Raw genomic sequence first — 57,671 nt, 5'->3', positions numbered from 1 at the left:
AAATTGAAATACTGTTAATTCTGCACCTTGAATATCAATTTTTAAAAAATCAAGGATTTCAATTTCAGTTATATCATCGAGTTTTTGTGTGGGTATAGATATTCGCTGTTTGACTACAGCATTGGGCTTCAATGCAATAAAATGTTCAAATGCACGTTCATCTGGCTCAAGCAAACTGGTCATTCCTGAATATTCACAGATATTTAATAAATGCTCTTGACCATCCGCAATAGCATAGGGTAAATACCGCTCATGATTACCCTTGTTAGAGTTTAGCTTTTCAAGTGCATCAGACTGTGGTTCAAATCCTGTAATATTACATAAATTGGCATCAAGCAATTTTTGATAAGGTGGATCACCATCAATCGGATTTGCACCAATGTCTACAATTTCTGTTAGCCGTGATGGTTGGAGTAATTGAATTAACAGATGCATAAAATTCCTTGAGTTCATTCTTATTGTGACATTTATTTAGTTTAACACTACTTATTATTAATCATATGGATGTACAGATACCTTACATAAATATTCATAAAATTTTTATTGTAATTTTTAAAGTGAAATGAAAAATTTTTATGTAAAAAGTTGAATCATATGGTGAAATAACGATTAAATAGGTGAGTTGATCAATAGAATTGTATGTAAATTGATTCATCTATTCAAAAAAGGTGTTAAATCGTATAAAAGATTTTAATGCTGATAAAAGATGTTTTACACTTTTAGTTAATGAGAATTATTCATTTTATAGCACTTTTCGCTAAAAGCTGACAATTTAGCAGTTTAAACCAATATATTATTGATCATAAGGGGCAGATTTATGAGTTATCAGCTTGATGCATTTGGCACACTGGTGATCGCAGTGGTCGTTTTATTTATGGGGCGGGCACTGGTTCATAAAATTTCCTTTTTAAGAAATTATAATATTCCTGAGCCTGTGGTTGGTGGTCTACTTGCCGCACTTCTGGCTTTAGCTTTATATCGTTTTTTCGGTTTCAGTGCGACATTTAGTGCTGACTTACAAAATACACTTATGCTGATGTTTTTTACATCCATTGGATTAAGTGCAAGCTTTGTTAAATTGAAAGAAGGCGGTTCCGCACTTATCATCTTTTTGCTCTGTGTTGCAGGTTTTGTTTTGGTACAAAATGCAGTGGGTATGAGCTTAGCTAAATTACTCGGGCTTGATCCTTTAGTGGGGTTAATTGTTGGTTCAATCACACTGACAGGTGGGCATGGAACTGCTGGAGCATGGGGTGAGGTCTTACAGAGCCAACATGGCATTCAAGGTGCAGTTGTATTGGGTATGGCATCGGCAACTTTCGGTTTAATTATTGGTGGTGTGATTGGTGGTCCAGTTGCTAAATATTTGATTAAAAAACATCAACTGGCTAAAGAGACCGTAGATGATGAATCTGGCATCCCTGAGCCTGCGAATGTTGCCGCATTTGAATATCCTAAAAAGACTCGTTTAATTACTGCCAATAACGCAATTACCACTTTGGGTATGTTCTCACTGTGTATTTTTGTCGCAAATTTAATGGCTGATTTTAGTAAAGGTCAGTGGTTTGAATTACCAACTTTTGTTTGGGCGTTGGCTTGCGGTGTCATTTTAAGAAACATTATGGAACATGTACTCAAAATTAATATTTTTGACCGTGCCATAGATGTGTTTGGAAATGCTTCATTATCGCTCTACCTTGCAATGGCATTGATGTCTTTGCAATTATGGTTATTGGCAGATTTGGCAGGACCACTTGTGGTTATTTTATTGGTTCAAACTTTAGTGTTGGCACTGTATACAACTTATGTCACTTTTAATGTGATGGGTAAAGATTATGATGCCGCTGTATTAGCCGCTGGTCATTGTGGTTTTGGTATGGGGGCGACACCGACAGCCATTGCCAATATTCAAGCTGTCACTAATACCTATGGGCCTTCGCATAAAGCCTTTTTGATTATTCCATTATGCGGTGCATTTTTTATTGATATTATTAATGCCGTTGTGATTCAGACGATTATCAAGTTCTTTTAGTCTAGCGAAATACTGATATTCGACTTCTTGTATTAAGCCTTTTTGTTCTTATTGAATTTGAGAATAAATAGGCTTTTTATTTTTATCTAATTGAATTTAAATCTATTTAATAAAAATTAAATGCTGTTAATCGTTATATAAGCTGCTTAATAAAGTAAGGAGTAAAAATGAGCTATGATGTGCGACTGTATACGATTCAAACCATGCATAATGAAAAACAATCGAGTGATGATGAGTTTTTTGATCATGACAGTAATCTCGTACTATTCACAGATCAACAATATTCAGAGCTGACAGAACACTTAATTCGTTATGACTATCAACCCATTCAATTTGATCAGGATACAAAACATTTTAAAAGGCAGGATAGCTCGGCTCAGGCTTATTTAACCAAGCAAGGTTTATATTTTAGTTGTAGTTTTAATGATGAAGATATTTTTGAAATTAGAATGATGGCATCTGAATTTACCGATACAGGTGAGTATGCTAAATATAATCCGCAGATAGGTGAGTGGGAGGTTTAGTTACTTTTATAGCGTAGCCTAGAAACCTAAACGGTTCTTGTTAAAAAATAAACCTCATAATAGATTTCACCACCTCTTTATTTTCTCTTTAAAAATAAATTTAAAGGCTCTACAGAAGAAGCCAGATGAGGTGGTTTATTTCTTAATCTCTTGAAGATTAAGCTATTGTATTTTTTAAAAAGTCTTTAATGATCACTTCTGCGGCAGATTCCAATTGCATTGCATACTTTGCATTGTCCGCACGTAAAGCAGAGATATCAATATTGGCTTTACGCAACTCACACGTATGACCAATCAACCATTTTTCTAGGCTGTCTGAGGCAACTTCCAAATGGAATTGCAAAGCGAGAATATTTTTGCCAACCTGAAAAGCTTGATTGCTATAGATTTTAGAACTGGCTAAGAGTACAGCTTCATCGGGTAGGTCAAAGGTATCACCATGCCAATGCAATACAGGCGTTTCCGCTAAAGGCGCTAAGATATTATTCTTTGCATAACGAATATCTAAAGTACTCCATCCGATTTCTTTTTGATGCCCTGCATACACTTTTGCACCTAAGGCATGTGCGATCAGTTGTGCACCTAAACAGATTCCAATGGTAGGTAAATTCTTGGCTAGACGTTGTTTCAGTAATTTAATTTCATCTTTTAGAAAGGGATAGTCAGCTGTTTCATAAACACCAATCGGCCCACCTAAAATAATCGTTAGACCTTCATAGCTTAAAGCTTTGCTGAGATCATCAACGCCTGCTTCAAAATAACGAACTCGATATCCTAGGTCATAAAATACATCTTCAAATGAGCCTAAATCTTCAAAAGCAAGATGTTGGATAGCATAAATGGTTTTAGGGAAATTTGAATCCATAATTTATCTGATTATATTCATTAGCGAGATTTGGTATCACGCAACATTATCTGAATTAAAAGTATATTTCCATAATTGATTGGAGTGATTTGTTAATGTTTATTAGGATAGAACAGTAGAGAATAAGCAGTGTTATTTATTTAGAAATGATAATAATCAAGGGTTAAAGGAACTTATAGGAGCAAAGTAGTAAGAGAAATACTTTATTAATAAATTGAATGGAGTTCAAATAATGCAAAAGAAATTTGCCTTTACAGCAACCTGTGTGCTGAGTCTTCTTACATTGTACGGTTGTAATGATAATGATGAATCAATCGTAACATCGCCACCCCTGACTACAGATGTTAATCCGAATAGTTGTTTAACAACAGCAAGTGATGGTTCAAATGTCGTGGTAGGTTCGAATCAGGTGGGTGATCCCGCTTTTCCTGAACCTGCATCTGGCTATCGTTTAGGGTTAAAAACTAAATATTCAGATAAATATATGGTAGTTGCAAATACACCATTGGCAACGAAGGCAGGTTGTGAAGTTTTAAAAGCAGGTGGGAGTGCAATTGATGCAGCCATTGCCGTACAAGCGGTTTTAGGTTTGGTTGAACCTCAGTCAAGTACGATTGCAGGTAGTGCATTCATGATGTATTACGATGCTTCTACTAAAAAAGTCAGCGCTTATGATGGGCGAGAAACTGCGCCAAGTGCTGCAACTGGCTATTATTTAGCTCGACAAGATCAAGCAGATGCAAATTCTTTACCTCCTGTACCATCAACTAGACGCAGTGGTCGTTCCATTGGTGTACCGGGTGTGCTTCGTATGTTTGAAATGGCACATGGCGAGCATGGTAAATTGGCTTGGAATCAATTGTTTAATAATGCCATTGATTTATCTGTCAATGGTTTTAAAGTTCCAGGACGTTTAGCAGATGCAATTAAAGCAAATGCCGTCAATTTAGCTTTAGACAAAAATGCAGTGCAAACTTATTTTAAAGCCGATGGAACACCTTATACGGTGGGTGAGACGCTTAAAAATGTCGCTTATTCTGAAACCTTAAAAACAATTGCAAGCCAAGGTGCAAGTGCCATGTATAAAGGGCAAATTGCGACGGATATTATTGCTAAAGCAGGGCAAAGTGTGGGGGATGATGCAGCGAGAACCCCAATAACTCCAAGTTTAATGACTTTAAATGATTTGACCAATTATCAAGCGAAAAAGCGTGAAGCAATTTGCACGACCTATAGAAATGCTTATTACATTTGTACAATGCCACCACCATCTTCAGGTGGGATAGCCGTAGCACAAACTTTGGGTATTTTAGAAAGTTTTGATATGGCGCAATATGCGCCAACTCAACCTGAAAATGAGGGGGGTGTACCGAATGTAATGGGGGTTCATCTTGTTTCAGAAGCAGAGCGCTTGGCTTATGCAGACCGTGATAAATATGTTGCAGATACCGATTTTGTCCCTTTGCCAGCAAAAGGTATTCCAAGCATGTTGGATAAAAACTATCTTAAACAGCGTGCATCTTTAATTAGTTTGAATAAATCGATGGGCATAGCATCTGCAGGAAACTTTAATTCAAATGCAGGAATAGATAGCACCGTTGAACATGGCACAACACAATTTACCGTGGTTGATGCTTATGGAAATGTAGCCTCTATTACGTCTACAGTCGAGTCGAGTATGGGTTCATTCCATATGGTGAATGGCTTTTTACTTTCGAATCAATTAACTGATTTTTCAGCGAATCCAGTGGATGCTTCAGGTGCAGTTGTGGCGAATAGAGTAGAAGCCAATAAACGACCAAGAAGTACTATGGCACCAACAATTGTATTTAAAGGAATTCAACCTGGCGATTTTTATATTGCAACAGGTTCACCGGGTGGCGGAACCATCATCCAGTTTGTTGTTAAAACGCTTGTGGGTATTTTAGATTGGAATTTAGATGCGCAACAGGCAACGTCTTTGGTAAATTTTGGTGCAACTAATAGCTTAATTACAAATGTAGATAGTTCAAATACGACATTGAATTTATCTGATTTGGTTACAGGGCTGCAAGATAAAGGTCATGTTGTGAATAATGGAGCTCAATCAAGCGGAATTTCAACGATCATGAAAGTCGCAATCAACAATCAAATGAAATATGCAGGCGGAGTCGATCCACGTCGTGAAGGTTTAGTTTTGGGCAATGGTGCTTTGTAAAATATAATTTAATTGGATTTTATCTTAGATGGAGAGCCAGATGAAAGTCTGGCTTTTTATATGGGTTTGGTTTTATTCTCAGTCGATAAAAAATATTTAATCGCTGATTTACTCGATTCTAAAATCATTAACTTTAAAGATTCATCCATGATGCTTCGTGCAATTAATATTGCACCTACCAATTGACACATCACTGCCCAAGCTTTTTCTTCACTGCCTAAATGTTCTAAAAAAATCTGATGACCTCTTATCAGTTCAGATTGATAGAGTTGTTTAATATCATCATCTGAACGTGAAATTTCAGTTGCCAATGCAGGAAGCACACAGCCGTGTTCAGCTTTATTCACATGAGAAAGCGCCAAATAACGATTCAGTTCAAAATCAATCCATGGTTCAGCTTCTGTATGTGGATTGCCCATCCACATATCAATACTGTGCTGAATTTCAGATTCAATCAAAGCTTTAAATAAATCATGTTTAGAGGAAAAATGTGAATAAAAAGCTCCACTGGTCACACCAGCAGCTTTCATAAAAGTATCCACACCTGTGGCATTAAAACCCTGTTTTTTTGCAATTTGACCACTAATACTCAGTAGTTCTTTACGTTTTTCTTCTTTATAACCTGATTTATAGCGCATGATTGAACCACTCAAAATGCATTTGACTGGTTAAAAATTATAACATAGTATTCGTTATGATAACGACCGTTATGTAAAAAAGGACACATAACATGATTAACGATTTAGAAAATAATTTAAGTTATAATTTACAGAATACTTCGGACAGCCAACAACAGTTAAAAAATCCGAATCAAAACAAAGTTGCATTAATTATTGGTGCAGGTGATGCCACAGGTGGTGCAATTGCAAAACGTTTTGCACAAGGTGGTTACATCACGTGTATGACTCGTCGTAATGCCGATAAATTACAGCCTTTAATTACCGAGATTGAACAACAAGGTGGGAAAGCTTTTGGTTTTGCTTCTGATGCTCGAAAAGAAGAGCAGGTCATTCAGTTAATTGAAGAAATTGAATCTACAATAGGCGAAATTGATGTCATGGTTTTTAATATTGGTGCCAATGTTCCTTGCAGTATTTTAGATGAAACAGCACGTAAATATTTTAAAATTTGGGAAATGGCATGTTTTGGCGCTTTTTTGGTTGGGCGAGAAGTTGCCAAGAGAATGGTACCACGTCAAAAAGGCACGATTATATTTACAGGTGCTACAGCAGGCATGCGTGGAGCAGCCTATTTCGCTGCATTTGCAGGAGCAAAACATGCTTTACGTGCTTTAGCACAAAGTATGGCACGTGAGTTGGGCCCTCAAAATATTCATGTGGCGCATGTGGTGTTGGATGGTGCAATTGATACAGAATTTATAGAAACAACCTTCCCTGAAATTTATGCACGTAAAGAACAGGATGGTATTTTAAATCCCGAACATATTGCAGAAAATTATTGGCATATTGCACAACAGCCAAGAGATGCGTGGACACATGAGTTAGATTTAAGACCATGGATGGAAAAGTGGTAATTGATTCGCTCTTTTTGAGAAAATTTAAAGAGCCTATAAATGCTTATGCAAGAAGCCTAAAATAGATATAGATAAGGATATAAAATGAATATTATTGAGTTTTACTTTGATTTGGGTAGTCCATACAGCTATTTAGGGTTTCATCAAATACAAAAAATAGCAGCAGAAAAACAAGCTGAGATTATTTGGAAGCCGATTTTGCTGGGTGGTGTATTTAAAGCAACAGGAAATAGCAGTCCAATGGCTGTGCCCACCAAAGCACGATATTCAATGCAGGATTTAAAGCGTTGGTCTAATTATTGGAACATTCCTGTACAAATGAATCCTCATTTCCCAATCAATACTTTAATGCTCATGCGTTTGCTTACAGCGGTGCAGTTGTACCAACCTGAAAGATTTATAGACGTAACGACAGGCTTATTTAATGCGATGTTCGGACAACCACGTAATTTAAATGACCAACAGGAATTTATTCAAGTTGCAACAGAACTAGGTTTAGACACTGCAAGTGTCCAGACTTGGTTGAGTGATGAAAAAGTAAAAGGGCAACTTAAGTTTTTAACAGAAGAAGCGGTAGAAAGAGGTGTATTTGGCGCACCTACTTGGTTTGTTAAAGATGAAATGTATTGGGGTGTTGATCATTTACATTTTGTGGAAATGGCTTTAGATCGTGAGTAAATGATTAATATAATTTACGGTCTCAAAATAAGGTAAAGCAAAAGTTTTAATTTTTTGCTTTACCTTATTTATTCGACGGCGTTTTATCACTCTAATCATAAGACTGTAAAAGATCGTTCAAATGCACTTTAATATTGCTCCATTCGGCTTGAACAATACTGTACATCACAGTATCTCGGATGGTTCCATCTTTTCGCAAAGCATGGCCTCGAATGACACCATCTTTTTTTGCACCTAAGCGTTCAATGGCTTTTTGACTTTTTAGATTAAAAATATCAGTACGTAATCCAACAGTGTTGGCATTTAAATGGTCAAAAGCATATTGAAGTAATAATAGTTTAGAGGTGGTATTCACATGTGAGCGTTGGAATTTTTTTGCATACCATGTGTAGCCAATTTCCAAGCGCCTTGTATCATTTAAAATATCATGAAAGCTCGTTGTGCCTATAATTTCTTGTGTTTCAGCATGCATCACGACAAATGGAAATCTTGTTTGAGCATTTTTTTGTTGCAGTGCGGTCTGGATATATTCATCCACTTGAGTATGATGTGGTGTAGAAGTGACTCTAAGTTTCCAAAGCTTACCATCTTTGCATGCTTCTTTTAAACCATCTTCGTGCTCATGCGTTAAAGGAATAATTTGAACATCATTGAGGCTTAAATCAATATTTTCTAAGAAGAGCTTTTCAAAAGACATGAGGATGGCTTTATTGATATTTCAAGATTTAAAACTACTTGAATTAGAGAAAGAAATCTAGTTTTGAATATATTTATTTTCGATAAAAAAGCGAACCGAAGTTCGCTTTTATTCTTTTTATTTTATATCTCTATTTTTAAAAAATCTAACTTAGAAGAAGCCCATTGCTTTAGTTGAGTAACTCACCAATAAATTTTTGGTTTGTTGGTAATGATCAAGCATCATTTTATGGTTTTCACGACCAATACCTGATTTTTTATAACCACCAAATGCAGCATGTGCAGGGTAAATATGGTAGCAATTTGTCCATACACGACCAGCTTCAATTGCACGACCAGCACGGTACGCTGTATGTGTAGAGCGTGACCATACGCCTGCACCTAAGCCATAAATTGTATCATTGGCAATCTTAATGGCTTCGTCATAGTCTTTAAAGGTTGCAACTGAAAGTACTGGTCCAAAAATTTCTTCTTGGAAGATTTTCATGCTGTTGTTGCCTTTAAAAATAGTCGGTTCAATATAGAAACCTTCACCCACTTCATGACGATCACCACCACCTGTCAATACTTGCGCACCTTCAGCACGACCTGTTGCGATACAGCCTAAAATTTTGTTTTGTTGTTCCTGTGAAGCCTGTGCGCCAATCATAGTATCCGTATCTAATGGATGACCTGTCTTAATGCGTTTCACACGTTCAACTGCCATTTCAAGGAATTTATCAGCAATACTTTCTTGAACCAATGCACGGGATGGGCAGGTACAAATTTCACCTTGGTTTAAGGCAAACATGGCAAAACCTTCAAGTGCTTTATCTAAAAACTCATCATCTTTGTCCATAATATCTTCAAAGAAAATATTTGGAGATTTACCACCGAGCTCGAGTGTTACAGGAATAATATTTTCAGTCGCATATTGCATAATTTGCTGACCGACTGCGGTTGAACCTGTAAATGCAATTTTTGCAATACGTGGGTTAGTGGCAAGTGGGCGACCAACTTCTACACCGTAACCATTAACAATATTCAGCACGCCTGCAGGCAATAAATCTTGAATTAACTCAACTAGAACAAGAATACTAGCAGGGGTTTGTTCAGCAGGTTTTAAAACGATACAGTTACCTGCAGCCAATGCAGGTGCAAGTTTCCATGTCGCCATCAAAATAGGGAAGTTCCATGGAATAATTTGTCCAACAACACCTAAAGGCTCATGGAAATGGTAGGCAATGGTATCTTCATCAATTTCAGAAATACCACCTTCTTGAGCACGTATACAGCCTGCAAAATAGCGGAAATGATCAATCGCCAAAGGAATATCAGCAGCTAAGGTTTCACGAATCGGTTTACCGTTATCCCATGTTTCTGCAACAGCTAATAATTCTAAATTTTCTTCTAAACGATCTGCGATTTTGAGCAACATATTTGAACGTGTCGTTGGAGATGCTTTATTCCAAGACGTTTTTGCTTTGTGTGCTGCGTCGAGTGCTAATTCAATATCTTCCGCGGAAGAACGCGGAATTTTTGTGAATACTTTGCCATCGACAGGAGAGATATTATCAAAGTATTCTCCTTTTACAGGTGCAACCCATTGTCCACCAATAAAATTTTCATATTGGGCTTTAAATTGAATTTTTGAACCAGGTTGATTTGGATCTACATAACGCATAAGAATTTCCCTTTACTTATTTTCATCAATATTTGTTGGTGAATGTGTATGGATGACTGAAAGACAGTCTCGGTTTACATCATGCTTTGAGGATATGGATATAAAGGTTGGAGAAAGGTTGGAGGAAAGTCATTTATAATTTGCGCTATGATTTAGTTTTTGACAATGTTTTCTTGTATTAGATTTTGTTTCAAAAAGTGATGAATTTCTTGGTCTTATTCAATCTCAGTTCTAGCGCTTTGGTCTTAGAGCAGTTGACTAATGTACTGTTAAATATGTTAGTTTGAAGTCTAATTTATAAGCAAGTGATAAAAATAAAAAAGCAAGGACGTATGACCCCCCAAGTGAATGGCTAAGGAATGTAGTATATGTTGAGTCAACAAGATTTATTACAGAAAAGGGATACGATTGAACAATTGCGTCAAAGCAGTAGTTTGTCATTGAATCATGCAGATCAGCTTGGGCAAAGTATCGTCAGTTCATGGCAACGTTCAAATTCAGCATCTATTCCGAAAGATCGAGAAGCTGCGCCATTAACCCATCAAAAACACAGTAAAAAAAGTGCTTTGGAAATTGCGATTGAGCATTGTGGAAAAGAATTAAAACATATTGCGGAACAGTCTTCGATGGTTGCTGCCGTGGGGGATATTGGTAGTACGATTATTTGGACTGCAGCCAGTGGGCAAATGCGTAATGCCGCTGAAAGAGTACACTTTGTTGAAGGTGGGCAATGGCGTGAAGATTTAGTTGGAACCAATGCCTTAGCTTTGTCATTAAAAACGCAACGATCAAGCTGTGTATTTTCAAATGAACACTATATGTCTTCCATCCATGATTGGGTGTGTTATGCCGCACCGATTATTGATCCTTATTCCAAGCATGTTTTGGGTGTGATTGATCTATCCACGACATGGAATCATCACAATAGTTTAGGTTTATTGGCTGCGGAACGCTGTGCATCGATCATTCAATCTGCACTGTTAGAATATCAGCAACAGCATTTATTCATTCGCGCCTTTTCAGTCCCACAAGTATTGTTTAATGGCAAAATTGTGGTGTTGACTCCGCGCCAAATTGAAATTTTGACAATCCTTGCACTTTGCCCACAAGGCATGAACCTTGAAAATTTACATCAAGCTTTATATGGTGAGCGTAAAGTCAGTATTGGTACTTTAAAGGCTGAAATGTCGCAACTGCGTGATATTTTAGGGGGAATGCTCGGTTCGCGTCCTTACCGCTTGTTGGCAAATGTCGAAGCAGATTTTCTACAAGCGGAACAGGCTTTAGATGCATGTTATACAGAATCAGCACTGAAATTATGCAGAGGTGTATTTCTAGCTAAAACAGAAAGCCCATTTTTATGTGCTTGGCGTGACTGTTTAGAATCGCGTTTAAGTGAAGCAATATTTAAAGCACATGAAACAGATGTTTTGCTTAAACATCTGGCACATTTTCCTGAGGCAATTGATGCTGTGGAGCGTTTAATTGAATTGACACCTATAGGTCATCCTGCTCATCAAATGTTGATGAAGTATAAAGATGAGCAGTAGGTGTCTTATTTCAGATATTAAGCTCAGTGATATCTAAAAAATTATTAACATAAAAATGAGTTAAATATTATCCAACTTTTTGCTTTAACCAATTAAAGAGTTTTCCATAAACATTTTGACGGACTGGTGCTGATGAAAGTACTAAATCATGCAAACCATTCTGAATTGTCATTACAGTGACATCACCTTGTAATTTGTTTGCATACTTTTTTATACCTTTTACGTCTAAAATCACATCACTGGTTTGTGCATCTTTACCCCACTTTTTCGGATTTTTTGTTTGATGAGAATGCATAACTAGAGTCGGAACTGAAATTTTTGCACCTGCTTGAATTTCTTTTTGGGCTTCAAAAATGGCATGTACAAAACTTAAATAAACTAATGAATAGGACTTCTGTTTCCATTCTAAATTAAAATCCCATTCACCATAAAAGTCTTTATGAATACTAGGCACGTACCATTTATTCAGTTCACTCGGGAATCTGACATTAGGAAGATATTTACCCAAGGCACTTAGTTTAGGCAGAGCGAGTTTTTTCTTCCACGCAGGCATATTAAAGTTATAAAAAGGACTGTTTGCCCAAAGGGCTTTAATCAATGGATGATTGAGATGATGTACTGCATACAGCGTGGTAATTAAACCACCTGTGGAGTGTCCACACAGCACAACTGCATCATGACTTTCGTCACCAATAATATTTAAAGCCTGAGTGATTTCAGCATCATATTCACTGATTTCACGGACGTTATAAAACTTCTGATGGGGTAGATGCGAACGACCATATTTACGTAAATCAAGCGCATAAAAATCATAACCATGTTGGTTAAATTGTTCAGCCATTTCAGTCTGAAAAAAATAATCAATGAAACCGTGAATATATAAAACTGCTTTGTTTGTTGCTTGATCTGCTTTTTTTCGCACCAATGTTGCGATGACTTTCCCTTCAAAATCATCAGGGAAATGTAATGTTGCCTGTTCATAACCTGCACCAAGGACATCAGGTTGGTAGGTAATTTGTGATGCTGTCATTGTATTTCCCCAATCCATTTAAAAGTGTTGTTATAGATATTGTTTGACCAATTCATAAGACAAATCATAAAGCTTTTGCGCCAATTGCATATCTTTAGATTTAGCTGAGCTCAGTGCAGGTGTTTGTACACTGGCATATTGCCCATTTTTATGGGCCCAATCTGCATCTAAAGCCATTTTACGAATTTGATTGGCAGGTTTAGATGGCGGAATGAGTGCCATGGAAACGAACATATATTGTAATTTAGGCAGTTGACGATACAACTCAGAATCAACCACACCAGGATGCAGGGCATTACTGGTCACATTACTTCCTGCGAGCTGTTTTGCGAGTAAATTGCTAAACAATAGATTTTGTAATTTACTGTTGCCATAACTTGGGAACATGATGTAACGCTGAATCTTTTCTGCTCTAAATTTTTCAGGTTGAATGCTACCGCCCCAATGCGCAATCGAGGATAAATGGATAATTCGACCTTGTTCAGCATTTTTAAGCAAAGGTAAGAGTTTGAGTGTCCATAAAAAATGGCCCAGATAGTTCACACCGAAATGTTTTTCAAAACCATCTTCAGTTGCATCTAAATGCATGCTGATCAGCCCTGCATTGTTAATCAGCACATCAATATGCTCATATTTAGACAGCACTTCATTGGCAGCATGATTCACTTTAGTTAAACTGTTCAAATCCAGCTGAATTAAATCAACTTGTCCTGTTCCGAATGATTTTAAATGTGCTTGAGCTTGCTGTGCCTTATCCAGATTACGGCATGCTATAATCACATTATGACCTTCTTTTACCAATAGTTCAGCTGTAGTTAAACCGATGCCTGCATTTGCACCTGTAATCAAAATGGTTTTAGGCATAGTTGCTTTGGAAATTGATGTATTCGACATTGCATTAAACTCCAATCAGGCTATTTATAAATATTTTCCAACAAACTGAATCGATTGATCATACAGTTGTTGTGCAAGTTGCATATCTTTTGCTTTAGAGGACTTAATGGCAGGTGTTTGTAAACTGACATAATCCCCATTACGATTTGCCCATTTCGGATCTGTTGCAATGGTTTTGATCAATGCCGCAGGTTTGGTGGTCGGAATCAGAAATAGCTTGATGACTTTATATTGATATTTGGGTAATTCACGATAAATTTCAGAATCTACACCACCGGGATGCAATGCATTACTGGTGACATTGGTTCCTTCAAGTTGTTTTGCAAGAATATTACTAAATAATAAATTGGCCAATTTACTGTTGGCGTAACTCAGTACACCATTATATTTTTTAACTTGATCAGCTTTAAAGTTTTCAGGCTTGATACTACCCATCAAATGCATCATAGATGCTAAATGAATAATACGTCCATGTTCTGAATTTTTAACTGCAGGAAGCAACTTCATGGTCCATAAAAATGGTCCTAAGTAATTCACACCAAATTGTTTTTCATAGCCATCTACAGTGGCTTCTAGTTCAGGTGTCATCATACCTGCATTGTTGACGAGCACATCAATTTGGGGATACTTTTGTAGGAGTTGATTTGCTGCTTGATTAACTTGCTCAAGGCTATTTAAGTCAAGCTGAACGATTTCAACTGTACCTTTATTCAAAGATTCAAGATATTGCTTGGCTTTCTCAGCTTTGTCTAAATTACGGCAGGCGATAATCACATGATCACCATCTTGCACAAAACTTTCCGCTGTCGCTAAGCCAATACCTGTATTTGCACCTGTAATCACAATTGTTTTCATGTTGTTTATTCTGCTTTTATGTGTGGATGATGATTGAGTCAACTCATTTTATAAACTAATTCAAAGATGAAAGGAAATATAGAATTGGTAACTTAGAGAATGGCAGAAAGTGCTTGGATTTTGTCCACGAATAATAAAAAGTTGTTAATCGTTATATAAGAGATTTAAAGAAAGGGTATCGATCCTGTTTTGAGTGAAATGATTGACGCAAATAAATTACTCATACGTCTAAAATGAAAAAGGGAATATCACCGAAATGATATTCCCAAACGATTGAACAGGAGAGTTTTACTTACATTGCTGCTTTAAAGATATCAATGACTTGAGCTTCATTCGCTTTACGTGGATTGGTGAGCATACATGCATCATTTTGTGCATTTTTTGCCATAACAGCATGATCGGCTTCTTTCACACCCAGTTCAGTTAATCCTGAAGGAATACCAATTGAAGCAGATAATTCACGAATAGCATCAATTGCAGCAAAAGCAGCTTCAGTGACGGTTAAGCCATCTGTATTTACACCCATTAATTGTGCAATTTTTGCATAACGATCAGGGCAAGCAATTAAATTGAACTCGCAGACATGTGGAAGTAAGATTGCATTACATACGCCATGTGGCAGGTTGTAGAAACCACCCAATTGATGTGCCATTGCATGGACATAACCTAAAGAAGCATTGTTAAATGCCATACCAGCTAAGTATTGTGCGTATGCCATTGCATCACGTGCTTCAAGGTTTTCACCATTGGCAACAGCAGGGCTTAACCATTCAGTAATCATGCTGATTGCTTTTTCCGCACATGCATCTGTAATTGGATTCGCTGCGGTAGAAACATAAGCTTCGACAGCGTGCGTTAATGCATCCATTCCTGTTGCAGCAGTTAAAGCCGCAGGTTTTGCAATCATCAGTTTAGGATCATCAATTGCCACCAGTGGCGTACAACGCCAGTCTACAATCGCCATTTTAACGTGAGTATCTGTATTGGTAATAATACAGAAACGCGTCATTTCAGATGCAGTACCCGCTGTGGTATTAATCGCAATCAGTGGTGTCATTGGTACTTTACTTTGATCAATCCCTTCATAATCACGAATTTTGCCACCACCCGCAGTCACTAAGCCAATTCCTTTAGCGCAGTCATGTGAAGAACCACCACCTAAAGAGACAATAAAGTCGCAACCATTTTCGTTATAAGCATTTACACCATTTAAAACATTAATGTCTGTTGGATTAGGTTCAGCGCCTGGGAAGACGTGACTGTCGACACCTGCTTCGTTTAAATAATTAACAATAATATCGGCAACACCGAATTTGAATAAGCCTGCATCGGTCACGATGAGTGCTTTTTTTGCACCTAAATTTTGTGCTTTAGCACCAACTTCTTTGGCACAGCCTGGTCCAAAAAGTGATACGCAAGGGATGTAAAAACCATTTGTTTGATCTGCAATATTTTTAAAAGCCATGGTGCGATTCCTTCTACCATCATTGTTATTTCATCAATCCGACAGGTGATGATCACCTTGATATTGAGTATCTAGTCATCGCTTATATTTTGACACCTACTTAAAACCTACCAAAGTTTTAAGATACTTATTTTTTATAAAAATATAAATAAAACAAAAAGATAATATTGTTTTTGAGTTACGGCACTTATATGTTGAGTACAATAAATAATGAAATTCGTCACAGAAGTCGTATACTATTATCCTGAAAATAAATCTGTAAAAATGTTTTGATATTTTCATTGAGATATATCTGCATTGGAGAGTAAGGCAAAATCATGGAGCCGTTTGTTCAAAAGAATGTAGGGAATAATCATCAGCAAACAGCACAAAAATTATTGATTATTTCAGTGCATTTAAAGCAAATTTTTCAAGACCAGTGGTTCTATCTTAAAGATGTCACTGCTCAGAATGTATTGAAAATTGATGCTGAAAACAAAGTGCTTTGTATTGCGAATGGTATGTGGAATATCCATTTTAATATGGATTTGCCTTTGCTTCAGATTCGCAGTGATTTTCCAAATCAAGTCAGTGATGTCTTGGCAGAATTTATTTTATATGAAATTCCTTTTTTTACAGGAAGTTTATTACCGCAACACCCAACCACAGTAAAAACAAAGGCCCAAGTCTTCAGACAATCTCTGATTGAACAAGTATTTGCATGGGTTGATGGGGAAAGTCGCGTTGAGCAATATCTATATAATATTTCAGTGAAAGATGCAGAAAAAATAGACCAATTACTGATAGCTGAAGGATATTATGATGCGGCTTATCTCACGGCTTTTGCAAAATATGGCAAAGAAATTCCACTGGAAGTTGAATTAAATATTAAACATTTATGTTTAGCCAACTCTGTGAAAGGTGAAAGTTTTATTGCCATTCATGAATTGATTCCAATTTATGATCAATTGTGTTTTTCTGCGGAACAATTTTTGCCCTTTGCTTTATTCCGCATTTTAAAAACTCAATTTATGGATTCTTTCCATTTAATGGATGTTTTAGAGCGACAACAAGATTTTCAATTGTTAATGAGTCATGCTGTTGAGCAACCTCATTTGATGGGTTTTGCAAAACTGACATTGCGTGGATATTGGCAGAATAAAGATTTATTTTCAAAGCAGAATTTTCTAAATAAAAAATGCCCCTATTGGGATGAAAGTCAGTTTAATTTTTTACCTATTTTGAATTATCAAAGAACAGTGAATTGGTTATTTAAACAAGACAGTGTGGTGATCGACTGGATCAGTCGAAATATGCTGAAACCCAGTGTACCTATTGCCATTACTGCATTGAGTTTTGTCGATACTAGTAAAATTCATCCACAAGTGATTTTATTAACTTTAAAATATTTTAGAGACATTTCTGCTCGATTATTTGTTTCCGAATGTCATGTTTATGCAAAAGAACATTTTTGGTTTAATCATCATCGTAATACTAAATATAGTTTAGACAGTGAAATGTCGAAGATTTTGCATACACAGTATATTTCAAACTCTGTGCTTTATTTAGAAGAATGGATGGATTTATTACAATTGGTTTCCGAAGGGAACTCATATATTGCGAAGTATGTTTTTCAAAAGCTGAGCCGTGTGATGCAAGCATATATGTTGTTTTTACAAAAAATTGTAGACGGTATTGATGCAGAACTGGTTCCTTATATCAATCCGAGAACACATGAAAATCGTGATTTCTTTCTTGTGTTGCAAAAACATCAACTCAATGTGTCTGAGTTTAGACATGTATTTCATCATTCAGCTTTAAATTTTTCACGCCGTGTCAGCGTATTTGATTCTTATGTAGCCGATTATTTGGTTGATTTTTTCCTCAGTCATAAAGAGGTCGCTAAATCTGTCACTTGGGCTGGATTGTTTCAACAAGCGATTCGATGGCATCAACAATTACAACATGATACGACCTTGCAAAAATTAAGACTTCGAATTCATGTCGAGGAATGGACACGCTTATCTCCTGAAAAATATATGTATTATGGAGATTGGAAATTTGAAGAGTTACATCAATTAGAACGTATCATTCATGAATCCGCAGATTTTAATCATTGTCTTGCTGTCGCATATAGTCAACGTATGGTGGACGGCGAATATGTTGCATTTCATATGACTTCCGTACAAGAACCAAGTTTGCATTTAACTTTGGGTTGTTTGTATGAATATGATCAATTGGTTTTAGAACAATTAAAATATCCAAATAATCGCAATGCTGATGTGCATAGTCTTAATATTGCACGCTTATTTATTGCTGAATTTAATTTAATCCTCAGACAACGTAGTGTAGAAGAACAACGTTAAGTCAGGGAAAACTTAACTTTTGATGAAAAAGCCGTTAGGCTATAGCCGTCCAATACTGTATAGGCAAATCTAGGCGATTATGAAACAAGAAACTGCACTGAAATTAATGAAAGCGGGTGAAAATGTCTTTTTGACGGGCTCTGCTGGTGCAGGTAAAACCTATACATTAAATCAATATATTAATTATTTGAAAGCACGAAAAGTACCTGTTGCTGTTACAGCATCTACAGGTATTGCAGCAACACATATGAATGGTATGACCATTCATACTTGGGCGGGGATTGGGATTAAAGATGTTTTATCCGATGATGATTTAAAACGGATGAAAGAGCGTAAATACTTAAAAGAACATTTAGAAAATGCACAAGTGCTTATTATTGACGAAATTTCGATGTTACATGCCAAACAACTTAATTTGGTCAATCAGGTTTTAAAATATTTTAAAGAATCTGATGAAGCTTTTGGCGGAATTCAAGTCATTGCAGCAGGTGACTTTTTCCAGTTACCCCCTGTGGGTAGGAAAGAAGAAAAGAATCGAGATAAATTTTGTTTTATGTCGAATGCATGGGTTGAAGCTAAATTTCGAATTTGCTATTTGACTGAACAGCATCGTCAAGATGATTCAGTGCTCAATGATATTTTGAACGGAATTCGTGCACAGCATATTTTGCCTGAACATGTACAAGCACTGCAACAAACACGACATCAAGATATTGGTGAAACATTTACCCGTTTATATACCCATAATATGGATGTAGATAGTATTAACTATCAGCATCTCAATGAAATTACAGGAGATGGGCATCAATTTGTCGCTGTTTGTGATGGTAATGATAAACTCATCGATACATTAAAATCATCAGTACGCGCACCTGATGAGCTGACGCTTAAAAAACATGCCAAAGTCATGTTTGTTAAAAATAATTTTGATATGGGATATATCAACGGAAGCTTAGGTGAAGTCATCGGTTTTGAAGAAGATGATATACACGGCATTTTACCCAAAGTAAAACTGACGGATGGAACGGTTCTAGTGGTCGAGCCTGAAACTTGGTCAGTAGATAATGATGCAGGCAAAACTATTGCGAGCTTACAACAAGTACCACTGCGTTTGGCTTGGGCAATTACCATTCATAAATCACAAGGTATGACATTAGAAGCCGCTGAGATTAACCTGTCGCATACCTTTGAAAAGGGGCAAGGTTATGTGGCGTTATCACGATTAAAATCAATTAATGGTTTAAAATTATTGGGTTTTAATGATCAAGCTTTAGAATTGGATAGTTTGGCCATTAAAGCGGATCGCCGTTTTCAAGAATTATCCACAGAAGCTGAAGTTAACTATTTAGATGTTGATCTAACACTTCAACATAATGCTTTTATTCGGCATTGTGGCGGTACATTGAATGTGACTGAAATAGAACGTAATGAAAAGAAAATTGCAAAAAGTGCAGGTAAAACCAACTATGCATCTGCAACTTTAGATGAAACGCGTGAATTGTTTGAATCAGGTTATGAAATTCAAGATATTGCAGTTGAACGTGGTTTAACACCTGCGACGATTATTAATCACCTTGCAAAATTACATCGTGAGCAAGGACTGGATATTTCAGTAGCGAGCCCTGGTGAAGAAGTTGTTGAGGAAGTTCGTAAAATTTATAAAAAACTCATGAAGCGTAAAAGTCCTGAACATTTTAGTGATGATGGGGTGATTAAATTACGCCCGATTGTGGAAGCAATTACGCCACGAATGGGCTATGACCAAGTACGTTTAGCATTGCTATTTATTGAATAATTTTTAAAGTGAATATAAAGCCAAGGTTTTGGCTTTATTCTAAACATCGGATGAAAGGAAGTGTGTTATGCCACAAATGTTTATTGATTATTCAGACAATATTCAGAACTTAGACTGTAAAAAGCTCATGCTTGGTTTAAATCATACTTTATTTGATACAGGTTTAGTCGGTCATCCACATGATATTAAATCGCGTATTCAAGCTGTATCAAATTATCTTATTGGTTTTGGAAGCGAAGATGGTGCAGTGGATAATCAGGCATTTATTTTTGTTCGACTGCAAGGGTTAAGTGGTCGTACAGAAGAACAGAAAAATCTAATGACTGATAAACTTTCCGAGTGTCTACAATCTTTTACTGACTATTCAGCAAAGGGTTTAGAAGTTCAGCTTTGTGTTGAGTTTGCAGAAATGCCGAAAGAAATTTATCGGAAAAAAATTGTATCAGGTTAAAATAATCGACATAGATTCATTTAAACATTAAGCCTTTTACTTTAAGGGGCTTTTTAATCGTTAAAATAAATAGAGTGAAATTTTAATGAGAAAAATAATAATTGGTTTAGTTTTGAGTCTTGGATTGATGGGGTGCAATCCACAGGTTCAAACGACAGAACATCAGGAAAATAAACAGACTGAAAAAGAGAATAAAAATATCAGTCATCAAGAAGATCATACGCAAGCGAATAAAAATGTTGTTGTAAAAGTAAATGCTGATCAACGCCAAAATTGTCGATCGGCAAAAGAGCTAATTCAATACATGTATGATTCTCAATTTGACTTGGCCGATTTTACACCATTATCAATGCCTCAATATTTTGATCCCAAATTATCGAAGCTGATTGAGAAAGATAAACATTGTGCGGAAAAATATGGTTTATGTAATATTGATTTTGATATTTTAATGGATTCACAAGATCCTGAAGACTATCGAATTCGGATTGAGAATACTCAAAATCTGAATAAATTACGTGTTTTGATCCATTATGGAGAAAGTGAAAAGAATCTTATTTTTGAAATGAATTCTGAGCATTGTCCGAAAATTAAGGATATTCATTATCCACGAGGTAAAAGCCTCGTGGAAATCATAAATTCATAGCTCGGAAGTGAATCGGCATGATGATTCTTTATTCTGCCAAGAGCATTTTGATTTTGACAAAACTATAAATAATAATGCAAAGTATTTGATGTGGGAAAAGGAGCTTTTTATGCTGTTTTTATTTTCCCACATTGGTTTCAAATGTTTAAATAGATTCAATGATTTGAATATCCGCATATTCCTGAATTAATTCAGCATTCATATCATAAATAGCATCTAAAAAAGCCACATTAAAGCTGCCCACACTTTGTGATTTTTCAAAAGCTAATTTACCTGCAATCGCAAAATGCACATGCGCCGAAATAGTCGCAATTGTTGGTGTGGTCACAGCAGAATATGCTGCAATTAATGCTCCAAGCGCACAACCTGTTGCGGTGACTTTAGGTTGTAAATAACTGCCACCATTGACCTGAATGACTGCACTCATTTGTTTAGATAAAATAAAATCAGATTCACCTGAAATTGCCACACATTCACAATGTGCCAATAACGGTAAAGCTTGCAGATAGACTTCATGACTCGCAACTGTACTGTCTACACCTTTAGAGAGCACCTGATTACCTGCTAAGGCTGAAATTTCGGAAGCATTACCGCGAATCACCGTTGGGTTGAGCGTGAGGAGTGAATCAACCATTTCACTGCGCCATTTTAAAAGCGAACCATAACCGACTGGATCAAGCACCCAAGGTATTTTTTTCTCTGTTACTGTTTGTGCCGAAATTTGCATGGCTTGCATTTGTTCAGATGTCGGTGTGCCAACATTAATACTCAGTGCGCTAGAAATTGATGCAAAGCTTTCTGCTTCAAATGGATTGTCAATCATTGCAGGAGAAGCCCCAGCAGCAAGGAGCACATTGGCTGCATAATTGGCAGCAACACTATTGGTAATACATTGCACTAACGGTTGCTGGATTTGCAATAAGGTCCATGCCTCTACAATTTTTTCAAGTAGCGTAGCAGTCTGGTCTAAAACGAGATTTCCAGATTGTTCAGATAAAGCTTCAGGATGATTCATCGTTTCTTTCCTTATTACATAAAATAATGATCTTGATGCTTACATTTACGGCAAGATAAAGTCACATAATTTTCAGCATCATATTCGACATTTAAGTCATTTGAGCCACAATACATACAGCGCTTTACTGAATAGAAATTTAAACGAGGCTCAATTTTTTTCCATGAACGCCAGATGGGTTGGAAAAAGATATTTTCGTCATAACCCAAAAAACGAAAAAGTAAGATATCACTCATTTTACTGAAAGGGATATTTTGTGGTCGAGGAAGTGTAGGGGTTTCCCACTTTTCAGTCGTTGAGCGTTCGCGATATTGCTGTAATGTTTTCTTTAATAAGTTGGTATTAATGAAATTTTCATTGCGTACTTGTAATATTTTTTGTTGATGTAAATACTCTAAAGCCGTTTGCACTAAATAATAAATTTGACCTAATGCTAAGGATTCAAGTAAACGATAGCAGAATGTTTGAAAAGCATTATTACCAGCAATTTGAATGCCCCAAGTACGGCAATAGTGTTGCATGAATTGTACGATTTCTTGGTAGAGCACAATATATAAGGTACTTTTCACTTCTTCAGTGGTACGAAAAGGTATTCCAAGACTCAAATTTTCATAAAACCAATGACGTAATTGCTGAGTAACGCTATATAGGCTTGGTTCTGAATAGCCGTCTAATCGGACATTAATATAATAGGTATGTGGGTCATCTGAAAAATCCTTTGGAACGAGTACATTGTCTCGTACCAATTGTTTCATTAGATGACTTTGAAAAAAATAATTGGGAGTAATGGGACGATATTTAATTTCTTCCCAACGAATAAACTCATTATAAACATGACCTTCTTGAACATGTCCATCCAAAAGACTGAGTAAAAACAGCTTATGTAAAAAATTAAGTTGGTCTAAGCTATGTTCTACGATATCTTTTTTTTGTTTAATTTTACGTTGCTCTTGCAACAGTGTTTCTTTTAATAGTTTTTTACGCTTGTTTTTACAACTTTCACAATGACAATTGTGTTTATCATCTTGAAAAAGTTGATGCTTACAATGGCTACACTCATGAAAATTAAGCTCTTGTTCAAATTCTTCTGCTTCAATGAAATACATAGATGCTCGGCAAAGTGGGCAAAATGTACTTTCATCTAACTTTTTTTTAAGAATCTGAAGCAACATAGAAGGAGCCAATTAAAATAATGCAAAAGTAATTATACACAGAACGACTTCGCAACGGTTTTAAACTTTGGCTTTGGTATTTTTAGATCATTAAAAAGATGTAAAAAATAAGGTCGACCTTAGATCCATATTGATTGATGAAAATGGATCTAAGATCTGTTTAATTTTAACGGTAAACAAAATAGCTTTTCGATAAAATTAGTTTAAATAAAATTGCTGATTATTTTAATATATCCATATAAAAATCATTCCATTTTAGTTCATCATAAAAGGGTTCCACTTTTAAGCTGGGTTAAGAATATAAATATACACCGTTAAAAAAATAAGCAGTAAAAAAGCAAGTGTAAGATAGCTATTGAGTGTGTTGAAGCTTCTAATAAATTTTAAGATATCCATACTTATACATTAAACGAATTAATCGGTAGAATTTTACTATAAAATAAAAAGTTCTTATAATTTTTTTAAGTAAACAGCCTAGAGATTATATCTAAGCTGTTGATTTTTATGTAAAAATATATTAAATGCTCAACATGCTATTCAATGTCTCAACCACATTTTTAGACTTCACATCAGATTTTAAGCTTTCAAGGCGTTGTTTCACTTCACTACGCTGTGGTTCTGCAAGCGTATACCAACGAGATAAGACCTGTAAAAGGCGAGAGCCTAAAATTGGATTTTTCTCATCTAGGTATTTGGCTAAGTCAACAAAATGTTGAACACCAAAACTCCAAGCATTGATTGGATTAGCATTTAGACCACCACTTACTGAGCGAATTCGATTGGGCGTACCTAAATCATAATCAGCATGTGATGTGAGATATTGAATTGTTTCAGCATTTGCTTTTGGATGTGCGGCTTGAACCATAAACCATTGGTCTAAAGATAATGCTTCATCTTTAAAGCGACGATAGAAATCTTGCAATGCGTTACTTGCTTGAGGTGCATCATTCCAAACCAATACTTTTAAAGCGCCTAAACGTTCAGACATATTGCCAGTTTCTAAATACTGGCTATACGCTAAATCAAAGACATCAACATCGCCTTGGCGAGCCATCATTGAAAGCATAATATTTTTAAGCGCACGTACACCCATGGCTTGAGAAAAATCTTTTTGTGCGATTGGATCAAGTGATAAGTAGGTTTCTTTACAGAAATCACCTAAACCCTTTGCCAAAGTATTGACTAATTTTTCACGACTTTCATGAAGAGCCGATGGTTGATAGTTGGTATCAATCCGACTACCTAAATAGCCTTCTGAAGGAATATCAAAGAGACGTGATGCCAATAATGGATCTTTGGCAATGACAAATGAGAGTGTCTGTTGAATTGCCTCAATATAAACTTGTGCATCATGACCTTCTAATAAAATGCGCTCAAGCAAAGTCTGAGTTGCTTGCCATTGATTAAAACCATTGGTTTCGTATTGAAGCAGGAATGCTAATTCTTCATCAGAATAATTAAAGTCAAGATTAACAGGCGCAGAGAAATTACGAAGCAGTGAAACCACAGGTTTCTCAGTAACACCTGTAAATTCAATCACAGCTTCATCTTGATCAAATAAATACACGCCATCTTGAACATTATTCTCAAATAAGTCATGAGATTGCAATGTATATTGTTGACCTGTTTTTGCATCAAAAAGTGCCAAAGCCACAGGAATAGGTACGGCTTTTAAGTTTGGATATTTAGGATGTGCTTTCAGGCTTTGTTTAAAGCTTAAGGTATATGTTTGTGCAGATGCATTATATTCACCTTTCGCTTCAAGTTTTGGCGTACCCGGTTGGTTATACCAAGTCAGGAATGCTGATAAATCAACACCTGAACCCGCGCTTAAAGATTCAACCCAATCTTCAACAGTGACTGCTTGACCATCATGGCGTTTAAAGTATTCATCGGTGCCTTTACGGAATTTTTCTTTACCCAATAAAGTCGACATCATGCGGTTAATTTCCGCACCTTTTTCATACACAGTTGCCGTATAGAAGTTATTAATTTCGACAAAATGATCTGGACGAGGAGGGTGTGAAAGTGGCCCCGAATCCTCTGGGAATTGATGTGCTTTTAATACCGCCACATCATCAATACGTTGTACGGCAGCAGACTGTAAATCTTCAGAGAATGATTGATCACGGAAAACCGTTAAGCCTTCTTTTAAACAAAGTTGAAACCAATCACGACACGTAATACGGTTACCTGTCCAGTTATGGAAGTATTCGTGTGCAATAACGGATTGAACGCGCATGATTGATGCATCAGTTGTATATTCTTCATCAGCCAATACACAAGAGGTATTAAAGATATTTAAACCTTTATTTTCCATTGCTCCCATATTGAACTGACTGACAGCAACAATCATATAATTATCTAAGTCATACGGACGACCGTAGTGTTCTTCATCCCAACGCATTGAGTGTTTTAATGCTTCCATTGCGATGTGGCATTTTGGAATATCTTTTTCAATAGCATAGATTTCTAAAGCAACATCTCGCCCTTCAGAGGTGACAAAATGGTCTTTTAATACCGCCAAATCACCAATTACACAGGCAAATAAATAACTTGGTTTTTTTGTTGGATCCTGCCAAATCGCATAATGACGGTCTCTACCTGTTTCACCTGTTTCAAGTAAATTACCATTCGCTAGTAATACTGGAAATTTTTTGTCGGCTTCTACACGAGTTGTAAAGACAGAGAGGACATCTGGACGGTCTGGGTAGAAGGTGATTTTACGGAAACCTTCAGGCTCATTTTGAGTGACAAATAAATCGCCTGCTTGGTATAAACCTTCAAGCATTGTATTTGATTCAGGATGAATCACGACTTCGATTTTTAAATTTACCTGATCAGGTGTATTTAGAATAATCAATTGTTCTGAGTCGAGTTGATAGTCTTTTTCAGATAATATTTGATCATTTAATGTAATAGATTTTAGTTCTAAATCACGACCCAGTAATACCAAATCACCAGAAGTTTGGCGTTGCATTACGAGCGTAGAGTTTACCTGAGTATGGTCATCATAAACTTGAATATCTAAATCAATTGATTCAACAAGATAAGACGGTTTTTGGTAATCTTTAAGATAAACAGTTTGATCTGCTTCAACCACTGGGTTTGCCGCGATATTCATATAATGTCCTAATCCTGTAGTCTAAATTTAGATAAATAAATGCTGATGATCTTATCTGATCATACGTCAACTTTAATTGAGTGTCTGTGTTGTTCATTTAATTTTATATATGGGTATCAGCGTGATTGTTTTCAATTGATCAGATGAATAATTTAAATAGAATGGATTTAAAATAAACAAATGCTAAAGGGTTTACACATAAACATCTTAGATGAAGTATTCATTGCTAATTTTGGATGAATTAAATAACATACCAATCAGGTGGTATCTTTTATTTATGGTTGTAAATTCGGTTATGAACTCTGTCTTATTTGCATATACGTTATTGGGTTTGGCAATTATTTCTGAAGTAACAGGCTCAACTTTTTTGGTGAAGTCTGAAGGTTTTACAAAGCTATGGCCGTCACTTGCTGTCATTGTCCTTTTTAGTATTGCTTTCTATCTACTCTCACAAGTGATTAAAGTCATTCCATTGGGCATTGCCTATGCAATTTGGGCAGGTGTAGGCATTATTTTGACGGCAATTATTGGCTATTTTGTATTTAAGCAAAGTTTAGATGCAGCCGCTATGGCTGGAATTGGATTGATTGTTGCAGGCGTTGTAGTGATTAATTTATTCTCAAACTCAACAGGGCATTAAAGGTTATTCATGAATAATGCTTATCAACGTAAAAAAGAACCCGAATTGGTTCGCCAACGAATTTTAGACAGTGCGATACAATTGGCCACAGAAAAGGGTGTGGCAAGTATGTCCATCCAAGCTGTTGCAGATATGGCAGGTGTGACGAAAGGTGGTGTATTCCATCACTTTGCCAATAAACATCTGTTGATTGAGAATATGCTTCAATACATATTGATGCAGTTTGATCAGGAAGTTGATCACCAGATTACGCAAGACTCACAGCCCTATGGTTGTTTTACTCGTGCATATATTGAATTAACCCTGACCAATGAAGCCTTTGGTGTACATTCTTTATGGGCTTCACTGTCTATGATTATGGTGACTGAAAAATCATTTAGTGATTTATGGAACAACTGGTTAGCGCAGCGTCTACAACGTCATGAAGCTACTGATTCAGACATACAATTAAAAATTTTACGTTATGCAGCAGATGGCGCTTGGTTTATTGAAAGTCTAGATCCGAAAAAAATGGATGATTTACTGATTTTGAAAGAGGAATTAATCCAAAGATCATATTCGCCTACATAAAAAATCCAAGCCTAAATTAGATTAGACTTGGAATGGAAAATATTCTTCTTAGACTTTATTTTGATCCAGTAATCTAAGAAGCTAAATCATCAATATTTTAAATTAAACATCTTGCATAACGTTTTTTAGTCTTTCCTTAAAGAAGAAAAATAAAAGAGCTTTTGAACGCTTATGCAAAATGTCTATTCTTAATTTGAAATTAACTCTGTAAAGTCATTAAGCTTGCATTACCACCTGCGGCAGCAGTATTGATGCTAATCGCACGTTCAATTAACAGTCTTTCCAAAGGAATATGTTGACCTTCATTGAGATGGGTAATGCCAACAATAGCGCCTTTGCGTTGTGCAATGTGTTTTTGTAGGGTTAACAAATCTGCTTGCTCACCTTGAAAAAATACTGCATCAAAAGCATCCGTTTCAATACTTTTAATCACATGCAAACTTTTGCGTAAAGTTTCAGGCATGCTTTGAATATTTTTCAACATAAATTGATTGTCATGCAAAATCACAGGTTGGCTACCAACAGCATAAATTGCTGCTAATTGTTGTAGTTGAGCCTGTTCATTTCTTGCAATTGATAACGTCAGTTTGCGTGGAACAATCGCATATTGATTACTTTCACCTGTTGGACCTGGCAGTTGATAAATTCCCAAAGGTGCATGCATTTCGGTAAGCTTTTGTTGAGGATATTGCTGTTTTGCCCAAGTTATGAAGGCTTGATAAAGTGCAGGCTGTGCCTTTTCTATAGCAATATCTTGAATGGTTCCAAAAGGATGCTGTAATGCAGATGGGTTATGTTGCATTAATTTATACAAATACATTGGACCACCTGCTTTAGGACCTGTACCTGAAAGCCCTTCACCACCAAAGGGTTGCACGCCAACCACAGCACCTACAATATTACGATTGATGTATAAATTACCGACTTCAGCTTTCTGAATCACGGTTTGAATGGTTTCATCAATACGGGTATGTAAACCCATGGTTAAACCATAACCTGTATTGTTGATCTGCTCAATGAGTTGGTCTAATTCGCCATATTTATAAGTAATAATATGCAAAACAGGGCCAAATACTTCACGTTTTAGATCTTTTAGATTTGGAAGCTCAATCAGGGTTGGTAGAACAAAAGTACCTTGTTTGAGTGCCTGATCATTCTGATTAAACATGAATTGATGGACAGGGTAGCCTTTTGCTTTCATTTGTTGAATATGATTTTGAATATTGCTTTGTGCTTCTGTATCAATCACTGGCCCAACATCGGTATCTAAATAAATCGGATTGCCAAGGTTCAATTGTTGCATTGCACCTTTGAGCATTGCGATTAAATTGTCTGCATTGTCTTTCTGCACACAGAGAATACGTAATGCTGAACAACGTTGTCCCGCACTATCAAAAGCAGAGTTTACAGCATCTAAAACCACTTGTTCAGTGAGCGCAGATGAATCTACAATCATTGCATTTTGACCGCCCGTTTCAGCAATCAAAGGAATAGGGTGACCAGTCGGACTAAGGCGTTGGGCCACTGTTTTCTGTAAGATTTTGGCAACTTCAGTTGAACCTGTAAACATAATTGCTTGAATACGATCATCTTGGCTGAGTTGTGCGCCAACTGTTTCACCACGACCGGGTAAAAGCTGTAAGACTGATTGGGGAATACCAGCTTCCCATAAAATTTTAATTGCTTCTGCAGCAATTAACGGCGTTTGTTCAGCAGGTTTTGCAATGACACAGTTTCCTGCCGCTAAAGCCGCAGCAATTTGACCAGAGAAAATTGCTAATGGGAAATTCCACGGACTAATACAAAGCACTGTACCTAAGGGTTGAATGCTTGAGTTTTCAATCGATTTTACTTGTTCTGCATAATAACGTAGGAAATCTACAGCTTCACGCACTTCAGCAATACCATTGGAATAGGTTTTTCCTGCTTCTCTACACAGTAAAACCATAAGCGCTTGCATGCGTGCTTCCATTAAGTCCGCAGCTTTTAAAAGGAAATTGGCTCGTTCAGTATTGGTGGTCTGTTGCCATATTTGAAATGCTTCACAAGCCTGATTCAATGCAACATCAACATGCTGTTTTTCTGTTTCGTAAACGACACCGACAATATCTGCATGATTAGCAGGATTGATAATTTTTTGAGGTGAAAGTGTTGTTAAATCAATTGAATCAGCATCTTGCATCAATGGCTGACTTTGCCACGTATGTTGAGATAAATCTTTAACTTGCTGATTGAGTTGCTCCAATTCAGCATCATTGGCTAAATCTATGCCATGTGAATTTGCTCGAACAGGTTTGACTAAATCTTTTGGCAAGGGAATAGCAGGGTGTTTCTCGCCAATTTTTCCAGTTTTTTGCGCCGTTTGTTGAATTTCATGAATTGGATCTTCAATCAGATCTTCAACTTTTAAATTTTTATCTGCGATGCGATTGACGAATGAGGTATTGGCACCATTTTCCAAAAGGCGTCTTACTAAATACGCCAACAAGGTTTCATGATTACCTACAGGTGCATAAATACGGCATGGAATTCCAAGTTTATGATCTGTAATATTTCCAACCACTTGTTCATAAAGTGGTTCGCCCATGCCATGTAAGCATTGGAACTCGTATTGACCACTATAATATTGATCAGGATTTGCAAGATTGTAAATGGCAGCAAGGGTTTGCGCATTGTGTGTCGCAAATTGTGGGTAAATATGCTCAGGTGCAGCAAGTAGTTTTTTTGCACAGGCAATATAAGACAAATCAGTATGCACTTTACGGGTAAAGACAGGGTAATCTGCCATCCCATCAATTTGTGCTTTTTTAATTTCGCTGTCCCAATATGCGCCTTTCACCAATCGAATCATCAATCGTTTTTGACTACGTTTTGCCAGATCAACAATATAGTCAACCACATAGAAACAACGCTTTTGATAGGCTTGAATTACAAATCCAATGCCTTTCCAATCGGCTAATTCAGGTTCAAAGCATAATCGTTCTAATAGTTCTAAAGAAATTTCTAAACGATCAGCTTCTTCTGCATCAATATTTAAGCCGATATTGTAGTTCTTCGCTAATACTGCTAATTCTAGCATTTTGCCATACAGTTCATCATGTATACGGGCAATTTGCGCACGTTGATAACGTGGATGTAAAGCTGAAAGTTTGATCGAAATACCAGGACCTGCATAAACATCTTTCTCACCCGATGCTTTACCAATGGCATGAATGGCTTGGGTGTAATCTTCAAAATAACGATCAGCATCATGTTCGGTTAGTGCAGCTTCACCTAACATATCGTAAGAGTAGCGAAAGCCTTTATCCTCTAAAGCTTTGGCATGATCTAAGGCTTCTGCGATGGTTTCACCCGTTACGAACTGTTCACCCATCATACGCATCGCCACATCCACGGCTTTACGGATGATCCCTTTACCACTACGGGCTAAAAGTGAGGTTAAAATACCAGAAAGGCTATTTTGTTTCGGTGTTTCCATCAACTTGCCAGTGAGCATTAAGCCCCACGCGGCAGCATTGACGAACATGAGGCTACTTTGTCCTAGGTGTTCTTTCCAACTGCCTTGATTGATTTTGTCACGAATCAGTAAGTCACGTGTTGCACTGTCTGGAATACGCAATAACGCTTCTGCAAGACACATCAATGCAATCCCTTCCTGAGATGACAATGAAAACTCTTGTAATAAACCTTGCACGATCCCTGCTTTACCCGCGGAACTTTTACGTTCACGTAAGGTATGTGCCAAATTAAAAGCCAAATCATAAATCTTTTGATTCAGTGCTTCATCAATCACCGTATGTTCAAGTAGGTTTTCAACGCATTCAGGTTCACTGCGTCGCCATGCAGTATTGATTGCAACTTCATCATCTGTTTTTTCTTTGAATTCTGTAATGTAGTCAAAGCTTGGGAGAGCTGAAAGGGGTTGAGAAGCAGTATCTGTCATATTCATGTCAACATCCTGTGACGGGGAAATATTTTTGTTGAGGTTTTAACCTTATATAATTTATCATCACAGAAAATTTGCCGAATAACTCACTATATTTTGATTATTTTTTAGAGAATAATTCGTATGACGAATCAAATTTCAACACTTGATCGAACAGATATAAAAATTTTAGATATTTTGCAGAAAGATGGAAAAATTTCTAATGTTAAACTTGCAGAAGAAGTGAATCTTTCAGCAACTGCTGTATTGGCTCGTGTGCAAAAACTGAGTAATGAAGGCTATATTTTAGGATATGAAGCGAAGTTAAATCCTGAATTATTAAATTCAAATTTCGTCGTATTTGTTGAAATTTTACTAGATAAAACCACACCGAATGTTTTAGATTCATTTTCAGATGCTGTGGTTCAATATCCTGAGATTATGGCATGTCACATGATTAGTGGTGGTTTCGACTTTTTGGTTAAAATTCGCTGTAAGAATATGGAAGAGTTTCGCCGTATTTCAGGTCAAATTTTATGGCAATTGCCTGGTGTGAAAGAAACGCGTAGTTATCCTGTGATGGAAGTGATTAAAGACAGTGGGCAATTGAATTTACCAACCAAATTTAAATAATGATTTTTTTCATAAAAATAAAGGCGCATTGAGCGCCTTTATTTTGAATCTATTTTTGCATAAATTATAGATTTTTCATTTCATGTTCATAGATTTTTTCTGATTTTTCAAAACGCTCAACAACTTCATCACTTGGTGCTTTATCCATTAAACTCACCACGATAATGCTGATGAAAGATAAAATGAAGCCAGGAACAATTTCATAAAGACCTAAAGATGACATGGTGTTTTTCCAGATAATCACGGTTAAAGCACCCACGATCATTCCGACTAAAGCTCCATTCAAAGTCATTCGTTTCCAGAACAATGACAAAATAATCAATGGACCAAATGCTGCACCGAAACCTGCCCACGCATAGGCAACTAAGCCTAAAACTTTACTATCAGGGTTCATGGCTAAGATAATCGCCAGTACAGCAATCGCCAATACCATCAAACGACCTACCCAAACCAATTCACTTTGAGACGCATCTTTGCGTAAAAATGCTTTGTATAAATCTTCTGTGAGGGTGGTAGAACATACCAGTAATTGGCAACTTAAAGTACTCATGACCGCAGCCAAAATAGCAGCCAAAACAATACCTGCAATCCATGGATTAAATAAAATTTTGGTTAATTCCATAAACACAGTTTCAGGGTTTTTGGTGACTGTAGCTGCCAATTCTGGATGAAGTTGGAAGTAAGCAATACCGATATAACCCACAGCAACAGCACCACCTAAGCAAAGAATCATCCATGCCATACCAATACGGCGAGCATTTGGAATAGAACGTACTGAATCGGCAGCCATGAAACGAATGAGAATATGCGGTTGACCAAAATAGCCTAAGCCCCACGCCATTGATGAAATAATGGCAATAGTACTCACGCCAGTAAACATATTCGATGCATGCGGACGAGCAACTTCAATTAGTTGAGTGAACTGAGCTGTATCACCTAGTGCAAGATAAGTCATGATGGGTGCGAGGAGTAATGCAAAAATCATTAATCCTGCTTGGAAAGTATCTGTCCAGCTAATCGCTAAAAAGCCACCAATACATACGTAACTCATGGTTGCAATTGCACTTACCCATAATGCAGTGGTGTAATCCATGCCAAAAATACTTTCGAATAAACGTGCGCCAGCGACCATGCCTGAAGCACAATAAATGGCAAAGAAAACTAAAATAACCAATGCAGAGATAATACGTAAGATCTTTTTCTTATCGCCAAAGCGACCTGTGAAATAATCTGGGAGTGTTAGCGCATTATTCTGGACTTCAGTATGTACGCGTAAACGTCCAGCGACTAAATACCAGTTAAGCCATGCGCCAATAATTAAACCAATGGCAATCCAAGATTCAGATAAACCAGTTAGGAAAATAGCACCGGGTAAACCCATGAGTAACCAACCACTCATGTCGGATGCACCTGCTGAAAGTGCTGTTACAAAACTACCTAAGCTTCGTCCACCTAAAATATAGTCATCGAAGCTGGTGGTTTTTTTATACGCGTATAAACCTATGCAGACCATCACAATAATATAAAACAAAAATGTGATGACAGTGGGGTTGAGGTAGTCCATAGAAAATCCTTGTGTCCATTTGGATGTATTCGTCCAAGCTTTATTTTTATGTTTAGTGAATTAACGAATAGATTCAAACACAAAAGTAAAAAAAAAAGATGTGATTTTTATAAGGTGATTAATCACACCTTTTGTATCGGTTTGTACAAACAGTTACATTGTTTGAATGTACAACAAATATGACGTTTAATTAATAGAATTTTTCTATTGGACTGAAGATTGTCAATATAAGAATATTTTTTATTCAATTTATATAAAAAATTTAAAAATAAATAAAATTACGGTCGATACTTTTTGTCATTTACAGATTGTAACAAGAAGAACATATTGAATGTAATTCATAATAATGATTTGCCAAAAGCGCATTATTTTTAACCTATGAATTTTAAAATTAAGGTATAGAATTTTTCTATTGCATAAACAGTATGCATTTTTGTGAGTAATCATTGTGGAAACGGTTCAAGCTGAAACAACAAGAATAGAAAAAGATTTGCTAGGATCACGTGAAGTTCCAGCAGAGAGTTATTATGGTATTCATACTTTAAGAGCTTTAGATAATTTTAAAATATCGAAGCATACGGTTGGTGAGCAACTCAACTTTATTAAAGCATTAGCACAAGTTAAAAAAGCATCAGCACAAGCCAATTTATTTTTTGCTCAAATAGATGAAGCTAAAAGCCATGCAATTCAAAAGGCTTGTGATGCTTTAATTAATACGCCAGAACAATGGAGTTATTCATTTCCATCAGATGTTTTTCAAGGAGGAGCAGGAACTTCAATTAATATGAATACCAATGAAGTCATTGCTAATATTGCATTGGAGTTTTTGGGCTATGCAAAAGGTCGTTATGATGTGATTCATCCGAATGACCATGTTAATAAATCTCAATCGACCAATGATGTCTATCCAACCGCATTGCGTTTAGCATCTTATTATTCTTTTGATGAATTATTCGTTCAGATGAATAACTTAATTAGCTCACTTGTTTTAAAAGCCAGTGAGTTTCAATACGTTCTTAAAATGGGGCGTACTCAATTACAAGATGCCGTACCCATGACACTTGGACAAGAGTTTCATGCATTTGCCACTTTATTAAAAGAAGATGTACGCTTAATTAAAAAAACACGTGAATTATTATTAGAGATTAATTTAGGCGCAACAGCAATAGGCACTGGGGTCAATACACCTCATGGTTATGCAACAAAAGTGAACGAATATTTAAATGAAATTTCAGGTCTACAATTACGTGGTGCAGAAGATTATGTTGAAGCAACCAGTGATTGTGGTGTCTTCATTATTTTATCCAGTACATTAAAACGCTTGGCTGTAAAACTTTCAAAAATTTGTAATGATTTACGCTTATTAAGTTCTGGTCCAAGAACAGGTTTATGGGAAATACGTTTACCTGAAATGCAAGCAGGTTCTTCGATTATGCCTGCAAAAGTTAATCCTGTGATTCCAGAAGTAGTGAACCAAGTTGCTTTTAAGGTAATTGGAAATGACTTAACAATTACATTTGCTGCTGAGGCAGGGCAATTACAGCTTAATGTGATGGAACCCGTGATTGCAGTATCACTGAATGAATCAATTGATTTATTGGTCAATGCTATTAGAACTTTGGATGAAAAGTGTATTCAAGGGATTATTGCAAATGAAAAAACTTGTTTCGATGCAGTGATGCGTAGTGTCGGGATTATCACTTTACTTGATCCAATTTTAGGTCATGCAAAATGTGATGAAATTGGAAAGCAATGTATTGTTGAAAATAAAACCATTCAAGAAGTTGTTTTAGAACAGGGATTATTAACGCAGGAACAATTGGATCAGATTTTCTCTTTTGAAAATATGATCTCTGAAATTGCGATACAAAATTATGATGATGTTCCAGTTCATCGGTAGTTTGTGTTCTATGGGCATATCTCAAAGTGCCTCGTAAATAAGGTATGAATTGAACAAAGCACAAAAACGGTTACTGAGTTAACCGTTTTTGTTTTTTAGCTAAAATATAGACAATTATGTATAATGCGAAAAACTTACATCTATAACCTACTAAAAATATTGTGATTTATATGAATAATAAACTGTTAACTGTACTTTTAGCCTGCTTACTCAGTGCAGGTTGTGCTAAAAAAACTGAAGAAGCTGCTACAGATGCCAGCTCATCCAATCAAGATGTTCAAGTTGCAGCAGAAGCGAAAGAAACAGCGGATGTGGCAGATGCGGTTGCCGCAAATGAATCCAATACAACACCTGCAACCACAGATAAACCAAACGTTATTCTGAATACAGAAGTCAGCCAAGCTGAGACTTCACGCCGTATGGTACGAGAAGCCAGTGTCAATTTTACAGCCAAAGATGTGGTCAAAACGGCTTTAGAAATTGATAAATTGACTTTTCAGGCGGGTGGTTTTATTGAACAGAAGAATATCAATTTTGATGTGTTAGATACGCAATCCCAGAAAATTGGTGATGGTAAAATTCGTGTTTTTGAAAAAGTGAACCCACATGCTGAAATTATTGTACGAGTGCCAAGTGATAAAGCAGCAACTTATGTGAATCAACTTTTACCCCTGATGTATTTTTTGAACCAACAACAATATTCTGCAAAACGTTATGAGTTGAAATTACTAGAAGAAAAAATTAGCCAAACCCAAACGGTGCCAAGTGATACACGTCGTGCGCAATTGGGCGAAATTGCACGTTTAACGCAGTTGGAAGTACAAGATCGTGTTCGTTATAGCACCATTAGTATTAGTATTATTCAGCCTGCAACCGTAAGAGAAAAACTCGATGTTGATGTAGATGCAGTGGCTCGTTTAAACGGGGATAGCTTCTGGAAACGTGCTTGGAATGGGGTGCAATATGGATGGCAATTTATATTGGATTTATTGGTGATCTTGATTACGATTTGGCCACTGTATTTAATTATCATTGTTGGTTTTTTACTGTATCGAATTACAAAGCCTCTATTAAATAAAATATTCAAAATTTAGAGTTTGAATTCAATCTATTTATTAGATCTCTTGCATAAATTAGCTTTTAATTAACATTTACTTATAAATGGATGTCCTCCTCTCCTTAAAAAGAAGAGGGCTAGGGAGAGGATGATCTTTTGATTCCCCTTCATCCTAACCTTCTCCCAGAGGGGGGAGGAAAATTCAATTTTATTTAAGGTAAAGCTTAAGTAATAAATTGAGTATAAAGCTGTTGCATCCCATCTGTTGCATTCATTTTTAAACATTCATATTGATGGGGAACACGTTGGTAGGATGCTTGAGGATCAATATAAAAAGCCTGACAGCTTGTAGGAATTTCATGAATCAGGCCTGCAACAGGGTAAACGCTGAGTGTTGAACCAATCACAATAAAAAGATCAGCTTCTTGAATGATGCTAATGGCTTGTTCATAAGCAGGCACAGCTTCACCAAACCAGACCACATGTGGGCGTAACGGATAACCAGCAGGGCATTTATCTTTTTCTAAATAAAGTTCTGAACCTTGAATGGGATAAAACTCTGTCGAATATTGAGCATTGGGCGCTGAACTTTTAGCAAGGCGAATGTTGCCATGTAAATGAAATACATGATGGCTACCTGCTCGTTCATGTAAATCGTCTATATTCTGCGTAATCACATGCACATCAAAATGTTGCTCTAAAGAGGCAATAATGTCATGCGCTTCATTGGGTTGAGCATCTAATATATTTTTACGGCGTTCATTATAAAAGCGTTGTACTAACTCAGGGTCTTTAGCCCAAGCTTCTGGAGTTGCCACATCTTGAATATCATAATTCTCCCATAAGCCATTGCTGTCTCGGAAAGTGCTAATTCCACTTTCTGCGCTCATTCCTGCACCTGAGAATACGACTAATTTTTTCATAACTTTCATAGGATTTATTCTTAATTAAAATATCGATTTTTTTATTTTATAAATTTGATCTGTTTAATAAAGTATAAAGTTTCATTTGCACCAGGACCAGCAATTCGATCGCGGTTGTTTTCAAATTTGATTTCAGCCATTACTTTTTTACCGATATATTTTTGTTTTAAAGTTTCACTTTGAGATTCCTCATCGTATTCAAACCAATCTCCACATTTTTGATCACAATACACATGATATTCCTTGCCTTTGTTATTTTTCAGACCTAGGCCTAGGTCATCAATTCCGCCACCATTCAGGACAGTGTAAGTTTGTGGTTTAGCAAATGAAACACTACTCAATGAACATAAAAATAAAATAGGGATCAGTTTTTTCATGAATTTCTCATTATTGATTTTTGAATGTCGCTTTTAATAACTTTAAATGAAAGTGAGATAAATAAAAAGGTTTGCATTAAGCAAACCTTTTAGTCACAGCTTATTGATTAAAGATCATGATGCAAATATTTAGGCTGTTTCGGTAATTTCATACTACACAGGAAGCAGATAATCAGCATGATAATGACATACACGAAGAAGGTATTCTCATGTCCCATTCCTTTAAATTGCAATGCAACTGCAGGGGCAGAACCACCGAAAATTGCATTACCAACAGCATAAGCAAAACCAACACCTAAAGCACGAATATGTGGTGGAAACATTTCGGCTTTCACCAATCCACTGATCGAGGTATAGAAACTGAGTAGCATCATTAAAAAGATCAGTAATAAAGTCACAATAATCGCTGAATAACTAAAATGACGCATTGCAATGACCATTACTGGATAGATAAATACAGCACAACTTGCACTAAACCACATCATCGATGCACGGCGTCCAATCCGATCGGACAACATTCCAAATAACGGTTGAGCACACATGAATACGAATAAGGCAATGGTCATCATATAACCAGCGATTCTGTCACTGAAACCTAAACTGGTAATATAAGTTTTTGAATATACGGTCAGTACATAGAACGTGAGTGAACCTGCTGAGGTATAACCAACGACCAGTAAGAATGTTTTCCAGTTATTTCGAAATAGTTCTTTTAAACTTCCAGATTCTTCTTTTTTACTGTCATCTTTAGACAAGGTTTCTTTTAAATGACGACGGGCAAAGAAAGACAAAATGGCAACGACACCCCCAATAATGAAAGGAATACGCCATCCTCCATTCATTAATTCTTCTTTACTCATGAATGCGAGCATGATCACACCGAGTAAGCTTGCCAGTAATTGACCACCTGAGAGCGTGACATATTGAAAAGAAGAGTAAAACCCACGTTCTCCTTTTAATGCAACCTCACTCATATAAGTGGCAACTGTTCCATATTCACCACCGACAGATAAACCTTGCAGTAAGCGAACAGCTAATAATAAAAAGGGTGCGAGCATTCCGACTTGATCATAAGTAGGTAAAGCTGCAAATAAAAATGAACTAATTGCCATGAGTGTAATGGAAATGATCATGGATTTTTTACGTCCATAAGTATCTCCAATCCAACCAAACAGCCAACTTCCCAATGGACGCATAAAAAAGCTTGCGGCAAAAACACCCCATACATAAATTGCTTTTGCAGATTCACTCATATCTGGAGCGGTTAAAGCATGTTGGAAATAAATGGCAAAGGCTGCATAGATATAGAAGTCAAACCATTCAACCAGATTACCTGATGCTGCGCCAACAATCGCCATGACACGATTACGTTTTTCATGGGGATGATAGGTATGTGCTTCGTTCATAGATATTCCTTATCTGATCATTTTAATTATTGAAAAAATAATGTTAATAATCAGTTTAAAAGGATGCTGTATTACATAATTGAAAAAGTACAAAAACTAAACGAATTGTATCTATTTATAGATAAAAAGTTAGCTTTAATCATCTTGTTAAAAGCATTGAAATATGCAAAATTTAAAGAATTAATACTAAAAATATAACATTTATTCTGCTTGATAAGCTTATTTTATCTCTTTGTGATTTTTTGTGTAAATTAATAGGTATGCAGAATAATCAAATTATGACGTTTTAAATAGATATTTTGCATCAATATTCACAAAAATTTTTTCCCATTAAGAAGATAGTTTTTTTTCACTTGAATGTAAAGAATTCAATTTTTTTAGATTGGATTTCTTATAATTTTTTTAATCGTAGATCTCTGAGAGAAGAGACCTACAGTCATATTTATATTGCTTGTTTTAGAAACTGTTGAATTTCTTTGCTAAATTTAACAGGCTCAGTAATGAGTGGCGTATGTCCAGAGCGTTTAAAAATAATAGTATTGGCATTTTTTAAACGTGAAGAAATTTGTTTTTGACCTTCAGATGGATACAACGTTGATTGTTCTCCAATAAAAAATGTGGTTGCACAATCCAGTTCTGAAATCGCATCTCGGTAGTCTTCATCATGGTTGAGATAGTTATCAATATACCAAGTTAAATAATCCAAGCGACGAATTGGTAAGATGTGTTTCTGCAATTGTGGATGTTTTAATGCGAGATTGAATATAAATGGGCTGAATTTATTACTGCCTTGGATTTTGATGAAACTTAACCAAATTTGAACCAGTTGATTACGTGGCTCAAGTGGTAAATCATCAACAAAACGATATTCAACATATTGATGTAAAAATTTTGAAAGGTCTTGTAAAAGTCGTTTGAATTTATAATGTTTTTTGCCAAATAATCCAAACTGCCAAGATTCATCTGTTGGGATTTTTGGCGTTTGATCTATATTTAAATAGGCTTTTAATTTTTCACGCAAATTTCCATATTGCATACCATGCATTGCTGTCGTTGCACCCATAGAATAAGCAATAAGCATAAACTGGTCGAGCTGTAATTGAGTAATTAGTGAATCTACATCACGCCAATGGTTTTGAATGGCATCTAGTTCTTGCGGAATTTTACAATTTTTTGAACCACCAAAACCACGCCAGTCTGGAATAATAAATTTATAATGTTTTATATTCTGAAAAATAAAAGGAAGCCATTGCCAACTTTGCATGCCTAATCCTGAAAGGACTAAAACAGGTTCACCGTGCCCAATTTCACGGACAAATAGTTTTTCACCATCAGGCATTGTATAAAACGGCATATATGTACCTATTCTTATTGCTGTTGTGCAAATTTTTGCAGTTGAGGGATGACTTTTTCGAGCCATTGAATCCACCCAAGTTCCAAGTCTATACCCAATTGTAGAATCATTTTGTGAATATATAATGTTCTATCATTATCGTCTGAATGTTCAAAGTCTTTGCTGAATATGTGTTGATAGATTTCTAAGTTTTCTTTGTGTAATTCTAAATGACGTTCAAGTTCAGGTAAAACAGAATTTCCACCCAATTGCGCTTCAGCACGTAAACGCACCATAATTTCTTCCCGCAGTTGAGCAGGTTGTCCTTGTTTAACCATCCAGTCCGCAAGTTCTATACGACCCAATTGTTCAACTTGATAGGTTTTTTTACGTCCCGTGTTTTGGGCATCCTCTAAAGTTGAAATCCATCCTTTTTTTTGCATACCACTGAGTTCACGATATATTTGTTGATGTGTTGCATTCCAAAAGAAACCCATTGAACGATCAAAACGACGTGCCAATTCAAACCCTGTACTTGGTTTTTCAATTAGACTGGTCAATAAAACATGGGCTAATGACATTTCAGTAATATTTCGCAAATAAAATGGATGTAAACTCATTATGCAACATGTTGCATAAAAATTAAATATCGATTATAAATATCGCATCATCTATGCAACAAGTTGCATTAAATTTATTTAATAGTAAAAATTATTGCCAGCCAAAAGCAAGCAGGGAGTTTTCATGTCACATTATCCGCATTTACTTGCACCTTTAGATTTAGGCTTCACTACATTAAAAAACCGCGTATTGATGGGTTCTATGCACGTTGGGCTTGAAGAAGTTCAAGGTGGATATGAGCGCATGGCGGCTTTTTATGCTGAACGTGCTACAGGTGGTGTGGGTTTAATCGTGACAGGAGGTATTTCACCGAATGATCATGGTGTAACTTTTATAGGTGGTTCTAAATTAGACACTTTAGAAGAAGCTGAAAAACATAAAATCATTACGCAAGCTGTGCATGATGCAGGCGGCAAAATTGCACTGCAAATTCTACATACAGGTCGTTATTCTTATCAGGCTGTCAATGTTGCGCCATCAGCTATTCAAGCACCCATTAACCCAACTAAACCCCATGCTCTAACGTCTGCAGAAGTTCAGCAAACCATTGCTGACTTTGTTAATTGCGCAAAATTATCGCAAATCGCAGGTTATGATGGCGTTGAAATCATGGGTTCGGAAGGTTATCTGATCAATGAATTCATTGCTGCTCGTACTAATCACCGTGATGATGAATGGGGTGGAAGCTATGAAAACCGTATTCGTTTGCCCATTGAAATTGTAAAACGCACCCGTCAAGAAGTCGGTGAAAATTTCATTATTATCTATCGTCTTTCGATGTTGGATTTAGTTGAAGGTGGTTCAACACTGGAAGAAGTAATTCATCTTGCTAAAGAAATTGAAAAAGCGGGTGCAACCATTATCAATACAGGGATTGGTTGGCATGAAGCACGTATTCCAACCATTGCAACCAAAGTACCTCGCGCTGCATTTACATGGGTGACTAAAAAATTAAAAGGTTCTGTAAAAGTTCCTTTAATTACTTCAAACCGTATTAATACACCTGAAATGGCCGAACATGTATTGGCTCAGGGTGATGCAGATATGATTTCAATGGCTCGTCCAATGTTGGCAGATTCTCACTTTGTGGTGAAAGCTGAACAAGGGCGTGCGGATGAGATTAATACTTGTATTGGATGTAATCAAGCGTGTTTAGATCATATTTTCTCTATGCAAATTGCAACATGTTTAGTTAATCCGCGTGCATGTTATGAAACTGAACTGATTTTTAAAGAAACTTCGACTGCTAAAAATATTGCGGTGATTGGTGCAGGTCCTGCAGGCTTAAGTTTTGCGACTTATGCGGCTGATCGTGGTCATAAAGTTACCCTGTATGAAGCATCGAATCAGATTGGTGGTCAATTTAATATTGCCAAAACCATTCCAGGTAAAGAAGAATTCTACGAAACATTACGCTATTTCAAACGCAAAATTGAATTACAACCAAATATCAAGTTAGTACTGAATCATGCTGCAACCTATGAAGAATTAAGCCAAGCAAATTTTGATGACATCGTTGTTGCAACAGGGGTTACGCCACGCCATTTAGAGATTGAAGGGATTGATCATCCAAAAGTGCTGTCTTATATCGAAGTTCTGCGTGATCGTAAACCTGTCGGGGAAAAAGTTGCTGTGATTGGTGCAGGTGGTATTGGTTTTGATACGGCTGAATATTTATCACATGAAGGTGAAAGTGGCAGTTTGAACCCTGAAAAATTCTATGATGAATGGGGTATTGATACGACTTATGAACATGTTGGCGGTTTAAAGAAACCTGAAGTTGAACAATCTGTACGCGAAATTTATCTATTACAACGTAAAGCATCTTCGGTTGGAGCTGGTTTAGGTAAAACCACAGGTTGGATTCACCGTACAGGTTTAAAACATCGTCATGTCAATATGATTCCGGGTGCAAGCTACGACAAAATTGATGATCAAGGTTTACATATTACTGTTCAAGATAAACCTATGGTTTTAGACGTGGATAATGTGGTGATTTGCGCAGGGCAAGAACCATTTACCGCGATGTTCGATCAATTAAAAGCAGATGGCAAAAATGTACATTTGATTGGTGGCGCAAAAGAAGCAGGAGAGTTGGATGCAAAGCGTGCAATTCGTCAAGGTGCAGAATTAGCAGCCGTGATTTAAGTTTTAAAGATTATTTCATGAATTCCCTCTCCTTGTAGGAGAAGGTTAGGGAGAGATGTTTTTTAGCAGTTTTAAAACACTCTCTTCTTGCATGACCATTATGGTATTGCCCAATGATTTGATTCTTAATACCTCTCCCTTTTTTAAAGGGAGGTTGGGAGGGATTAAAGGGTTGAGCAAGAAATCTATTTCATTAAATACAAAAGGAATTACAAAATGAATTTTAGCGCAACGCAAAAAGCAGTTCGCCATTGGCACAATATGTTAGATACCCGTGATATGAGTATCTTGAATGAATTGCTAGCGGATGATGTGGTTTTCCGTTCACCTGTGGCTTTTAAGCCATATGAAGGAAAGCAGGTGGTTTTCTTTATCTTGAGTAATGTGATTCAGGTGTTTGAAAACTTTACTTATCACCGTGAATTTTATACAGAAGATCATCAAAGTGTGGTACTTGAATTTTCAGCAAATGTCGGTGATAAACAGCTTAAAGGCATTGATATGATTCGTTTCAACGAAGAAGGTAAAATTGTTGAATTTGAAGTAATGATTCGTTCACTCAGTGGATTACAAGCTTTGGGTGCACAAATGGGGCAGCGTATGGCTGCTTTCATGCCGAAGTAAAATTGAATGGTCATCAATTGAGGGAGTAAAAACTCCCTTCATTTTTATGCACTCATTTTTAAATTAAGTCAGAGAGATAAAAGCATGTCAGTTGTGAATAAAGTCGGAAATCTTGCTCAAAAGTTATTGGATCAGATAACAGGAGCGGAAAAACCGAAACTTTATTATGATCCGAAGGGTGATCTAAAAGATGTATTAACTCAATTGCCACAATTACAGCAGAAGTATCGACCGACACCGTGGCTGAGTAATCATCATGCACATTTATTGTACTTTGATTTAATTAAGAAAAAATCTGTAAAATTAAAATATGATCACACTGAACAACTCACTATGCAGGACGGTGGGATCACTGCAATTACTTGGTATGGTTATGATTTACCCAAAGATACACCAACGATTGTCTTGATGCATACCATTACAGGTACGCCTGACAGTATGCGTGAATTGGTGAGAGATCTAAATGCATATACGGGTTGGCGAATTGCACTGTGTTTACGCCGTGGTCATGCAGGTTTACCGATGCCTATACCACAAATGTCGGTATTTGGCTCAACCCATGATTTGAGAGAACAATTAAGCGTTATTCAGAATCATTTTCCACAGTCAGATTTATATGCAGTTGGTTCTTCGGCTGGGACTGGAGTATTGGTTCGTTACTTGGGTGAAGAGGGTGGAAATGCACCGTTTAAAGCAAGTTTTGCAATGTGTCCGGGTTATGACACAGAAAAAGGCTTTGAAAATGTGCATCCTTTTTATAGCAAAATGATGACTAAAAAACTATTTAAAGCCTTTATTTATCCTTATCAAAATACATGGAAATCTGTAGAGTCAGTACAACAAGTGCTTGCGACAAAAAATTTACAAGAATTTCAGAACAGCTATTTTGAAATGGCAGGTTATGTTGATTATGCAAGTTATAATCAGGCTGTAAATCCGATTTATGTTTTTGAAAATGTAAAAATTCCATTGATGGTTTTAAATTCAGAAGATGATCCTGTGTGTTCAATTAAAAACTTTGAACCGTATAAGCAGACTGTGCAAGGAATGCCGAATATTGTGGTGGTAACGACAAAAAAAGGCAGTCACTGCGGTTTTTATGAAGGTATTCAAACCAAGTCGTGGGCTTCAAGACTCATCGCTGATTATTTTAAAGCTTTTAATAAGTAAACATCGTCCCTAAGTATAAAAACCTTTTTAGTTTTTCTTTGATGTAGAAACTAAAAAGATTTTATATAAGAAAGTGATTCTTTATAGCTTAATGAAGTAATGGCGAATCCGATTGAGTTAATCCAATTTTGATTTTCGTTTGTTTTACCAAATCAGATTCATCTGTGTCATTTGGGTGAAAATTGAAGCGATAATAATCTAAAAATTTAGGAAGAAAAATTTTATATTCTGTTTGTGCAAATTTGCCAAATTTACGCCAAGATTTAAAATTGAATAATTGTTTATCTCGTTTCATTAATATCAAATGATAAGCCGTAGAGATTGCAGTAATTAAAATGAGGCTAAAGGTGAACAACGATACTCTTGGGATATAAGCACTTAACCCTTTCCCATATAAATATTCATATAAATCATAAGCAACAGCTTTATGCTCTGTTTCTTCTACACTGGTCATTAACTGATGAGTACTATTCATCATAGGAGCAACACTGATGCGAGGTTCTTTAGTGTTATCAATGGTTCTTTTCAGTAATCATATTAAAAAACATACCTTTACAGTGTCGCTGGTTTTGATCTATTTCGATTTTTTACGCCTCATTTCGCACTATTATTTTTGATATTTACGCCATTATAGTCTTAAGAAAACAATAAGGCGTAAATCATGGGCACAATTTTACAGCGTAAATTAGCCGATGGAACCATACGCTTTCGAGCTGAAATTAGAATAAGCCGTAAAGGGTTTGCAAATTTCAAGGAAAGTAAGACGTTTAGTTCTATGCGACTCGCTCAAAAGTGGCTTGCAATGCGTGAAGAGGAAATCGAAGAAAATCCAGATACTTTGTTAGGCAGATCGGATGTGACGAATATCACTTTGGCTAATGCCATAGACAAATATCTTGATGAAGTTGGCAATGAATGTGGTCGTACAAAAACCTATTGTCTTCGCCTCATCCAGAAATTTCGAATAGCGCAATATATTATCACAAAAATTAACCCAGCCGATATTTCAGAACATTTCGCTTTGCGTAAAGTTAGATATGCTAAATTGGATTTAAAGCCGATAGCTACAAGTACGTTGCAACATGAGTTATTGTGATCCTAGACAGTATTGTGGATGGTCGATCCCTCTAAATTCTTAAAATATTTCTGTTCAAAGGCTTCAGGACTTAACCAGCCGTTTGCAGAATTCCTTCTGATTCTATTGTAGTAAATTTCAATATATTCAAACAAGACAGCATTGGCTTCTTTTCGAGTGGCAAATACACTGCCATGTACAACATGACCTTTCAATGTATGAAAGAAGCTTTCGGTAACCGCATTATCCCAACAGTTTCCCTTACGTGACATACTTTGAACACAGCCATTCATCAATAATAGCACTTTAAAATCACGACTACAGTACTGTGAGCCTTGGTCTGAGTGGACCATAACTCCCACTGGATACCCTTGACGAGCCATTGTATAATTAAATGCATCACATACCAACTAACGGTCTATTCGATGACTGGTTTGCCAACCCACAATACGACGACTGAATAGATCCATCATCACACATAAATAAAGCCAACCTTCTTTAGTTCGGATATAGGTAATATCTATTGTCCACACTTTATTAGGTTGAATAACTGTAAATTGGCGATCCAATAAATTTCGTGCTTTAGGCAAACGATGGTTTGAGTCAGTCGTGTGCTTGTATTTACGTGCAATCTTGCTACGCAAACCGAGCTTTTGTAGCATCCTTCCAACTGTACGCTCACTCATGCAGTAACCTAAATAATGCATGCCATGTACCAATGAAGATGCACCCAATCGCGCATGATGCTACCAATATACAGCTTTTAAATCAGTATATTTTTGATTGACGTAAATCTGGCTCTTTCGTCAGACATAATAGCCTGAAGTGCTGACACCTAAGCATTTACAGGCAGAAGATACAGTGACTTTATTCGCATCCATACCTTGAATTACCGTGTACTTTTCTTGGCGTGATCTGTCAGAAAGTACACATGCGCTTTTTTAAGATATCATTGGCTTCCCTGAGCTGCTTGACTTCTTTTTCTAAGTCTAGAATACGCTGTTGTTCTGATGAAAGTTGACGCTTGCTTGAACCAACTGGATTAGCTTCGCGAATCCATTTATCTAAGGTTGAATACCCTACACCTAATTTCTGGGCGATTGAAACTACAGACTCGTGTGAGTTTGAAAGCGCATAATCAATTGCTTACTGTTTAAATTCTGGACTAAAGCGTTTAGCCATTTTTACATCTCTAAAGTTAACGTTACGTTATCTTTAGAGGGACTATGTGTCCATTATTTTGTCTAGGATCACTGTATGTGTTGAGCAGCTAAAACTTTATTTTAGAAGGTTTAAAGCCAGTTGCTCAGCAAACTTTTGATCAATGGCATCTGCCACAAAGAACATTTGCCTATGTAATATTTTTGAGTATCTAGTAGTATTTCCTTTCATGGTGTCTGTATAGCTAAACTCATCGACATTGGATGAATGGTTGAGCTCATAATTAAAGCACCCTACCAATACATTTAATTAAAGATTCACCTATGAAAAAAATACCAACTTATGAAACCGTTATTTTAAAACTATGCCTATTCTAAGCAGATCAAGCCTTTGAATTAGAATACATTGAATCCTTAAGCACAAAAAAATATTTAAAATTTCAAACAAATATTTTTCAAAAATTACTTCAAATTTTAAGCTTAGCTTGGTAAAAGGAACATTATTAACCAAGATGAAGTACCTATGCTGTTATGGCTCGAAAATATAAATTTTATCCGATAAGAACAATCAAAGATTGGGATATTTTTGAGGAATATCAAAATCAAGCGGATATTCCTCTATATAGGGCAGAATTTATGGTGAAGTGTTTGATCGGTATATTCTTATATTAACAGTTGACTTGGCGGATTATATTAAAAATAACAGTGATCTAAAAAGAACTGATCTTGCAAAAAAACTGAATGTTTCAGATATGATTAATCGTTTAAGGCAAAAATTAGGCATTCAAGGAAAAATGCATATACCTGATTATGAATGGGTCTATGCACATCAAGATGAGTTATTAAGGTCATTGCTGTTCAGGTCAATATGGCCTTGCCACAGCTCAATAAGGCTAAAGCTTATGTGCGGAAAGAACTTGGTATTATTGTTGAGATAAAACTCCCTGATTACGATTGGGTGAAACAACACCAGTTTGAACTGGAAAACCTAGAACGAAAGCAATTACAAGAACTTTTTCAAATTACCAAAGGGCAGATTAAATATCGACGAAAGCTGCTCAAACAACTGCAACAAAGTGAGACCTAAACTGTCGCTCAAATACAAAACAAAATAGACAGCAATGTGCATTATTTTGTAGAATGAGTCACAGTTTTATAACGACTATATCAATAACTCATGCCTAATAATATTTATACTGCATTAGAACAACTTGGTTTGACCGCACAAAAAAGAGCAATACATGTGCAGTTTTCAAATTCGTCTTTGAACGAACAAGTATTTTTGCAACGTATAGATGGGCAACACCAACTCAATCAAGGGCTCAGGGCAAGTTTAACTTGCCTTTCTACATCAGCAACAATTCAGTTAAAACAATTTATAGGCAGCCAAGTTGCAGTAGACAGCGTCACAGATAAAGGTGAATTAACACGTTTTACAGGCATTATTACTAAAGCTGATATTGGTGCCAGTGATGGTTCACTGACGATATATCGTCTTACAGTTGAAGATCCAACTACTTTATGGAAGCACCGCCGAAATTCGCGTGTGTTTATGAGTAAATCTGTGGTGGATATTATTCAAATAATATTTGAAGAGTGGCAAGACAAAAGCACTTTATTCGCTTCAAGTCTGACTTTAGATAAAAGTGGCTTAACCAAAGACTACGATATTCGTCCATTCATCATGCAATCCTTAGAAAGTGACTATGATTTTTTAACTCGATTAATGCGAAGTGAAGGGATCAATTGGCTCATCGATGAAGCAGCACTGACTGTTTCAGATTCATCTACACAAATTCAAGCACAAAAACTACGTTTAATTGATGATAATAACCAGTATCAAGCACTCGGACGAAAGAACATTCGTTTCCATCGTAGTAGCGCAACAGAACAAAATGATTCGATTACCAATTTTGTCGGGGAACGCTCCATCCAACCGACTGCTGTGCATGTACAACGATGGCAAGCGGATGCTTTAGAAACTGAAGAAGGTGCAGGCAGTGTTCAAAGCAAACATAGCCACAGTGAAAACTATGACAATGCCAGTCTAGGCTTAGAACAAGCATGGCACTTTTCACCTGCATGGATGCAAGATCTCAAAGGTGAAGATGGGGCAACTAAATCAGGTAATAGCCAAATTGAAAAGTTAAACCAAAACTTAAGTAACTACTACGATTCCCAGTCCAAACAATTTACAGCGAATTCCACAGTCCGTGATGCACATGTTGGCTATTGGTTTGAACTCAATGAACATCCAGAAATAGACCAGCACAGTGGTGCAGACAAAGAATTTCTGATTACCAGTAAAAATTTTTACAACCAAAATAATTTGCCAAAAGATTTAACCGATCAAGTGAATCAACTGCTACAACAGAGCAATTGGCAACAAACCCAAATTTATACCAATAACAAAGACGAACGCCAAGCCAACAATCTGACACTACAACGTCGCAACATCACCACCGTTCCAGAATACAATCCTTTAGAACATCGTCCAGCAGCGCATCCACAAAGAGCAAAGGTTGTAGGTCCAAGTGGCGAAGAAATCCATGTTGATGAATGGGGACGTATTAAAGTTCGCTTCCTATTCACCCGTAATGAAGATCACGGCCATGATGGTGGAGCAGGCTCGAACGACAATGATACCGATTCGGCATGGGTCGATGTCCTGACTCCTTGGGCAGGCGAAGGTTACGGTGCGAGATTCTTACCGAGGATTGGTGAGATTGTGGTCATCGACTTCTTTGATGGCAACATCGATCGTCCTTTTGTTGTGGGACGAATTCATGAAGCACAACGTAGTCCGACTAAATTTGATCAAAAAGGTAAATTGCCTGACACCAAAAAACTGGCGGGAATCCGTTCCAAAGAAGTCGGTGGAGCAGGCTTTGGGCAACTGCGCTTTGATGATAGCACTGGACAAATCAGTAGCCAGTTACAAAGTAGCCATGGGGCAACACAACTCAATTTAGGTAATCTCAGTCATCCTAAAGAAAATGCAGACAGTGAAGGGCGAGGCGAAGGTTTTGAACTAAGAACTGACCAATGGGGCGCAGTACGTGCAGGGCAAGGTTTACTCGTATCTACCTACAAACAAGATTCAGCCAAAGGTGAACACTTAGATGCAGAGCTTACCAAGAAACAACTTGAAGGCAGTCAGACCAATAGCAAAGCCTTAAGTGATATAGCCAAGAATCAAAAGACCGATGAGATTGAATCGGTTGAACAGCTCAAAGAATTTGCACAACAACTAGAACAAAAAATTGCCAAATTCAATAAAGCTTTACTCTTACTCAGCTCACCCGATGGCATTGCCCTAAGCACCCCTGAAGATATTCACTTATCAGCGGATGCACAGATCAATCAAATCGCAGGCGATAGCATTAACTTCAGCACGCAAAAGAACATGATTGCTCATGCTCAAAATAAACTCAGTTTATTTGCCGCCCAAGGTGGCATTAAAGCGATTGCTGCCCAAGGGAAAGTTGAAGTTCAGGCACAGTCAGATGCTTTAGATATCTTTGCGAAACTGGGGATTAAAATTAGCTCGACCGAAGATCGGATTGAAATCAGTAGTCCCAAAGAGGTGGTGATTACAGGTGCGTCATCACAGCTTACCTTAAATGGTTCGGGAATCTTTCCGAAGACCGGGGGTAAATTCCAAGTCAATGCAGGACAACATATATTCCAAGGTGGTGCGAGTGCAAGTACCAGTTCAAGCTTACCGCCACCGCCAAAACGAGGACAAGGTGTTTTAGAGCTTTTACATGACTATAGTCATGGTGAGTTTGTTAAACAGGGTGGATATACCGTTGTTGATGCATTAGGAAAACAATTTCAAGGGCAATTGGATGAAAAGGGATTTGTTCGAGTATCAGGATTAGCTACAGGTGCAGCCAAAGTCACTTTTGATGATGATAAGCGTAATCCTTGGGATGAAGCGAGTGATTTTAAACGGCCTCCAATGTGGCCAAGCGAAAATGACGCAGAAGCACAGAGTTTATTAGGAAAAGCTGAATCAGCATTGAAAGGTGCTGTTACTGATGCGAAAAAAGCATTAGGTCAAGCATTTACTAGCCCTTCTTCTATTATGAAAACACTGGAAACGGCTAAACAATTGAAGGAAGGTGGAGCGAAAGCATTATTGCCCATGTTGCAGCAAGGCGTTGAATCACAGTTGACCAGCCAAATATCAAACTTTGTCCCTAAAGCTTTGGGGCACAATCCACTTGGACAAAATACAGTGAGTGGTATTAACGGAATGATTCAAACTCCACATTTTATTAATCCTTTACGTGAAAACAATACTTTAGCAAATACGACATCAATATATCGTCCTTCGAATGCGATGAATTTTACTTCTAAATAAGATTAGAGAATTATAAAAATGGCGACGACACCTCAGAAAACGACAAATAAAGCAGCAGCAAAACCAAGTGTTAGAACCAATACAGGGCAAAAAGCTGTTACTCCTTTAAATAAAATGAATATTGCGGATGTAAAAGCGGGTGTCGCCAAAATTGATAAATGGTTATTAGCACATACAGGTAATTATGTCAGTCTGTCGACATTAAAAAATGTAGCGAGTGCTGTTCCTGTTGTTGGTAATATTTTTGCTGTGGTGGATGTAGCTTATGATGTTGTTGATATTAGTAAGAAGCCATCCCCAGGGTTTTTCGATTGGGTGAATCTTGGGCTCGATTTAGTGGGTGTTGTGCCTATTCCGCCAAATATGGCAGCTATGCGAATGAGTATGCGCCCGGGTTTAAATTTGGTGATACAAAATTTAAAGCAAGGTGTTAAGCATGAAATTTCCGATACGATTATTGTTATTCTAACCGACCATTTAAATGAACAACTCGCTGGAGAGCTTGATCAATTTGCTGCAAAAGCTCAACCTTTAATTAAAGACATGTTGCAAAAGTGTGGTAATAAAGTCAGTGAGATTAGTAATAGTTTTACAACAGGATTTACTAAAATATTAAGTGGGCAGCTTTTTAGCTCTGCTGGCAATATAAAACAAGCACAAAAAAGTATATCAAAAGTAAGTGCAGATGCCTTGGTACGTGATCCGAGGAAGACATTAGGTAATTTATGGGATGCCACAGTCAATGTGGCGAAAGCAGGAACAAAAGAATATTTAAATACTGGTGCGAAAGTAGTATCTGCTGTTGTTCCTGAATCTGCTAAAAAACCAATGTTAGTGGTCGTTGGTGATATTCGAAAATTTGGACAAAAGGCACCACAATATTTACTTGTATTGGCAGATCCTGCAAAAGCAATGAGTATTGCGTGGCTATTAAATGTTTTATTTCAAGCGGTAAAGAAGTTTAAGTTAAAGAAAAAAGCCACAGCAAGTATTAAACAAAATCAAGTGACGGAAAAGAAGAAACAAAGACCAAGTGGTGAATTAGAAAAGACCAATACGCAAGCAAAAGCAAAAAGTAATCCGAACGAAGAATTGTGTCCAGTAAACTTAGGCGGAGGAAAAGCCAAAGCAGGGACTAAAAAACATATTACCTATGCGATGGGTACAGAATGTTTAACCCATCAAGATGCTGTTGTTTCATCTATTCAAAGTTTTATATTAAATAGAAAATATGCCTCGAATTTATATCAATTAGATCAAGGCGAGTTCGGAGCACGATGGTTAACACCATTTACCACGCGAATTGTGCCGCAAAGTGAATATATTGAAGAAACAGAAGACAAAGCAGGATACTTTAAAAGTTTAAGTGGATTGGAATATATTGGTTCAGATGCCCGCCCAATTAAATTGCCACAGCTAAAAGTGGGCGAAAGTTTTCATAATCAAACAGAAGACTTTTATTACACTATAGTTTCTGACAAAGTTCAGATGATTTCATATAACAAAGAAGAAAAACATTTATTTGAAAAATATAAAGATAGCTACCGCTTATCAACGATTGAATACAAAAATGGTATCACCATTGCAGTACGCTATGATCATCTTTTTGAAGACCACACTTTTATTTCCGATGTCATTATTAAAGAAAAGCAAAAACAACTCGTACATGTCGCTTTTCAAGTTAATCCACAAGGACGAATTGAAGATGTTTGGTTAGTTGAAAAGGGACAACTTGCACGTCCATTGGCCAGCTATAACTACAATGAAAAAGGTGATTTGGTTGAAGCCATTACAGAAAATGGTGCCAGTTATCGCTACGAATATAATCATCACTTGCTTACACACTACACCGATCTGACCCATCGCGGAATCAACATTGAGTATGATGGCGTTGAACCAACATCTAAGGCTTATCATGAGTGGGCTGATGATGGTAGTTCAGATACGACTTTGGCTTGGGATGATAATATCCGCTTGACCTACGTCACAGATGCCTATGGTGAAGAAACGTGGTACTACTACGATATTGATGGCTATACTTATCGTATTGTTTATCCAGATGGATTAGAAGAATGGTTCTTCCGTGATGATTTTGCACGTGTCACCAAACATGTTGATACGGACGCTGCGGTTACTATTTACTTTTATGATGAAAATGGAAACATCATTGAAGTCATACAGCCAGATGGCTCAACATTACATTATGCCTATGATGAAAAACGGCAGCTCACAGGAATGGTTGATGCTGAACAAGGACGCTGGTTTAAAGAATATGATGGGCAAGGCAATATCATAAAAGAAAAAGACCCACTCAAACGAGAAACTGAATATAGTTATAATACTTTAGGCTTACTGACCTCAATTAAAGATGCAAAAGGTGGTTCAAAGTCATTAACATATGATGATCAAGGCAATTTGATTAGCTATACCGACTGTTCAGGCAAAGAAACAAAATGGCAATACGACAACAAAGGTCGTGTTATATCGGTAGAAAATGCTTTAAAACAAAAAGTTGAATACTTCTATAGCGATCTGACCACAGAAAAGCGTAAACCTGTCATCAAGGGCTTGCCACTCAACGCCTTTGGTCAACTGGAAAAAATCAAACATGCAGATGGTGCAGAAGAACACTTTATTCATGATGCAGAAGGGCGTTTACTGGTTCATGTTGACCCCAAACAGCAAATCACCCAATACGAATATGATGTAGCAGGCTTAATTGCATCACGTACTGATGCCTTAAACCATAAATTGAAATATCAATGGGATAAGCTGAATCGCCTTAAGCGCTTAACCAATGAAAATGGCGCGAGTTATGAATTTTTCTATGATATTGCTAGTCGTTTAATCAAAGAAATTGATTTTGATGGCAAAGAAACCCTTTATAAGTACGATACAACAGATGGTAATTTAACAAATAGCATTGAAGTCGCATCTGCTTATGGTCAAGATTTAAAAGACCGCGCAGCCCCGAAAGATCGTATCCAACAATTCCTCTTTGATAGTATGGGCCGTTTAGAACAACGTACCGCAGGTTATGGCTATGTTGAACAAGATTTAGAACAACAACAGATTGAAGAATTTGCCTATGACAGCAATGGCAATATCATTCAAGCCAAAAATTCTGACAGCAATTTACAGTGGTATTACGATGCAGCAGGTAATTTAATTCGAGAACATCATCAAGACTATAAAACCAATAATACAGCGGTGTGGAAACACAGTTATGATGAAATTAATGACCGTATTAAAACCATTCGTCCAGATGGACAAAATATCGATTGGCTGACCTATGGCAGTGGTCATGTTCAAAGCTTGATTTTAAACGCTCAAGATGTGGTGAGCTTTGAACGAGATGATTTACATCGGGAAATAGGTCGTCACTATGCCAATGGAATAAGCCAAGAACAACACTATGATGAAGTGGGGCGTTTAACCCAACAAAATATTGTGAATGGTCATGAGTTTGGCTATCCATCAAATGGGCAAACTAATCAAAAAAACCAACCTCAAAACAATGCTATTCAAGATACCCAACAATTGATTCAGCGTTTATATCAGTACGATAAAACAGGTCAGCTTATTCATATTCAAGATACACGACGTGGTGATATTCAATATAAATATGACCCTGTAGGACGCTTACTTGAAGCGAATAGTAAACTGGGTAAAGAGACGTTTAATTTTGACCCTGCCAGTAACATCATTGACCGCTATAACACCTCAAAAGAACAAAGCCATCAGCAAACGGCTGAAGAAAAAGGTTATGGCTATAATCGTTTAGTTAATAATGTCGTTAAAGAATACCTAGACCAACAATATCAATATGATGCTTATGGTCAGCTCATTCGACAAAAATCAACTAAAGGTGATTTACACCTTGAATGGGATGCGTGTGGACGACTGATCAAAAGTCGAAATACAAAATATACAGCTGAATACCGTTATGATGCTTTAGGACGACGAATTCAAAAGCGAAGTAAACACCACCATACAGGTGATGAGCAGAATGTGATTTATGGGTGGGAAGGCAATACCTTAGCCTATGAATCGAATGATGAAACAACCAAACATTATGTTTATGAGAAAGGTTCTTTCATTCCTTTACTTCAAGCGGTCTATGCAGAAAAAATAGAATTACACCAAAGTCCAGATTGGTCAGATAAACCCTATAGTTTACAACGAGACCCATTGTGGAAAACCAGCAAGAAAGCAAAAGACTGGGATGATGTTTGGTTCTATCATTGTGACCACTTAGGTACGCCACAGGAAATGAGCGATCATGCAGGTGCGATCATTTGGAAAGCTGAATATAAGGCTTGGGGTGAGCTCGTGTCAGCAAAGCAACGCTTTGCACGAGTGCAAGACGAGAGCTATGCTCGAAGTGGTGAGGCAGAAAAAGCGAAGTCGAATTTCTTTGAAAATAGTGAAATCATCAGTAATAATATTCGTTTCCAAGGTCAATATTTTGACCAAGAAACAGGGCTTCACTATAACTGCTACCGCTATTACTCACCATATGTAGGGCGTTTCATTTCTAAAGACCCGATTGGGCTTTTGGGTGGTCATAATGTTTATGCTTATGCGCCGAATCCAGTTTATTGGATAGATCCATTAGGACTTACAAAAAAGTCAGATAGCACAGGAGCATATAAAGATGTTGGTGGCCATCATGTACATGCAAAAGCAGGGTTCAAAAATGACGAAAATTATAAACAATTAGTTGGAAAAATGTATAGTTTGGGTAATGATTGGATGGATGATAATGGAATAGATCATGCTAAAATAACACAATGCCAACGTAGAAAATTCAAAGAATTAGAGACATCACCTTGTTTGAAAAATACAATGAAAGAACACACTAAAATTGCAGTGGATTGTTTAGTTGAGGGAGGGGCTGATGAAAAATCGGCTAGAAGCTTAGCAGCAAAGAGTTTGTTAGAGTTAAGAAAGGCAAACGTAACACAGCCTAATCATATACCTTGGAGTAAATAATAATGTCAGATAATAATACTTTAGATCAATTTGGTAATGAGTTTATAAACAATGCTAGGGATAGAACTTTAAAAATTTATGAAAAAATAAAAAAAAATGAAATGAAATCTAAGGATAAACTGATTCTGAGTGAAAAAATAAATAATTTGAGTATTGATGAAAAATTAGTATTAGATGAAGTTGTTTATGAAATAGTTGATTTAGTTTTATTTAATACTCTCAATTTTTTAGAGGAAAGCACTCAAATTGAATTTGAGAATACAAATCTAAATGAGTTAACCGATGGATTAGCAGGTGAGTTATATTCTGAGGATGGATGGATTCATAAGTATAGTACATATAAGGCATCTGAAAAATAGAGTGGAAGGGCTTTGTTGCACAAAGATTTTAAAAGGGCTTTGTTGCACAAAGATTTTAAAAGTAGAACTCCCCTAAGCGACTCAAATTTAAGTGACAACTTGGGTATGAGGGCGACCTAATTCCGTGAATTTATTCAAGACTGCTACACGTGCATGAATCTCATTCACCTGACTAGGGAAACTCCTTGATGTTAATTTATCTCCCAATAATTTGATGCAATGCATCTTGGTTTCAACCAAGCTTCGGCGGTGATAACCAGACCATTTTTTCCATAGTGTCCTGCCTAAACGTTT

Annotated in this window: 42 protein-coding genes and 4 pseudogenes (1 of these 46 running past the window's edge); 23 read left to right on the top strand and 23 right to left on the bottom strand. The window is 36.7% G+C overall.

Annotated elements, in window-relative coordinates; translation table 11 throughout:
- A protein-coding gene (locus tag B9T35_RS16280) for an FkbM family methyltransferase (RefSeq protein WP_086192146.1) crosses the window boundary here: on the bottom strand, positions 1-435 show its 5' portion. Its footprint begins 411 nt before the window's first position; only the first 435 of its 846 coding nucleotides appear in the window; it begins with the start codon at positions 433-435; its stop codon lies beyond the left edge, outside the window.
- A 382-nt stretch (positions 436-817) separates the two neighbouring features.
- Here B9T35_RS16280 and gltS point away from each other — a divergent pair, with 382 nt between their 5' ends.
- Both gltS and B9T35_RS16270 read left to right on the top strand, forming a co-directional pair.
- Entirely contained in the window at positions 818-2,032 is a 1,215-nt protein-coding gene (gene gltS, locus B9T35_RS16275) for a sodium/glutamate symporter (RefSeq protein ID WP_086192145.1), read from the top strand.
- A 167-nt stretch (positions 2,033-2,199) separates the two neighbouring features.
- The gene (locus B9T35_RS16270) at positions 2,200-2,556 is read left to right on the top strand and encodes a hypothetical protein (RefSeq protein ID WP_086192144.1); all 357 of its coding nucleotides are present in this window, start codon (positions 2,200-2,202) and stop codon (positions 2,554-2,556) included.
- A gap of 157 nt (positions 2,557-2,713) precedes the next feature.
- Here the strand turns inward: B9T35_RS16270 and B9T35_RS16265 are convergent, their stop codons facing one another.
- On the bottom strand, positions 2,714-3,421 hold the full coding sequence (locus B9T35_RS16265; protein ID WP_086192143.1) for a glutamine amidotransferase: 708 nt from the start codon (positions 3,419-3,421) through the stop codon (positions 2,714-2,716).
- 232 nt (positions 3,422-3,653) lie between these two features.
- On the opposite strand from B9T35_RS16265, the gene B9T35_RS16260 reads away from it, so the two are divergent.
- The gene (locus B9T35_RS16260) at positions 3,654-5,618 is read left to right on the top strand and encodes a gamma-glutamyltransferase family protein (protein WP_086192142.1); all 1,965 of its coding nucleotides are present in this window, start codon (positions 3,654-3,656) and stop codon (positions 5,616-5,618) included.
- Positions 5,619-5,674: 56 nt separating this feature from the next.
- Here B9T35_RS16260 and B9T35_RS16255 read toward each other — a convergent pair whose 3' ends face one another.
- Complete coding sequence (locus B9T35_RS16255) at positions 5,675-6,256, bottom strand: TetR/AcrR family transcriptional regulator (RefSeq protein WP_086192141.1); 582 nt, start codon at positions 6,254-6,256, stop codon at positions 5,675-5,677.
- Positions 6,257-6,348: 92 nt separating this feature from the next.
- On the opposite strand from B9T35_RS16255, the gene B9T35_RS16250 reads away from it, so the two are divergent.
- A complete protein-coding gene (locus tag B9T35_RS16250) occupies positions 6,349-7,152 on the top strand; it encodes an SDR family oxidoreductase (protein WP_086192140.1) in 804 nt (267 codons plus the stop codon).
- A gap of 84 nt (positions 7,153-7,236) precedes the next feature.
- Positions 7,237-7,830: a 2-hydroxychromene-2-carboxylate isomerase gene (locus B9T35_RS16245; protein WP_086192139.1), complete on the top strand. Its 594-nt coding sequence runs from the start codon at positions 7,237-7,239 to the stop codon at positions 7,828-7,830.
- 91 nt (positions 7,831-7,921) lie between these two features.
- Here B9T35_RS16245 and B9T35_RS16240 read toward each other — a convergent pair whose 3' ends face one another.
- Positions 7,922-8,527: a GNAT family N-acetyltransferase gene (locus B9T35_RS16240; RefSeq protein WP_086192138.1), complete on the bottom strand. Its 606-nt coding sequence runs from the start codon at positions 8,525-8,527 to the stop codon at positions 7,922-7,924.
- Between the two features lie 150 nt (positions 8,528-8,677).
- Positions 8,678-10,189: an aldehyde dehydrogenase family protein gene (locus B9T35_RS16235; RefSeq protein WP_086192137.1), complete on the bottom strand. Its 1,512-nt coding sequence runs from the start codon at positions 10,187-10,189 to the stop codon at positions 8,678-8,680.
- A gap of 368 nt (positions 10,190-10,557) precedes the next feature.
- Here B9T35_RS16235 and B9T35_RS16230 point away from each other — a divergent pair, with 368 nt between their 5' ends.
- The gene (locus B9T35_RS16230; RefSeq protein WP_086192136.1) at positions 10,558-11,739 is read left to right on the top strand and encodes a transcriptional regulator; all 1,182 of its coding nucleotides are present in this window, start codon (positions 10,558-10,560) and stop codon (positions 11,737-11,739) included.
- 67 nt (positions 11,740-11,806) lie between these two features.
- Here the strand turns inward: B9T35_RS16230 and B9T35_RS16225 are convergent, their stop codons facing one another.
- The 4 genes from B9T35_RS16225 to mdh all read right to left on the bottom strand — a co-directional run bounded on the left by B9T35_RS16225 (position 11,807) and on the right by mdh (position 15,983).
- Complete coding sequence (locus tag B9T35_RS16225) at positions 11,807-12,769, bottom strand: alpha/beta hydrolase (RefSeq protein WP_086192135.1); 963 nt, start codon at positions 12,767-12,769, stop codon at positions 11,807-11,809.
- A 30-nt stretch (positions 12,770-12,799) separates the two neighbouring features.
- Entirely contained in the window at positions 12,800-13,663 is an 864-nt protein-coding gene (locus tag B9T35_RS16220; RefSeq protein ID WP_228147181.1) for an SDR family NAD(P)-dependent oxidoreductase, read from the bottom strand.
- A 24-nt stretch (positions 13,664-13,687) separates the two neighbouring features.
- On the bottom strand, positions 13,688-14,518 hold the full coding sequence (locus tag B9T35_RS16215) for an SDR family oxidoreductase (RefSeq protein WP_086192134.1): 831 nt from the start codon (positions 14,516-14,518) through the stop codon (positions 13,688-13,690).
- Positions 14,519-14,810: 292 nt separating this feature from the next.
- Positions 14,811-15,983, bottom strand: coding sequence for an iron-dependent methanol dehydrogenase (gene mdh / locus B9T35_RS16210; RefSeq protein WP_086192133.1), 1,173 nt, complete (start codon positions 15,981-15,983; stop codon positions 14,811-14,813).
- A gap of 317 nt (positions 15,984-16,300) precedes the next feature.
- Here mdh and B9T35_RS16205 point away from each other — a divergent pair, with 317 nt between their 5' ends.
- The 4 genes from B9T35_RS16205 to B9T35_RS16190 all read left to right on the top strand — a co-directional run bounded on the left by B9T35_RS16205 (position 16,301) and on the right by B9T35_RS16190 (position 21,217).
- Positions 16,301-18,328 (top strand): hypothetical protein, encoded by a 2,028-nt coding sequence (locus B9T35_RS16205; protein WP_086192132.1) that lies wholly within the window; start codon positions 16,301-16,303, stop codon positions 18,326-18,328.
- 79 nt (positions 18,329-18,407) lie between these two features.
- On the top strand, positions 18,408-20,123 hold the full coding sequence (locus B9T35_RS16200; RefSeq protein ID WP_086192131.1) for an AAA family ATPase: 1,716 nt from the start codon (positions 18,408-18,410) through the stop codon (positions 20,121-20,123).
- Positions 20,124-20,190: 67 nt separating this feature from the next.
- The gene (locus B9T35_RS16195; RefSeq protein WP_086192130.1) at positions 20,191-20,574 is read left to right on the top strand and encodes a 5-carboxymethyl-2-hydroxymuconate Delta-isomerase; all 384 of its coding nucleotides are present in this window, start codon (positions 20,191-20,193) and stop codon (positions 20,572-20,574) included.
- Positions 20,575-20,659: 85 nt separating this feature from the next.
- A complete protein-coding gene (locus B9T35_RS16190; protein WP_139842048.1) occupies positions 20,660-21,217 on the top strand; it encodes a hypothetical protein in 558 nt (185 codons plus the stop codon).
- A 145-nt stretch (positions 21,218-21,362) separates the two neighbouring features.
- Here B9T35_RS16190 and thiM read toward each other — a convergent pair whose 3' ends face one another.
- The 4 genes from thiM to pepN all read right to left on the bottom strand — a co-directional run bounded on the left by thiM (position 21,363) and on the right by pepN (position 26,528).
- The gene (thiM, locus tag B9T35_RS16185; RefSeq protein ID WP_086192128.1) at positions 21,363-22,232 is read right to left on the bottom strand and encodes a hydroxyethylthiazole kinase; all 870 of its coding nucleotides are present in this window, start codon (positions 22,230-22,232) and stop codon (positions 21,363-21,365) included.
- Between the two features lie 14 nt (positions 22,233-22,246).
- Positions 22,247-23,404 carry a hypothetical protein gene (locus B9T35_RS16180; RefSeq protein ID WP_086192127.1) on the bottom strand — a complete coding sequence of 386 codons (1,158 nt, stop codon included), beginning with the start codon at positions 23,402-23,404 and terminating at the stop codon, positions 22,247-22,249.
- A gap of 282 nt (positions 23,405-23,686) precedes the next feature.
- A complete protein-coding gene (locus B9T35_RS18875; protein ID WP_086192126.1) occupies positions 23,687-23,800 on the bottom strand; it encodes a hypothetical protein in 114 nt (37 codons plus the stop codon).
- A 121-nt stretch (positions 23,801-23,921) separates the two neighbouring features.
- Complete coding sequence (gene pepN / locus B9T35_RS16170; protein WP_086192125.1) at positions 23,922-26,528, bottom strand: aminopeptidase N; 2,607 nt, start codon at positions 26,526-26,528, stop codon at positions 23,922-23,924.
- A gap of 295 nt (positions 26,529-26,823) precedes the next feature.
- On the opposite strand from pepN, the gene B9T35_RS16165 reads away from it, so the two are divergent.
- Positions 26,824-27,168, top strand: a complete 345-nt coding sequence (locus B9T35_RS16165; RefSeq protein WP_086192156.1) for an SMR family transporter — start codon at positions 26,824-26,826, stop codon at positions 27,166-27,168.
- A 9-nt stretch (positions 27,169-27,177) separates the two neighbouring features.
- Positions 27,178-27,738, top strand: coding sequence for a TetR/AcrR family transcriptional regulator (locus B9T35_RS16160; protein ID WP_086192124.1), 561 nt, complete (start codon positions 27,178-27,180; stop codon positions 27,736-27,738).
- 199 nt (positions 27,739-27,937) lie between these two features.
- On the opposite strand, the gene putA is transcribed toward B9T35_RS16160, so the two are convergent.
- Complete coding sequence (gene putA / locus B9T35_RS16155; protein ID WP_086192123.1) at positions 27,938-31,687, bottom strand: trifunctional transcriptional regulator/proline dehydrogenase/L-glutamate gamma-semialdehyde dehydrogenase; 3,750 nt, start codon at positions 31,685-31,687, stop codon at positions 27,938-27,940.
- A 120-nt stretch (positions 31,688-31,807) separates the two neighbouring features.
- On the opposite strand from putA, the gene B9T35_RS16150 reads away from it, so the two are divergent.
- Positions 31,808-32,296, top strand: a complete 489-nt coding sequence (locus B9T35_RS16150; protein WP_086192122.1) for an Lrp/AsnC ligand binding domain-containing protein — start codon at positions 31,808-31,810, stop codon at positions 32,294-32,296.
- Positions 32,297-32,360: 64 nt separating this feature from the next.
- Here B9T35_RS16150 and putP read toward each other — a convergent pair whose 3' ends face one another.
- On the bottom strand, positions 32,361-33,860 hold the full coding sequence (gene putP, locus B9T35_RS16145) for a sodium/proline symporter PutP (RefSeq protein ID WP_086192121.1): 1,500 nt from the start codon (positions 33,858-33,860) through the stop codon (positions 32,361-32,363).
- Between the two features lie 448 nt (positions 33,861-34,308).
- Here putP and aspA point away from each other — a divergent pair, with 448 nt between their 5' ends.
- Both aspA and B9T35_RS16135 read left to right on the top strand, forming a co-directional pair.
- Positions 34,309-35,760 (top strand): aspartate ammonia-lyase, encoded by a 1,452-nt coding sequence (gene aspA, locus B9T35_RS16140; RefSeq protein WP_086192120.1) that lies wholly within the window; start codon positions 34,309-34,311, stop codon positions 35,758-35,760.
- 170 nt (positions 35,761-35,930) lie between these two features.
- A complete protein-coding gene (locus B9T35_RS16135) occupies positions 35,931-36,854 on the top strand; it encodes a DUF4349 domain-containing protein (protein ID WP_086192119.1) in 924 nt (307 codons plus the stop codon).
- Positions 36,855-37,041: 187 nt separating this feature from the next.
- Here the strand turns inward: B9T35_RS16135 and B9T35_RS16130 are convergent, their stop codons facing one another.
- The 5 genes from B9T35_RS16130 to B9T35_RS16110 all read right to left on the bottom strand — a co-directional run bounded on the left by B9T35_RS16130 (position 37,042) and on the right by B9T35_RS16110 (position 41,437).
- The gene (locus tag B9T35_RS16130) at positions 37,042-37,740 is read right to left on the bottom strand and encodes an SIR2 family NAD-dependent protein deacylase (protein ID WP_416202457.1); all 699 of its coding nucleotides are present in this window, start codon (positions 37,738-37,740) and stop codon (positions 37,042-37,044) included.
- A gap of 41 nt (positions 37,741-37,781) precedes the next feature.
- Positions 37,782-38,117, bottom strand: a complete 336-nt coding sequence (locus B9T35_RS16125) for a hypothetical protein (RefSeq protein WP_086192117.1) — start codon at positions 38,115-38,117, stop codon at positions 37,782-37,784.
- 107 nt (positions 38,118-38,224) lie between these two features.
- Positions 38,225-39,523: an MFS transporter gene (locus tag B9T35_RS16120; protein WP_086192116.1), complete on the bottom strand. Its 1,299-nt coding sequence runs from the start codon at positions 39,521-39,523 to the stop codon at positions 38,225-38,227.
- 442 nt (positions 39,524-39,965) lie between these two features.
- On the bottom strand, positions 39,966-40,877 hold the full coding sequence (locus B9T35_RS16115) for an alpha/beta fold hydrolase (RefSeq protein WP_086192115.1): 912 nt from the start codon (positions 40,875-40,877) through the stop codon (positions 39,966-39,968).
- Between the two features lie 14 nt (positions 40,878-40,891).
- Entirely contained in the window at positions 40,892-41,437 is a 546-nt protein-coding gene (locus tag B9T35_RS16110) for a PadR family transcriptional regulator (protein ID WP_086192155.1), read from the bottom strand.
- A gap of 163 nt (positions 41,438-41,600) precedes the next feature.
- Between B9T35_RS16110 and B9T35_RS16105 the strand changes: the two genes are divergently transcribed.
- The 3 genes from B9T35_RS16105 (at position 41,601) to B9T35_RS16095 (ending at position 45,419) form a co-directional block, all read left to right on the top strand.
- A complete protein-coding gene (locus tag B9T35_RS16105; RefSeq protein WP_086192114.1) occupies positions 41,601-43,625 on the top strand; it encodes an NADPH-dependent 2,4-dienoyl-CoA reductase in 2,025 nt (674 codons plus the stop codon).
- Positions 43,626-43,841: 216 nt separating this feature from the next.
- A complete protein-coding gene (locus B9T35_RS16100) occupies positions 43,842-44,249 on the top strand; it encodes a nuclear transport factor 2 family protein (RefSeq protein ID WP_086192113.1) in 408 nt (135 codons plus the stop codon).
- 84 nt (positions 44,250-44,333) lie between these two features.
- On the top strand, positions 44,334-45,419 hold the full coding sequence (locus tag B9T35_RS16095; protein WP_086192112.1) for a YheT family hydrolase: 1,086 nt from the start codon (positions 44,334-44,336) through the stop codon (positions 45,417-45,419).
- A gap of 88 nt (positions 45,420-45,507) precedes the next feature.
- On the opposite strand, the pseudogene B9T35_RS16090 reads toward B9T35_RS16095, so the two are convergent.
- Positions 45,508-45,912, bottom strand: a pseudogene (locus B9T35_RS16090) (metal-dependent hydrolase); the annotation flags it as partial.
- A gap of 168 nt (positions 45,913-46,080) precedes the next feature.
- On the opposite strand from B9T35_RS16090, the pseudogene B9T35_RS16085 reads away from it, so the two are divergent.
- Positions 46,081-46,512 (top strand): annotated as a pseudogene (locus tag B9T35_RS16085) (integrase); the annotation flags it as partial.
- 5 nt (positions 46,513-46,517) lie between these two features.
- Here the strand turns inward: B9T35_RS16085 and B9T35_RS16080 are convergent.
- Positions 46,518-47,637, bottom strand: a pseudogene (locus tag B9T35_RS16080) (IS3 family transposase).
- A gap of 885 nt (positions 47,638-48,522) precedes the next feature.
- Here B9T35_RS16080 and B9T35_RS16075 point away from each other — a divergent pair.
- The 4 genes from B9T35_RS16075 to B9T35_RS16060 all read left to right on the top strand — a co-directional run bounded on the left by B9T35_RS16075 (position 48,523) and on the right by B9T35_RS16060 (position 57,377).
- Positions 48,523-48,741 carry a hypothetical protein gene (locus tag B9T35_RS16075; protein WP_086192110.1) on the top strand — a complete coding sequence of 73 codons (219 nt, stop codon included), beginning with the start codon at positions 48,523-48,525 and terminating at the stop codon, positions 48,739-48,741.
- Positions 48,742-48,831: 90 nt separating this feature from the next.
- Positions 48,832-52,023 carry a type VI secretion system Vgr family protein gene (locus B9T35_RS16070; protein WP_086192109.1) on the top strand — a complete coding sequence of 1,064 codons (3,192 nt, stop codon included), beginning with the start codon at positions 48,832-48,834 and terminating at the stop codon, positions 52,021-52,023.
- Positions 52,024-52,041: 18 nt separating this feature from the next.
- Positions 52,042-57,018, top strand: coding sequence for an RHS repeat-associated core domain-containing protein (locus B9T35_RS16065; protein WP_086192108.1), 4,977 nt, complete (start codon positions 52,042-52,044; stop codon positions 57,016-57,018).
- Between the two features lie 2 nt (positions 57,019-57,020).
- On the top strand, positions 57,021-57,377 hold the full coding sequence (locus tag B9T35_RS16060) for a hypothetical protein (protein ID WP_086192107.1): 357 nt from the start codon (positions 57,021-57,023) through the stop codon (positions 57,375-57,377).
- An 87-nt stretch (positions 57,378-57,464) separates the two neighbouring features.
- On the opposite strand, the pseudogene B9T35_RS16055 reads toward B9T35_RS16060, so the two are convergent.
- Positions 57,465-57,671 (bottom strand): annotated as a pseudogene (locus B9T35_RS16055) (IS5/IS1182 family transposase); the annotation flags it as partial.

It is taken from the genome of Acinetobacter sp. ANC 3832 (assembly GCF_002135415.1).
In the GTDB taxonomy this organism is placed as follows: Bacteria; Pseudomonadota; Gammaproteobacteria; order Pseudomonadales; family Moraxellaceae; genus Acinetobacter.
The sequence above is the reverse complement of the archived record's forward strand: the minus strand, read 5'-3'. Positions and strand labels throughout refer to the sequence as shown.

Bases quoted from the DNA above. Each gene is read 5' to 3' on its own strand.
- gltS (WP_086192145.1), top strand. From the start codon at position 818: ATGAGTTATCAGCTTGATGCATTTGGCACACTGGTGATCGCAGTGGTC.
- B9T35_RS16270 (WP_086192144.1), top strand. From the start codon at position 2,200: ATGAGCTATGATGTGCGACTGTATACGATTCAAACCATGCATAATGAA.
- B9T35_RS16265 (WP_086192143.1), bottom strand. From the start codon at position 3,421: ATGGATTCAAATTTCCCTAAAACCATTTATGCTATCCAACATCTTGCT.
- B9T35_RS16260 (WP_086192142.1), top strand. From the start codon at position 3,654: ATGCAAAAGAAATTTGCCTTTACAGCAACCTGTGTGCTGAGTCTTCTT.
- B9T35_RS16255 (WP_086192141.1), bottom strand. From the start codon at position 6,256: ATGCGCTATAAATCAGGTTATAAAGAAGAAAAACGTAAAGAACTACTG.
- B9T35_RS16250 (WP_086192140.1), top strand. From the start codon at position 6,349: ATGATTAACGATTTAGAAAATAATTTAAGTTATAATTTACAGAATACT.
- B9T35_RS16245 (WP_086192139.1), top strand. From the start codon at position 7,237: ATGAATATTATTGAGTTTTACTTTGATTTGGGTAGTCCATACAGCTAT.
- B9T35_RS16240 (WP_086192138.1), bottom strand. From the start codon at position 8,527: ATGTCTTTTGAAAAGCTCTTCTTAGAAAATATTGATTTAAGCCTCAAT.
- B9T35_RS16235 (WP_086192137.1), bottom strand. From the start codon at position 10,189: ATGCGTTATGTAGATCCAAATCAACCTGGTTCAAAAATTCAATTTAAA.
- B9T35_RS16230 (WP_086192136.1), top strand. From the start codon at position 10,558: ATGTTGAGTCAACAAGATTTATTACAGAAAAGGGATACGATTGAACAA.
- B9T35_RS16225 (WP_086192135.1), bottom strand. From the start codon at position 12,769: ATGACAGCATCACAAATTACCTACCAACCTGATGTCCTTGGTGCAGGT.
- B9T35_RS16220 (WP_228147181.1), bottom strand. From the start codon at position 13,663: ATGTCGAATACATCAATTTCCAAAGCAACTATGCCTAAAACCATTTTG.
- B9T35_RS16215 (WP_086192134.1), bottom strand. From the start codon at position 14,518: ATGAAAACAATTGTGATTACAGGTGCAAATACAGGTATTGGCTTAGCG.
- mdh (WP_086192133.1), bottom strand. From the start codon at position 15,983: ATGGCTTTTAAAAATATTGCAGATCAAACAAATGGTTTTTACATCCCT.
- B9T35_RS16205 (WP_086192132.1), top strand. From the start codon at position 16,301: ATGGAGCCGTTTGTTCAAAAGAATGTAGGGAATAATCATCAGCAAACA.
- B9T35_RS16200 (WP_086192131.1), top strand. From the start codon at position 18,408: ATGAAACAAGAAACTGCACTGAAATTAATGAAAGCGGGTGAAAATGTC.
- B9T35_RS16195 (WP_086192130.1), top strand. From the start codon at position 20,191: ATGCCACAAATGTTTATTGATTATTCAGACAATATTCAGAACTTAGAC.
- B9T35_RS16190 (WP_139842048.1), top strand. From the start codon at position 20,660: ATGAGAAAAATAATAATTGGTTTAGTTTTGAGTCTTGGATTGATGGGG.
- thiM (WP_086192128.1), bottom strand. From the start codon at position 22,232: ATGAATCATCCTGAAGCTTTATCTGAACAATCTGGAAATCTCGTTTTA.
- B9T35_RS16180 (WP_086192127.1), bottom strand. From the start codon at position 23,404: ATGTTGCTTCAGATTCTTAAAAAAAAGTTAGATGAAAGTACATTTTGC.
- B9T35_RS18875 (WP_086192126.1), bottom strand. From the start codon at position 23,800: ATGGATATCTTAAAATTTATTAGAAGCTTCAACACACTCAATAGCTAT.
- pepN (WP_086192125.1), bottom strand. From the start codon at position 26,528: ATGAATATCGCGGCAAACCCAGTGGTTGAAGCAGATCAAACTGTTTAT.
- B9T35_RS16165 (WP_086192156.1), top strand. From the start codon at position 26,824: ATGAACTCTGTCTTATTTGCATATACGTTATTGGGTTTGGCAATTATT.
- B9T35_RS16160 (WP_086192124.1), top strand. From the start codon at position 27,178: ATGAATAATGCTTATCAACGTAAAAAAGAACCCGAATTGGTTCGCCAA.
- putA (WP_086192123.1), bottom strand. From the start codon at position 31,687: ATGAATATGACAGATACTGCTTCTCAACCCCTTTCAGCTCTCCCAAGC.
- B9T35_RS16150 (WP_086192122.1), top strand. From the start codon at position 31,808: ATGACGAATCAAATTTCAACACTTGATCGAACAGATATAAAAATTTTA.
- putP (WP_086192121.1), bottom strand. From the start codon at position 33,860: ATGGACTACCTCAACCCCACTGTCATCACATTTTTGTTTTATATTATT.
- B9T35_RS16135 (WP_086192119.1), top strand. From the start codon at position 35,931: ATGAATAATAAACTGTTAACTGTACTTTTAGCCTGCTTACTCAGTGCA.
- B9T35_RS16130 (WP_416202457.1), bottom strand. From the start codon at position 37,740: ATGAAAAAATTAGTCGTATTCTCAGGTGCAGGAATGAGCGCAGAAAGT.
- B9T35_RS16125 (WP_086192117.1), bottom strand. From the start codon at position 38,117: ATGAAAAAACTGATCCCTATTTTATTTTTATGTTCATTGAGTAGTGTT.
- B9T35_RS16120 (WP_086192116.1), bottom strand. From the start codon at position 39,523: ATGAACGAAGCACATACCTATCATCCCCATGAAAAACGTAATCGTGTC.
- B9T35_RS16115 (WP_086192115.1), bottom strand. From the start codon at position 40,877: ATGCCGTTTTATACAATGCCTGATGGTGAAAAACTATTTGTCCGTGAA.
- B9T35_RS16110 (WP_086192155.1), bottom strand. From the start codon at position 41,437: ATGTCATTAGCCCATGTTTTATTGACCAGTCTAATTGAAAAACCAAGT.
- B9T35_RS16105 (WP_086192114.1), top strand. From the start codon at position 41,601: ATGTCACATTATCCGCATTTACTTGCACCTTTAGATTTAGGCTTCACT.
- B9T35_RS16100 (WP_086192113.1), top strand. From the start codon at position 43,842: ATGAATTTTAGCGCAACGCAAAAAGCAGTTCGCCATTGGCACAATATG.
- B9T35_RS16095 (WP_086192112.1), top strand. From the start codon at position 44,334: ATGTCAGTTGTGAATAAAGTCGGAAATCTTGCTCAAAAGTTATTGGAT.
- B9T35_RS16075 (WP_086192110.1), top strand. From the start codon at position 48,523: ATGGCCTTGCCACAGCTCAATAAGGCTAAAGCTTATGTGCGGAAAGAA.
- B9T35_RS16070 (WP_086192109.1), top strand. From the start codon at position 48,832: ATGCCTAATAATATTTATACTGCATTAGAACAACTTGGTTTGACCGCA.
- B9T35_RS16065 (WP_086192108.1), top strand. From the start codon at position 52,042: ATGGCGACGACACCTCAGAAAACGACAAATAAAGCAGCAGCAAAACCA.
- B9T35_RS16060 (WP_086192107.1), top strand. From the start codon at position 57,021: ATGTCAGATAATAATACTTTAGATCAATTTGGTAATGAGTTTATAAAC.